29 protein-coding genes, 1 tRNA gene and 1 pseudogene are annotated in these 54331 nt (G+C 69.6%); 18 read left to right on the top strand and 13 right to left on the bottom strand.

Annotation, left to right across the window (positions count from 1 at the left end):
• Positions 1 to 101: 101 nt before the first annotated feature.
• Both AC069H_RS41940 and AC069H_RS41945 read right to left on the bottom strand, forming a co-directional pair.
• On the bottom strand, positions 102 to 812 hold the full coding sequence (locus AC069H_RS41940) for an MBL fold metallo-hydrolase (protein WP_465536689.1): 711 nt from the start codon (positions 810 to 812) through the stop codon (positions 102 to 104).
• 17 nt (positions 813 to 829) lie between these two features.
• Positions 830 to 1354, bottom strand: a complete 525-nt coding sequence (locus tag AC069H_RS41945; protein WP_478236046.1) for a DinB family protein — start codon at positions 1352 to 1354, stop codon at positions 830 to 832.
• A 176-nt stretch (positions 1355 to 1530) separates the two neighbouring features.
• On the opposite strand from AC069H_RS41945, the gene AC069H_RS41950 reads away from it, so the two are divergent.
• Complete coding sequence (locus AC069H_RS41950) at positions 1531 to 2382, top strand: DMT family protein (protein ID WP_478236047.1); 852 nt, start codon at positions 1531 to 1533, stop codon at positions 2380 to 2382.
• On the opposite strand, the gene AC069H_RS41955 is transcribed toward AC069H_RS41950, so the two are convergent.
• Together AC069H_RS41955 and AC069H_RS41960 are read right to left on the bottom strand one after the other, a co-directional pair.
• Entirely contained in the window at positions 2363 to 3400 is a 1038-nt protein-coding gene (locus AC069H_RS41955; protein ID WP_478236048.1) for a FecCD family ABC transporter permease, read from the bottom strand. The genes AC069H_RS41950 and AC069H_RS41955 overlap by 20 nt on opposite strands.
• Positions 3401 to 3423: 23 nt before the next feature.
• Positions 3424 to 4467 carry a FecCD family ABC transporter permease gene (locus AC069H_RS41960; RefSeq protein ID WP_478236049.1) on the bottom strand — a complete coding sequence of 348 codons (1044 nt, stop codon included), beginning with the start codon at positions 4465 to 4467 and terminating at the stop codon, positions 3424 to 3426.
• A gap of 105 nt (positions 4468 to 4572) precedes the next feature.
• Between AC069H_RS41960 and AC069H_RS41965 the strand changes: the two genes are divergently transcribed.
• The 3 genes from AC069H_RS41965 to AC069H_RS41975 all read left to right on the top strand — a co-directional run bounded on the left by AC069H_RS41965 (position 4573) and on the right by AC069H_RS41975 (position 9211).
• Positions 4573 to 6258, top strand: coding sequence for an ABC transporter ATP-binding protein (locus tag AC069H_RS41965; protein WP_478236050.1), 1686 nt, complete (start codon positions 4573 to 4575; stop codon positions 6256 to 6258).
• Positions 6255 to 8012, top strand: coding sequence for an ABC transporter ATP-binding protein (locus AC069H_RS41970; protein WP_478236051.1), 1758 nt, complete (start codon positions 6255 to 6257; stop codon positions 8010 to 8012). The genes AC069H_RS41965 and AC069H_RS41970 overlap by 4 nt, the downstream gene beginning before the upstream one ends.
• Before the next feature lie 113 nt (positions 8013 to 8125).
• Positions 8126 to 9211, top strand: a complete 1086-nt coding sequence (locus AC069H_RS41975) for an iron-siderophore ABC transporter substrate-binding protein (RefSeq protein WP_340682195.1) — start codon at positions 8126 to 8128, stop codon at positions 9209 to 9211.
• Between the two features lie 259 nt (positions 9212 to 9470).
• Here AC069H_RS41975 and AC069H_RS41980 read toward each other — a convergent pair whose 3' ends face one another.
• The 4 genes from AC069H_RS41980 to AC069H_RS41995 all read right to left on the bottom strand — a co-directional run bounded on the left by AC069H_RS41980 (position 9471) and on the right by AC069H_RS41995 (position 34437).
• Positions 9471 to 10508, bottom strand: coding sequence for a metallophosphoesterase family protein (locus AC069H_RS41980; protein WP_478236052.1), 1038 nt, complete (start codon positions 10506 to 10508; stop codon positions 9471 to 9473).
• A gap of 100 nt (positions 10509 to 10608) precedes the next feature.
• On the bottom strand, positions 10609 to 10818 hold the full coding sequence (locus AC069H_RS41985) for an MbtH family protein (protein WP_007029404.1): 210 nt from the start codon (positions 10816 to 10818) through the stop codon (positions 10609 to 10611).
• Positions 10815 to 33050, bottom strand: coding sequence for a non-ribosomal peptide synthase/polyketide synthase (locus AC069H_RS41990; RefSeq protein ID WP_478236053.1), 22236 nt, complete (start codon positions 33048 to 33050; stop codon positions 10815 to 10817). The genes AC069H_RS41985 and AC069H_RS41990 overlap by 4 nt, the downstream gene beginning before the upstream one ends.
• Before the next feature lie 43 nt (positions 33051 to 33093).
• Positions 33094 to 34437 carry a lysine N(6)-hydroxylase/L-ornithine N(5)-oxygenase family protein gene (locus AC069H_RS41995; protein WP_478236054.1) on the bottom strand — a complete coding sequence of 448 codons (1344 nt, stop codon included), beginning with the start codon at positions 34435 to 34437 and terminating at the stop codon, positions 33094 to 33096.
• 137 nt (positions 34438 to 34574) lie between these two features.
• On the opposite strand from AC069H_RS41995, the gene AC069H_RS42000 reads away from it, so the two are divergent.
• The 6 genes from AC069H_RS42000 to AC069H_RS42025 all read left to right on the top strand — a co-directional run bounded on the left by AC069H_RS42000 (position 34575) and on the right by AC069H_RS42025 (position 41623).
• Entirely contained in the window at positions 34575 to 35522 is a 948-nt protein-coding gene (locus tag AC069H_RS42000) for a methionyl-tRNA formyltransferase (RefSeq protein ID WP_478236055.1), read from the top strand.
• Between the two features lie 39 nt (positions 35523 to 35561).
• Positions 35562 to 35999 (top strand): PPOX class F420-dependent oxidoreductase, encoded by a 438-nt coding sequence (locus tag AC069H_RS42005; protein ID WP_478236056.1) that lies wholly within the window; start codon positions 35562 to 35564, stop codon positions 35997 to 35999.
• A gap of 398 nt (positions 36000 to 36397) precedes the next feature.
• The gene (locus AC069H_RS42010; protein WP_478236057.1) at positions 36398 to 38503 is read left to right on the top strand and encodes an alpha-galactosidase; all 2106 of its coding nucleotides are present in this window, start codon (positions 36398 to 36400) and stop codon (positions 38501 to 38503) included.
• 138 nt (positions 38504 to 38641) lie between these two features.
• A complete protein-coding gene (locus AC069H_RS42015) occupies positions 38642 to 39913 on the top strand; it encodes an extracellular solute-binding protein (protein WP_478236058.1) in 1272 nt (423 codons plus the stop codon).
• Between the two features lie 7 nt (positions 39914 to 39920).
• A complete protein-coding gene (locus AC069H_RS42020; RefSeq protein WP_478236059.1) occupies positions 39921 to 40808 on the top strand; it encodes a carbohydrate ABC transporter permease in 888 nt (295 codons plus the stop codon).
• Entirely contained in the window at positions 40805 to 41623 is an 819-nt protein-coding gene (locus AC069H_RS42025) for a carbohydrate ABC transporter permease (protein ID WP_340682204.1), read from the top strand. Before AC069H_RS42020 ends, AC069H_RS42025 begins: the two co-directional genes overlap by 4 nt.
• A 54-nt stretch (positions 41624 to 41677) precedes the next feature.
• Here the strand turns inward: AC069H_RS42025 and AC069H_RS42030 are convergent, their stop codons facing one another.
• Positions 41678 to 43315, bottom strand: coding sequence for an ABC-F family ATP-binding cassette domain-containing protein (locus tag AC069H_RS42030; RefSeq protein WP_478236060.1), 1638 nt, complete (start codon positions 43313 to 43315; stop codon positions 41678 to 41680).
• A gap of 146 nt (positions 43316 to 43461) precedes the next feature.
• On the opposite strand from AC069H_RS42030, the gene AC069H_RS42035 reads away from it, so the two are divergent.
• The gene (locus AC069H_RS42035) at positions 43462 to 44352 is read left to right on the top strand and encodes a PaaX family transcriptional regulator (protein ID WP_478236061.1); all 891 of its coding nucleotides are present in this window, start codon (positions 43462 to 43464) and stop codon (positions 44350 to 44352) included.
• 36 nt (positions 44353 to 44388) lie between these two features.
• Positions 44389 to 45168: an enoyl-CoA hydratase/isomerase family protein gene (locus AC069H_RS42040; RefSeq protein ID WP_478236062.1), complete on the top strand. Its 780-nt coding sequence runs from the start codon at positions 44389 to 44391 to the stop codon at positions 45166 to 45168.
• Positions 45169 to 45172: 4 nt separating this feature from the next.
• On the opposite strand, the gene AC069H_RS42045 is transcribed toward AC069H_RS42040, so the two are convergent.
• Both AC069H_RS42045 and AC069H_RS42050 read right to left on the bottom strand, forming a co-directional pair.
• On the bottom strand, positions 45173 to 46078 hold the full coding sequence (locus AC069H_RS42045; RefSeq protein ID WP_478236063.1) for a CU044_5270 family protein: 906 nt from the start codon (positions 46076 to 46078) through the stop codon (positions 45173 to 45175).
• Entirely contained in the window at positions 46071 to 46673 is a 603-nt protein-coding gene (locus AC069H_RS42050; protein ID WP_478236064.1) for an RNA polymerase sigma factor, read from the bottom strand. The genes AC069H_RS42045 and AC069H_RS42050 overlap by 8 nt, the downstream gene beginning before the upstream one ends.
• A 221-nt stretch (positions 46674 to 46894) precedes the next feature.
• On the opposite strand from AC069H_RS42050, the gene AC069H_RS42055 reads away from it, so the two are divergent.
• The 4 genes from AC069H_RS42055 to AC069H_RS42070 all read left to right on the top strand — a co-directional run bounded on the left by AC069H_RS42055 (position 46895) and on the right by AC069H_RS42070 (position 51725).
• Positions 46895 to 49111, top strand: a complete 2217-nt coding sequence (locus tag AC069H_RS42055) for a glycosyl hydrolase family 18 protein (protein WP_478236070.1) — start codon at positions 46895 to 46897, stop codon at positions 49109 to 49111.
• Between the two features lie 72 nt (positions 49112 to 49183).
• On the top strand, positions 49184 to 50209 hold the full coding sequence (locus AC069H_RS42060; RefSeq protein ID WP_478236065.1) for a lactonase family protein: 1026 nt from the start codon (positions 49184 to 49186) through the stop codon (positions 50207 to 50209).
• A 133-nt stretch (positions 50210 to 50342) separates the two neighbouring features.
• Positions 50343 to 51512 (top strand): alginate lyase family protein, encoded by a 1170-nt coding sequence (locus AC069H_RS42065; RefSeq protein ID WP_478236066.1) that lies wholly within the window; start codon positions 50343 to 50345, stop codon positions 51510 to 51512.
• 139 nt (positions 51513 to 51651) lie between these two features.
• A tRNA-Pro gene (locus AC069H_RS42070) sits at positions 51652 to 51725 on the top strand.
• A 117-nt stretch (positions 51726 to 51842) separates the two neighbouring features.
• Here the strand turns inward: AC069H_RS42070 and AC069H_RS42075 are convergent.
• Complete coding sequence (locus tag AC069H_RS42075; protein WP_478236067.1) at positions 51843 to 53036, bottom strand: tyrosine-type recombinase/integrase; 1194 nt, start codon at positions 53034 to 53036, stop codon at positions 51843 to 51845.
• Between the two features lie 49 nt (positions 53037 to 53085).
• Between AC069H_RS42075 and AC069H_RS42080 the strand changes: the two genes are divergently transcribed.
• Together AC069H_RS42080 and AC069H_RS42085 are read left to right on the top strand one after the other, a co-directional pair.
• The gene (locus AC069H_RS42080) at positions 53086 to 53448 is read left to right on the top strand and encodes a hypothetical protein (protein ID WP_478236068.1); all 363 of its coding nucleotides are present in this window, start codon (positions 53086 to 53088) and stop codon (positions 53446 to 53448) included.
• Positions 53445 to 54011, top strand: coding sequence for a hypothetical protein (locus AC069H_RS42085; RefSeq protein ID WP_478236069.1), 567 nt, complete (start codon positions 53445 to 53447; stop codon positions 54009 to 54011). Before AC069H_RS42080 ends, AC069H_RS42085 begins: the two co-directional genes overlap by 4 nt.
• A gap of 86 nt (positions 54012 to 54097) precedes the next feature.
• Here AC069H_RS42085 and AC069H_RS42090 read toward each other — a convergent pair.
• Positions 54098 to 54331: pseudogene (locus AC069H_RS42090) on the bottom strand (TetR/AcrR family transcriptional regulator); the annotation flags it as partial.

Raw genomic sequence — 54331 nt, forward strand, 5'->3', positions numbered from 1 at the left:
TCCGCGACGACCTCCACGAAGCCTTCCTCACCATCGGCTGCGCCATTATCTGCTGGCGCCGACTCAAAGCCCACTCATTCTGTTAGGACCCCTAAACGCGGTCAGCCGCCGAACATCAGCCGCCATTCGTCCAGCGACTTCGGCCGGAACACGAAGTTCGTGTCCTTCACCCGCGACAGGTTCGCCGACGGCTCCGCCGAGTACTGGTGTCCCGGGTAGACGACCGGATCGCCGTCCAGTCCGGCCAGCCATTGCAGGCTCCGGTAGATCGCCTCCGCGTCCCCTCCGGGGAAATCGGTCCGGCCGCAGCCTTCGAGGAACAGAGTGTCGCCGGAGACGAGCTTCCCGTCGACCAGGAAGCACTGGCTGCCCGGAGTGTGCCCCGGCGTGTGCAGCAGCCGGATCGGCACCGCGCCGACCTCCAGCACGTCGTCGTGTTCGTGCGAGCGCAGATCGGTTCCGGAGACGCCGGTGATCCGGCGGACCCACTCGGCCTCCGCGCCGTTGACGTGGATCGGCACCTGGACGCGTTCCAGCAGTTCCGCGATCCCCGGCAGCGAGAAGCCCATCATCTCGCCGCCGACGTGGTCGGGGTGGTGATGCGTGGCGAGGACACCGGTCAGCCGCATGCCGTCGGCTTCCAGCAGGTCCAGCAGATCACCGACCGCGTACGCCGGGTCGACGACGACGGCCTCGTTCGTCTCCCGATCGCCGATCAGATAGGCGAAGTTGACCATCTGCGTCGCGACGGGATCCCCCACCGCGAAGTCACGGCCAGCGAGCAATTGCCGGAAGTACAGCCTGTCAGCCATGCGGACACCTTACGGCGCTACTCCCCCGTCGTTCCGTCGGCCAGCTCCCGAAGGATGTCCAGATGCCCGACGTGCCGGGCGGTCTCCTGGACGACGTGCGCGAGCACCCAGCGGACGGTGAACTTGCCCGACTTGCGCGCGCGATCGTCCGGCGAGACCCCGGCCAGCGACGATTCCGCCAAGGCCCACTCGGCGCGGTACGCCTCGACGACGGAACGCGGATCGTCGTCCTCGGTCAGGTCCCAGCTCGGATCCGGTGAGCCTTTCCACAGCGAAGGCAGGTCCGCGCCGCCCGCTTCGATCGAGAGCCACCAGCGCTCCACCGCGGTCAGATGCTTGAGCAACCCCAGCGCGCTCATCCGCGGGGACGACGGCAGTGGTGTCGCGGCCGCCTGGTCCCTGGTCAGCCCGGCGACCTTGTTCACCGCTGTCGCGCGGAGGAAACGCAGGAAGTCCCACTGGAGCCCGGCTTCGTCCTCGGCGATCCCGTTCGGCCAGGCGCGCTCCACCGGCTCGGCGGCGCTCGAACCCGTGTTCGACATGCGGTCACTGTACACATACGGCGATCTCGCGTGACTGAAGGCGTAACTCGCGTGCTTGAAGGCGTAACTCGTGAGTTACGCGCCCAATCACGCGAGATCGCCCTTTGATCACGCGAGTTACGTGCCCAATCACGTGAGATCCCCGTGTGGACACTGCGGGGCTAGGCTCACGGTTCATGTGGTGGGGTTTGGTTTGCGCGTTCTTCGCGGCCTGTGCGTACGGCGTCGCTTCGGTGATGCAGGCGATAGCCGCGAAAGCGACGTCGGGCGCGGAAGATCGCGTCGATCCCCGCCTGCTCGTGCGGGTGCTGCGGCAGTGGAAGTTCGTCGCGGGTCTCGCGCTCGACGTCATCGGGTTCGTCGCCCAGGTCGCCGCGCTGCGGGTACTGCCGCTGTTCGTGGTCCAGGCGGCGCTGGCCGGAAGCCTCGCCGTGACGGCGGTGGCCGCGCGGACGCTCGGAGTCCGGCTGGGGCGTCGCGAGTGGACGGCGGTCGCGGTCGTCTGCGCCGGGCTCGCGTTGCTCGGGATGTCCGCGGAAAGCGAGGGCTCGGCGTCGACCGGGCTGGGTTTCCGGCTCGTGCTGATCGGTGCGGTCGTGGTGCTCGGCACGGCCGGGATGTTCGCCGGTCGCGCGTCGCGCCGGATCCGGACACCGGCGCTCGGGTTGATCGCCGGCCTGTGCTTCGGCGTGGTCGCCCTTTCCGGGCGCGCGCTCACCAGCCTCGCCCCGCTGGATCTGCTGACCGACCCGGCGACGTACACGCTGGGTGTGGCGGGTGCGCTGGCGATGTTGTTCTACGCCACCGCGTTGCAGCGCGGCAGTGTCACGACGTCGACCGCGATGATGGTGATCGGCGAGACCGTCTTCCCGTCCCTGATCGGGGTGCTCGTACTGGGCGACACCACGCGACCGGGGTTCGCGGCCGTGGCGGCGGTCGGGTTCGTGCTCGCGGTTTCGGCGGCGCTCGCGCTGGCCCGCTTCGGCGAGCCCGCGCCGATCGAGCCGGTCAGCGCGCAGCTCGGCTGACCCCGCGCCGGGACACCAGCAGCCAGGCCAGGTACAGCCCGCCGATCGCCCCGGTGACGAGACCGACGGGCAGGCCCGCCAAGAACTGCTGGGTGATCAGATCGCTGGTCACCAGCAGGAGCATGCCCATCAGCGCGGCCGCGGCGAGGCCCGGCCCCGAAGACCGCGTGAGCCGCTTCGCCAGCTGAGGCGCGGCGAGTGCCAGGAACGCGATCGGACCGGCGGCCGCCGTCGCGATCGAACACAGCCCGACGCTGACCCCGAGGAGCACGACCCGGCTCCGCTGCACCGGCACGCCGAGCCCCTTGGCCGAGTCGTCCCCCATCTCCAGCAGGGAAAGCCTTCTGCCGTAGACGAAAGCGGGCGGAAGCAGGACGGCGATGGCGATCGCGACAGGGCCGACATGCTCCCAGCCGCGCCCGTTGAGCCCGCCGACCAGCCACGCTTGCGCCGCGAGACCGTCCTGCCAGGAGGCCCTGGTGATCAGGTAGGAGTTGAACGCGATGAGCATCGCGTTCACCCCGATACCGACGAGGATCAGCCGGAAGGTGTGCACGCCGCCCTTCAGCGCGAGCAAGGCGATCAACGCCGCAGTCGCGACCCCGCCGACCAGCGCTCCCAAGGACACCTGGAGCATGCCGCCGTGCACCACGATGATCGTCAGCAGCGCACCGGCGGCCGCGCCTTCGGTGAAGCCGATGAAGTCGGGGCTGCCCAAGGGATTCCCGGACAGGCTCTGCAGGATCGCGCCGCTGACCGCGAGCGCGCCGCCGACCAGCAGCGCGGTCAGCAGGCGAGGCAGCCGCAGGGTGGTCACGATGAACTCGGTGCTCCGGTCGCCGAAGCCGAACAGCGTCTGGATGACCTCGCCGACGGACAACGGGTAGTCGCCGGTGGTCATGCTGACCGCGCCGAGGAAGAACACGGCGATGGCCAGCAGCGCGACGACGATCGCGGCTCGCGGGGTGACGCGAAGGGAAAGTCCGCCGCCCGGGGTGCGCAGGACGCGGGTGCTCATCCGTGGGTGCTCCTTGATCGCGGTCACAGCCTGGCCAGCTTCCTGCGGCGGCAGAGCGCGATGAACACCGGCGCGCCGAGGAACGCGACGACGATGCCCGCCTGCAGTTCCTCCGGCGGGTTCAGCACGCGGCCGACGACGTCGGCGCCGATCAGCGCGATCGGCGCGAGCAGCATCGAATACGGCAGGACCCAGCGCTGGTCCGGGCCGACCAGCATGCGCGCGGCGTGCGGCACGGCGAGCCCGAGGAACAGTACGGGTCCGATCGCCGCGGTCCCCGCACCGCAGAGCAGCATCACCACGACCGCGCCCAGCACCCGGGTGCGGCCCACGTGGGCGCCGAGCGCCTTGCCGGTCTGGTCGCCGAGCGCGAGGACGTTGAGCGGCCGGGCGAGCAGCAGCGCGATGATCACGCCGACCGCGACGAACGGCGAGATCTGCAGGAACACGTCCCATTTGCGGCCGCTGAGCGAACCGACGTTCCAGAAGCGGAACTGGTTGAACGTCTCGGGCATCAGCAGCAGGATCCCGACGATGTAGGCCTGGAGCACGGCCATGACGGCCGAACCGGCGAGCACGAGCCGGTCCGGCGTGGCACTGCGCCCCGCCGAGCCGAGCACGTACACCACGACCGAGGCGATCGCGGCGCCGGCGAAGGCGAACCAGATGTAGCCGAGCACGCTGGTGACCCCGACGAACGCGATCCCCGACACGACCGCGGCCGAAGCACCGGTGTTGACGCCGAGCAGGCCGGGATCGGCGAGCGGGTTCCGGGTGAGCGCCTGCATCACCGCGCCCGCCAGGCCGAGCGCCGCCCCCACGACCACGCCCAGCAGGGTCCGCGGGATACGGAGGTCGTGGATGATCACCGCGTCGGTCGAGCCGTCGTTGTGCCACAGCACCGACCAGGTCGAGGTGAACGGGATGCTCTTCGACCCCACCCAGATACTGAGCAGGAACACCAGCGCGAGCAGGGCGAGCCCGACCACCAGACCGCCGGCGCGGAACGTCCGTGCCGCCGCGCTGGGCGGGGACGCCGCAGCGGGCGGGCGTTCGGTGACGACCACGGAACCTCCTTCGAGTGAGGCGAGGCTAACCGAACGCCGGAGTTCACCTCAACGAGCTACCTACTTAGACTAGCCTTACCTTCCCCACCACGAACGGAGGCGCCGGTGACCGCAACGGCCACCACCAGCCGGAGTGTCCTGCGGCAGGCGATTTCCGGGCAGCGACGGCGGGTCACTCTCGCCTCCGTGCTCGCCGCCGGGCACCAGGGCGGTGAAGCCCTCGTCCCGGTGATCATCGGTGTGGTGATCGATCAGGCGGTCGACGGCGGTTCCGTGGGCACGCTCGTGTTCTGGATCGCCGTGCTCGGCGTGATCTTCGCCGGACTGTCCTACAGCTACCGGTTCGCCGCGCGCGCGGCCGAGGGCGCGTCGCTGCGGGCGGCGCACGACCTGCGCATCGCGATCAGCCGACGGGTCCTGCATCCCGGTGGCGGCGCCGACAAGGGCAAGCTGGCGGGCGAGCTGGTCAACATCGGCACCAGCGACGCGCAACGCGTCGGGGTGGTGAACGCGGCACTGCCGTTCGGGATCGCCGCGCTCGCCGGGGTGCTGGTCAGCGCCATCGCGCTGCTGCGGATCTCGCTTCCGCTGGGGCTCCTCGTGCTCCTGGGCACACCTCCACTGCTGTACCTCGCGCATCTCATCGGCAAGCCGCTGGAGCGTCGCAGCGAAGCCGAACAGGAACGGTCCGCGCACGCCTCGGGCGTCGCCACGGACCTGGTGTCCGGCCTGCGGGTGCTCAAGGGCATCGGCGCCGAACCCGCCGCGGTCGCCCGCTACCGCGACACGAGCCAGAGCTCGCTCAAGGCGACCTTGCGCGCCGCGCGGGCCAAGGCCTGGCACGACGGCGCGGTGCTCGCGCTGACCGGCGGCTTCATCGCGATCGTCGCCCTCGTCGGCGGGCATCTCGCGGCGTCGGGCTCGATCAGCGTCGGCGATCTCGTCGCCGCGGTGGGGCTGGCCCAGTTCCTGCTCACGCCGTTCCTGATCTTCTCGTGGGTCAACGGCGAACTGGCGCAGGGCCGCGCGTCGGCGTCCCGGGTCGCCGACCTGCTGACCACGCCGGTGGCGGTCGAACCGGGTGACGGCGAACTCCCTTCCCCCGCCGGCGGGAACGTCCGGTTCACCGAGGTCTCGTACGGCAGCCTCCGCGGCGTCGACCTCGAAATCCCGGCCGGGCAGCTGATCGGCGTCGTCGCCGCGGATCCGGCAGCCGCGACCGATCTGCTCGACTGCCTCGGCCGCGCGGGAGATCCGGCCGAGGGCAAGGTCCACGTCGACGGCGTTGATCTGTCCACTGTGGATCCGGAGCGAGTGCGGGAGGTCGTCCTGGTCGCCGCGCACGACGCGGACCTGTTCGAAGGGACGCTCGCGGAGAACGTCCACGCGGACGGCCTTTCCTCCGACGAGGCGTTGGCCGCGTCGGCCGCGGACGAGGTCGCGGCGGCCTTGCCGGACGGCACCGCGACTGCGGTCACCGAACGCGGACGTTCCCTCTCCGGCGGCCAGCGGCAGCGTGTCGCGCTCGCCCGCGCGCTCGCCGCGGACGCGCCGGTGCTCGTCGTCCACGACCCGACGACGGCGGTCGACACGGTCACCGAGGCGAAGATCGCCACCGGGTTCGCCCGGCTACGACGAGGACGGACCACGATCCTGGTGACCACGAGTCCCGCCCTGCTCGCCGTGGCCGACCGCGTCGTCGTCCTGGACGGCGGCCGGATCACCGGCGAGGGCGGCCACGCCGAACTCGCCCGCGATCGCGCCGACTACCGCGCGGCGGTGCTGTCATGACCCGTGAACTCCTCCCCACCGCCGACGGCAAGCGGATCCGCGCGGTCCTCGGCGAACTGCTCCGCACCTCGAAGGCCCGTGCCATCGGCGCGCTGGCGATGCTCGTCGGCGCGACCGCGATCGGGCTGCTCACCGCCCGGCTGCTCGGCCACATCGTCGACCTGGTCATCGAGAAACGGCCCGCGACCGAGCTGACCACCCCCGTGGTGGCACTCGTCCTGGTCGCCGTCGCACAGGCCATCGCGACCGCGTTGGGTGTCTCGCTCACCGCCAAGCTCGGCGAAACACTGCTCGCGGAACTCCGCGAACGGTTCGTCGACCGGGCGCTGGGGCTCCCGCTGGAACAGGTCGAACGCGCGGGCTCCGGCGACCTCACCGCCCGCGTCACCAACGACGTCACGGTGGTCGCGAGGGCGGTCCGCGAAGCCCTGCCCGAACTGGGTCGCTCGGTGCTCACCATCGTGCTGACCCTCGGCGCGCTCGCCGTGCTCGACTGGCGGTTCCTCCTGGCCGCGCTGCTCGCGACACCGATCCAGCTGCACACCGTCCGCTGGTACGTCCGCAACGCCGTCCCGTTGTACGCGAAGCAGCGGATCGCGACGGGTTCGCAGCAGCAGCAACTACTCGACACGATCGGCGGCGCGAAGACCGTCCGCGCGTTCCGGCTCGCCGACGCCCACGTGGAGCGGGTCCGGCAGCGGTCCGAGGGCGCGATGGACCTGATGCTGCGCGGTGTCCGGCTGATGACGAAGTTCTTCGCCCGGCTCAACCTTGCCGAGTTCGTCGGTCTCTCGGCCGTACTCGCGGCCGGCTTCCTGCTGGTGGGCGCCGACGCCGTGACCGTCGGCGCGGCGACCGCGGCGGCGTTGTACTTCCACAGCCTCTTCGGTCCGATCAACACCGCGCTGGCGCTCGTCGACGACGCGCAAGCGGCCGCCGCGAGCCTCGCCCGGCTGATCGGTGTCGCCGATCTGCCCGCGCCGCGCGAACCCGAACGGCCGGCGAAACCCGTCGACGCCTCGGTGAAGGCGGCGGGCATCTCCCATTCCTATGTGGACGGTCATCCGGTGTTGCGGGACGTCGATCTCAGCCTCTCCCCCGGTGAGCGGGTCGCGCTGGTCGGCGCGAGCGGGGCGGGCAAGACGACACTGGCCAAGCTGATCGCCGGGATCCACACCCCGGCCTCGGGGACCATCGCCGTCGGCGGGGTCCCGCTCGACGAACTCGGGCCGTCCGCCACGCGGCAGGCGGTCGCGCTGATCAGCCAGGAGGTGCATGTCTTCGCCGGTTCGCTGGCGGACGACCTCCGGCTCGCCCGTCCCGGCGCTTCCGACGCGGAGTTGCTGGCGGCGCTGGAAAAAGTCGGCGCGCGCGGCTGGGCGGAGGCGCTGAGCGAAGGCCTCGCGACCGTGGTCGGCGAGGGCGGGCATCAGCTGACCGTCACCCAGTCGCAGCAGCTGGCGCTGGCGAGGCTGGTGCTCGCCGATCCGCCGATCGCGATCCTCGACGAGGCGACCGCCGAAGCCGGCAGCGCGGGGGCGAAGACCCTCGAAGCCGCCGCAGCCGCGGCGCTGGAGGGCCGGACCGGTCTGGTCGTCGCGCACCGGCTGACGCAGGCCGCGGCGTCGGACCGCGTCGTCGTGCTCGACGCGGGCGTGATCGTCGAAAGCGGGACGCACGACGAACTCGTGGCCTCCGGCGGTCACTACGCAACGCTCTGGGCGGCCTGGTCGGACAACCGTTCACGGACGTGATCCGGGACGCACCGTCACCGGTTGCAATCGGGCGGTCGGCGTCTTAGGTTAGCCAAACCTGATCCTCGATTAATCCGGCATTCCGCCGGACAGCCGATCACGAAGGACGGACGATGGCCCGAATCCCCACCCTCTCCGCCGTGCGCGGGCGCCTGAAGACCGCCGGCCTGCTGGCGTCCACCCTGGTGCTGGCCGCCTCGCTCACCGCATGCGGAGGAGGCGGCGAGTCGGCCACCCCGGCCGCGCAGAACTCTGCCGGCTCCGCGGTCGACGCGAACGCGTTCCCGACCACGATCGAGCACAAGTACGGCAGCACCACCATCACACAGGAGCCCAAACGCGTCGTCACGGTCGGCCTGACCGAGCAGGACGCGCTGCTCGCGCTCGGCGTGGTCCCGGTCGGTGTCACCGAATGGCTCGGCAAGTTCCCCGGCACCATCGGCCCGTGGGCGACCGACAAGCTCGGCGGCGCCGCGCTGCCCGAGGTCCTCAAGGACGTGGACGGGCCGCAGTACGAGAAGATCGCCGCGCTCAAGCCGGATCTGATCATCGCGCTGTACTCCGGGCTCACCAAGGAGCAGTACGACAAGCTGAGCCAGATCGGCGTCCCGGTCGTCGCGCAGCCGAAGGAGTACAACGACTACGGCATCCCGTGGAACGAGGCGACCAAGAAGGTCGGCCAGGCCGTCGGCCGCGCCACCAAGGCGAACGAACTGGTCAAGGGTGTCGAGGACAAGTTCGCCCAGGCCCGCAAGGAGCACCCGGAGTTCGCGGGCAAGTCGGCGCTGATGGCCTCGACCTACGAGGGCTACTTCGTCTACGGCAGCCAGGACGGGCGTTCGCACATCCTCGAATCGCTCGGCTTCAAGCTGCCCGCCGACCTCGACGCCGTCATCGGTGACAAGTTCGGCAAGAGCCTCAGCGCCGAGCGGACCGACCTGCTCGACCGCGACGCGCTCGTGTGGCTAATCGACACCCCGGCCAAGGCGCAGGAGATCCTCGGCAAGGACGCGCTCTACACCGGCCTGAAGGTGGCGAAGGAGAAGCGCGAGGTCTTCATCGAGAACGAGGGCACCTATGGCAGCGCGGTCTCCTTCGTGACCGTGCTGAGCCTGCCGTACGTGATCGACCGGATCGTCCCGCAACTCGCCGCCGCGGTCGACGGTGACCCGAAGACCGAGGTCAAGCCGGCGAACTGAGCCGTTCGTGCGCGTGAAGGCCTCCTTCCCTACCCCTCGAAGCGGGGAAGGAGGCCTTCGCTACCTTCAGGGCCGCCCACGGTCGCGAGCAGGCCGAGTTGGTCGTGAATGCCTACCCATTGCTGTCGCGCCGCTGACGCGGGGCGTCCATGAAGGATTTGGGACGTTGAGTGTCCCAAATCCTTCATGGACGCGAGACCGCCCCGCTCCCCAGCCGCACCCCGAATCGCCGCTCACGACCCGCAGCACCGGCGCCCACTCAGTGCGGGAACCCCCAGGAGTCGTGCAGCGGAACGGTGATCTGCTTCAGCCACGTCTTGGTGGTGAAGTCGCGAGCCTTGATGACCACCGAGAACGGCGAGACCTCCACCTGCAGCCCCTGGTTGAACGCGCCGCCGAGGGACACTTCCCCGCCCTTGCCGTCGTCCGTCCAGCCGGTCTGCACGGCGGCGGTGTTGACGACGGTGAACCCTTCGAGATTGCCGGTACCAGGCACCACGCGGCGGACCACCCAGTCCGACAGGTTCAGATCCCAGTGCGTGTGCCCGGAGAAGAGGAACACGTCCCGGTGGCGGCCGAGGATCGAAAGCAGCCTGTCGGGCTGGAGGTAATCGGACCGGTAGAGCTTGTTGTGCGTGCCCGAAACGGTGTTGGGCAACGGATGATGCGTCAGCACCATCACCGGGCTGCGCCGGTTCGACCAGTACCGCAGGCGTTGTTCGAGCCAGGTGAACTGGCGGTCGCTCATCCAGACCTCGTCCCACAGCTTGGGGTCGTGGTACTTCGCGTACCGCTCGGTGCCGAGGCAGAGCACCGGAACGCCGCCGAACGACGTCTCGTTGTAGACGGTGTTGCGGCCCGCGAACCGGTAGAAGCCGCGGAAGAGGGAATCCTCGGTCGTCCCGTTGGGCCAGGTCTCCTGGGCGAGGGTGTCGGGATCCCGCCATTTCGGGACGTAGAACTCGTGGTTGCCGATGGCCCACGCGACCTCGCGCGGATGCGGGTGCTTGTCGAACGTCGCGCGAAGCTGGGCGTACTCGAAGTCGTAGCCGCGCGGGGTGAGGTCGCCCGCGATGCCCAACCCGGCGCTGCCCGGGTTGATCGCGTGCAGGTCGTCGAGCGCCTTGCCGAAGTCGGTGAGGTCGCCCTGGATGTCGCTGAGGACGTTGAAGCGGACGACCGGCCCATGCGGGCCCCGCTTCCCCTGTGTCCGCGGTTGCGCCTCCGCCTGACCCGGCAGCATCGCTGCCCCTGCCGCCGCACCACCGGCGGTCACCATGAACGCTCTTCGATCCATAACCCGAACGCTACTCACGTTTTATGGCCGGATTCTGAACAACGCAAGTCCGTGAAGACCTCCTTGAGCGACCAAGGAGGTCTTCACGGAACGAAGCGGGTCAGGACTCCATGGCCTTGACGAGCGAAGCGGGCCGCAGGTCCGTCCAGTTGGTCTCGACGTATTCGAGGCACTCCGGACGCGAAGCGGGGCCGAACTTCGTGGTCCAGCCCGCCGGGACCTCGACGAACTCGGGCCACAGGCTGTGCTGGCCCTCGTCGTTGACCAGCACCAGGTACGTGCCGTCGGGGTTCTCGAACGGGTTCGTCATTCCTTGTTCTCCTTCTTCGTGGCCGGTGAATCAGCCCGGCGGATGAGCGCGTCCAGCGCGAGGAACCAGCTTTCGGCGAGTTCCCGCACCGAGTCTTCGGTGAGCACGGCCTCCGGCCAGGACCAGTGTGCGCCCAGTTCGGGGCCGCCGGGGCGGTCCTCGGTCACGACGTCGACCGTCAGCGCGTGCGAGACCGGCATCCCGTCGTCGGCGCCGAGTTCGGCCGCCTCGGCCTCCGCGGCGTACGACCAGTCGGCAGCCTCGGGGACACCGATCCGGCCCAGGTAGTTGAACTCGATCTGCGGCTTCGCCAACTTCGCGAGCTCAGGGCCGGTGCGCGGGTCGAGATACCGGAGCAGGCCGTACCCGATACCGCCGTCCGGCAGCCCGTCGAGATGGGTCCGGACCCGTTCGAGCGCCTCGCCGGCGGCGGCTCCGCCGTCGAACGCGTCGTCGAGGTCGAGGTCGCCGAGGTCCAGGCACACCGGGACGACGCTGGTGAACCAGCCGACCGTCCGCGAAAGGTCCGCGCCGGCGACCAGTTCCTCTTCGCGGCCGTGTCCCTCGACGTCGACCAGCACCGCCTGTCCCCCGTCCCGGCGCCACCGGGCGACGGCGAGGGCGAGGCCGGTGAGCAGGACGTCGTTGATCGTCGCCCGGAACGCCGACGGAACCCGGGACAGCAGCGGGGCCGTCCGCTCGGCGGGCAACGTCAGCGACACCTTCTTCACGGTCGCCGCCACGTCCCGCGAGGGGTCGAGCGGCCGGTCCAGCGGGATCGGATCCCCGCCACCCAGTACCGACTTCCATCGATCCAGCTCGCCGGCACGATCCTCGGTGGACAGGGCCCGTGACCATCGCCGGAACGAAGTGTCCACAGAGGACAGTTCCGGCTTCCCGCCGAGCGCGACCGCGTCCCAGGCGGAAGCGAGGTCCGGCAACAGGATCCGCCACGACACACCGTCGACGGCGAGGTGATGGATCATCAGCAGCAACCGTCCGGGCGCCGACGGCCCCGCGTCGAACCACGTCGCGCTCAGCATCACTCCGGCGTCCGGGTCCAGCCGGGCACGGGCCGGCTCCGCGTGCCGCTCGATCAGCGCGAACAGATCACCGTCCCCAACGTCGACGCGCTCGATGTGCACGTCGGCGGATTCGGCCACCCGGAGCGCCCAGCCGTCCACCGACCGGTCGAGCCGCGCGCGCAGCATGTCGTGCCGCGCGGCGACCGCGCCGAGCACGGTCTTCAGCTGGTCACCGGTCATCCCGGACGGCGTCCGCAGCAACGCCGCCTGGTGGTAACCGTCGATCGGGCCGCCGAGTTCGCGGAGCGCGTGCATGATCGGCGTGAGCGCGACCGTGCCGTCGTCCTCGATGCTCTCGGCGACCTCGGCCAGCGCCTCGACCGTCCGGCGCGCGAACACGTCGTGCGGGGTGATCTTCAGCCCGGCGGCACGAGCCCGGCTGACCAGCCGCATCGCGACGATGCTGTCCCCGCCGAGGGCGAAGAAGTCGTCGTCGGCGCCGAGTTCCGGCACATCGAGCACCTCCGCGAAGAGCGCGCACAGTGCCTTCTCCCGTGCGGTCTCGGGCGCCCGGCCACCTGCCAGCTCCGTGTAGTCCGGCGCGGGCAGCGCCCGGCGGTCCAGCTTTCCGTTGGACAGCACGGGAAGCGCGTCGAGCGAGACGAACGCCGCCGGCACCATGTAGTCCGGCAGCGTCTCGGCCACGAACCGCCGCAGCTCCTCACGGTCCGCGGTCGAAACGACATACGCCACCAGTTGCTTGACCCGCGGGTGGTCCTCACGCACCAGGGCGACCGCCTGCGCGACGTCCTCGTGCCGGTCGAGCACGGCCTCGACCTCACCGGGTTCGACCCGGAAGCCGCGGATCTTCACCTGGTCGTCGGCGCGCCCGCCGAAGTCCAGCCGCCCGTCCGCGGTCCAGCGGGCCAGGTCGCCGGTCCGGTACATCCGGGCCCCCGCCGGGCCGAACGGATCCGCCACGAACCGCTCCGACGTCAGCGCCGCCCGACCGAGGTAACCCCGGGCGAGCCCGGAGCCGGCGAGGTACAGCTCCCCGGTGACTCCGGGCGGCACCGGCCGCAGTGCCGAGTCCAGCACGTAGGCGCGGGTGTTCGCGACCGCCCTGCCGACCAGCGGCTTCTCGCTGTCGCCGATCCTCGCGACCAATGCGTCCACTGTGGACTCGGTGGGCCCGTACAGGTTGAAGGCCTCGGTTCCGTCCAAACCGGCCAATTGGCGCCACAGGCTCTCGGGCACCGCCTCGCCGCCGACACCGATCACGGCGAGCGGACATCGGTCGCCGTCGAGCAGCCCCGCGTCCGCCATCTGCGCGAAGAACGACGGCGTGACCTCGATGAAGTCGAAGCCGTCCCGCTCGATCATCGCGGCCAGCAGTTCGGGGTCGCGCCGGGTCTCCTCGTCCACGATGTGCACGGCGTGCCCGTCGAGCAGCCACAGCTGCGGCTGCCAGGAGGCGTCGAAGGAGAACGACCACGCGTGTCCCACCCGCAGGTGCGGTTTGCCGGTGGCCTCGACCGCGGGCCGGTGCAAGGTGGCGCGGTGGCTGTGGAACAGGTTCACCACGCCGCGATGCGGGACGACGACCCCCTTGGGCGTCCCGGTCGAGCCGGACGTGTAGATCACGTACGCCGGGTGTTCCGGGTCGAGCGGGCGGACCCGGTCTCGATCGGTCAGGTCATGGGCCTGCCGGTCCTCGGTGACGAGCGCGCACAGCGCCAGCGTCTCGATGTCGTTCCGCGGCAACGACTCCAGCAGTTCAGGCTCGGTCAAGATCAGCTTGGGTCGCGCGTCCGCGAGCATCGCGGCCAGCCGCTCGGCCGGGTAGTCCGGGTCGAGCGGCAGATACGCCGCCCCCGCCTTGTGGACCGCGAGGATCGCCAACAGCACGTCCGCCGAACGCGGCAACGCCAACGCGACGAAGTCCTCGGCTCCCACGCCGTGGGCGACCAAGGCCCTGGCGAGCCGGTTCGCGCGCTCGTTGAATTCGGTGAAGGTCAAGGCGACCTCGCCCGAGACCACCGCCGTCGCGTCGGGCGAACGCCGCACCTGGTCCTCGAACAGACCGGCCACAGTGGACGGTTCGACGGCGAGCGCCGTGCCGTTCCACTCCCGCACGATCAGGTCGAGGTCGGCCTCGGCCAGGATGTCCACCCTGCCGACCGGGACGTCCACGTCGGACACCATGGCGGCGAGTACGCGTTCCATCGCCGGGAGAAGCCGTTCCGGCAGACCGGCCTCGAACAGATCGGAGCGGTACTCGGCGGTGAGCTTGAGCCGTGTGCCGGGTTCCACCGCCCAGGTGAGCGGATAGTGCGTGGAATCCTCGTGGCGCACGATCTCCCCACGCAACCCGGCGCCGGTCTCGTCCTCGTCCGCACCGGGGTAGCTCTCGAACACCATCAGCGTGTCGAACAGCTCTCCCAGCCCGGCGCCGCGCTGGATGTCGGCGAGCCCGAAGTGCTGGTGCGCCAGCAAGCCGGACTGCTCGTCCTGGACCCGGTCGAGCAGATCGCCCAGCTTTTCGGCCGGGTCGAGCCCGATCCGCACCGGGATCGTGGTGATGAACAGGCCGATCATCCGCTCGACCCCGGCCAGTTCGGGCGGGCGCCCGGCGACCGTCGCGCCGAACACGACGTCCGACCGGCCGGTCAGCCTGCCGAGCACGATGCTCCACGCGGTCTGGACGAGCGTGTTCAGTGTCAGACCGCGCGAGCGGGCCACCGCGGCCAGTGCCTCGGTCGCTTGCTCCGGCAGCTCCAGCGACAACCGCTCCGGCAGGGCCGGGACCCGCTGCGGGTCGTGCGGGACGAGATGCGTCGGCTCGGTCAGGCCGTCGAGCGCCTGCCGCCAAGCGGCCTCCGCCGCCTCCCGGTCCTGGTCCCCGAGCCAACCGAGATGGTCGCGGAACTGACGTGCGGGCGCCAGGTCGGCGCCGGCGTACAGCTGGGACAGCTCGGCGAACAGCTGCGGCACCGACCAGCCGTCGAGCAGGACATGCTGGTGGGTGAACACCAGCCGGTGCCGTCCGTCCGGCAGGGCCATGAGCAGGAATCGCAGCAGCGGCGCGCTGGCCGGGTCGAAGCGGCGCCGATCGTGGACCGGCTCCGCCTCGGCATCCTCCATCGAGGCCACGAACCGCCACGGAACGGTGACCGAACGCGCCACCAGCGCGACCGGACGGCCGGACGCGAGGTACCGGTAGCCGGTGCGCAGGACGGCGTGCCGGTCCAGGAGCGACTGCGCGGCCTCGCGCAGTCGCTCCGGATCGAGCGGCCCGTAGAGATCGAACGACACCTGCACGGTGTAGACATCGGGTCCGTCGCCGTCCATCGTCGCGTGGAAGAGCAGCCCGGCCTGCAACGGCGTCAGCGGCCACACCTCGGCCGTGTCCGGCGCGACGTCGAGGATCTCCGCGCGTTCGCCCGCATCGAGCTCCACCAACGGCTTCCTGGACGCGGGCGCGTCGAGCCGCACCGAGCTGACCTCGGCCAGGGCCGCGACGGTCCGGTGCCGGAAGACGTCACGCGGGCTCAGCAGCAGCCCGGCGCTCCGCACGCGGCCGACCATCTGCATCGCGACGATGCTGTCCCCGCCGAGGCGGAAGAAGTCGTCGTGGATGCCCACCTTGTCCAGTCCGAGCACAGCGGCGACGAGCGACGCGAGCAGCTCCTCGCGTGGTGTGCGCGGGGCGTCGCCGGTCACCGCGTCGGTGAAGTCCGGCGCGGGCAGCGCTTTACGGTCGAGCTTCCCGTTGGGTGTCAACGGGAACGCGTCCAGCACCACGAACGCGGACGGCACCATGTACTCCGGCAGAGTGGCCTCGGCCAGCCGCCGGGCCTCTTCGACGTCCGCCTCCCCCGCCAGGTAGGCGACGAGCCTGCCCTCGCGCAGGACCACCCGCGCGGAGAGCACGGACTCGATCTCGCCCAGCTCGATCCGGAAGCCGCGCAGCTTGACCTGGTCGTCGGCGCGGCCGAGGTACTCGAGCGCGCCGTCGGCCCGCCACCGCGCGAGGTCACCCGTGCGGTACATCCGCTCCCCGGCCATGAACGGGTTCGCCACGAACCGCTCGGCGGTCAGCCCCGCCCGGCCGAGATAGCCACGCGCGAGCTGCGCACCCGCCAGGTACAGCTCCCCCGCCACGCCCGGCGGCACCGGCCGGAGCCGGGCGTCGAGCACGTGTACCTGGGTGTTCCACACCGGACGTCCAATGGGGACGGTGTCATCGACGACCTCCCAAGAGGTCACGTCCACCGAGGCTTCGGTCGGGCCGTAGAGGTTGTGCAGCGGGACGTCCACGCGGGCCGCCAGCTCCGACGGCAGCGCCTCGCCACTGCACAGGACGCGGCGGACGCCGTGCCACGCCGGCTCTTCGGCGAGGAACGCCTCCAGCATCGACGGGACGAAATGCAGGGTCGTGATCCGCTGGTCCCGGATCAGTGCTTCGAGGTACGCCGGATCGCGGTGGCCGTCCGGTTTGGCGACCACCAGCGTCGCGCCGGTGATCAGCGGCCAGAAGAACTCCCACACCGACACGTCGAAACTCGACGGCGTCTTCTGCAACACCCGATCATCAGCCGTCAGACCATACTCGTCCTGCATCCACAACAACCGGTTCACGATGCCGGAATGCGGCACCACCACACCCTTCGGACGCCCCGTCGAACCCGACGTATAGATCACATACGCCGGAGACGACGGATCCACGACCCGGCCCAGACTCTCACCGGAGTAACGATCCAAGACGGGCAGCTCATCGAGGACGACCGCAGGCGCGGCGTCTTCGAGCATGAACGCCAGCCGGTCCGCCGGATAGTCCGTGTCGAGCGGCAGATACGCCGCGCCCGCCTTGTGCACGGCATACAGCGCGACCACGAGATCGAGCGACCGCGGCAGCGACACCGCCACCACCGACTCCGCACCCACACCCCGCTCGACCAGCCACCGCGCCAGCCGATTCGCGCGTGCATCGAACTCGGCATACGACAGCTCGGCGTCCTCGAACACCACAGCGGGCGCGTCCGGCGCCCGCGCCACCTGCGCCTCGAACAACTCCGGCAGAGTGGTCGCGGGGACGTCGTGCGCGGTGTCGTTCCAGCGCCCGAGCTGGGCGCGCTCGTCTTCGCCGAGGATGTCGAGTTCGCCGACCGGGATCGCGGGATCGGCGGCGACCTGGTCCAGAACGGCGACCAGGCGCCGCGCGAACGACTCGGCCGTGGCGTGGTCGAACAGATCGGCGCTGTACTCGATCGCGCCCGAGATCCCGTCGCCGTTCTCCAGGAACCCGAACTCGAGGTCGAACTTGGCGACGCCCTGCGCGAACTCTTCCTGGACCGCACGAAGACCGGGCAGCTCCAGCCCCTCGCCCGATTCGGGCAGGTAGACCACCATCACCTGGAACAACGGGTGCCTGGCCAGCGAACGTTCCGGGTTGACCGCGTCGACCAGGCGCTCGAACGGCAGGTCCTGGTGTTCGGAGGCGGCGAGGTCGGTCGCGCGCACCCGCGAGAGCAGGTCGCCGAACGCCGGGTCACCGGACAGGTCGGTGCGCAGCACGAGCGAGTTGACGAAGAAGCCGATCAGCGGCTCCAGCCGCTCGTCGACGCGGCCCGAGCTCGGTGCGCCGAGCGGGATGTCGTCCCCGGCGCCGAGCCGGTGCAGCAGTGCCGCGACCGCGGCCTGCGCCAGCATGAACATGCTGACGTCGTGCCGCCGGGCGACCGCACGCAGGCGCTCGGTGAGCCCGCCGTCGATCGGGAAGGTGACGAGACCGCCGCGATGGCTCGACTCGGCAGGCCGTGGCCGGTCCGTGGGCAGGGCCAGTTCGTCCGGCAGTCCGGCCAGCGCTTCCCGCCAGAAGTCGAGGTGTGCGGGAGCCGTCGAGTCGAGCAGTTCCCGTTGCCACAAGGCGTAATCCGCGTACTGGACGGGCAGTTCAGTCCACTGTGGAGCGGCCCCGGCCAGACGAGCGTCGTACGCCGCGGCGAGGTCCGCCATGAGCGGCCCTTGTGACCACTCGTCCGTCGCCACGTGATGGATCACCAGCAGCAGGACGTGCTCCCGTGGCGACACGGCGAAGACCGTGGCCCGGATCGGGAGTTCCTCGTCGAGGGCGAATCCGCGACCGGCCTCGGCGGACAACTGCGCCGGAAGGTCTCCGGCTGCCTCGAAACGGACCATCGGACGCGTGTCGGTCAGGATCCGCTGCGCCGCGACGCCCTTCTCCTCGGCGAACACGGTCCGGAGTGGTTCGTGCCGCTCGACGAGGTCGCCGATCGCCGCGCGCAGCGCGTCCGCGTCCAGTTCGCCGTGCAGGCGCCAGGCGAGCGGGATGTTGTAGGTGGACGTGACCCCTTCGAGCCGGTACAGGAACCACAACCGTTGCTGCGCGGGCGAAAGCGGCAGCACGTCCGGCCGGTTCCCGGCGCTCAGGGCCGGCTGCGCGGACGGGCCGGCGAGTCGTTCGGCCAGCGCGGAGACGGTGGGGGCGTCGAAGACGTCGCGGACCGACACCGTGGCGTCCATGCTCGCCGAAATCCGGCTGACCAGGCGCATCACCAGCAGCGAATGCCCGCCGAGGGCGAAGAAACCGTCATCGATCCCGACCCGCTCGACGCCGAGCACGTCGGCGAACAGCGCGCACAGGGCCGATTCCCCCGCGTTCCGCGGCCCGCGGCCTTCGGTGGTCGCGAACTCCGGCGCGGGCAACGCCTTGCGGTCGAGTTTGCCGTTCGGGGTCAACGGGATCTCGTCGAGGACGACGAACGCCGACGGCACCATGTGCTCCGGCAGCTTCGCCGCAACCGCTTCCCGCAGGTCTTCGACCGAGCCGACGATGTATGCCACCAGTCGGTCTTCGCGAGCGACCACCACGGCACGCGAGACGGATCCGGACGCGGTCAAGGCAGCCTCGACCTCACCGAGTTCGACGCGGAAGCCGCGGATCTTGACCTGGTCGTCGACACGGCCCAGGAACTCGAGGACACCGTCCGCGGACCAGCGCGCGAGGTCCCCGGTGCGGTACATGCGCGCACCAGGGCCGCCGAACGGGTCGGCGACGAACCGCTCGGCGGTCAGCCCCGGCCTGGCCAGGTATCCGCGAGCGAGCTGCACGCCGGCGAGGTAGAGCTCACCGGGGACACCGGGCGGGACCGGGTTCAACCGCGCGTCCAGCACGTACGTCCGCGTGTTCCACACCGGACGTCCGATCGGGACCAACGGCCTCGTTTCGACGGCCGCACGCCACGCCGTCACGTCGACGGACGCCTCGGTCGGGCCGTAGAGGTTGTACAGCGGGACGTCCACGCGGGCCGCCAGCTCCGACGGCAGTGCCTCGCCACTGCAGATCACGCGCCGCAGGCCCGTACACGTCGCGGTCTCCAGAAACAGCGCGAGCATCGACGGGACGAAGTGGACGGTGGTGATCCCGGCGGTGCGGATCAGCTCCGCGAGGTACGCCGGATCGCGGTGGCCGTCCGGTTTGGCGACCACCAGCGTCGCGCCGGTGATCAGCGGCCAGAAGAACTCCCACACCGACACGTCGAAACTCGACGGCGTCTTCTGCAACACCCGATCATCAGCCGTCAGACCATACTCGTCCTGCATCCACAACAACCGGTTCACGATGCCGGAATGCGGCACCACCACACCCTTCGGACGCCCCGTCGAACCCGACGTATAGATCACATACGCCGGAGACGACGGATCCACGACGCGCCCCAAATTCTCACCGGAGTAGCCGTCCAAAACGGGCAGCTCGTCGAGCACGACCGCGGGCGCCGCGTCTTCGAGCATGAACGCGATACGGTCAGCCGGATAGTCGCGGTCGACCGGCAAATAGGCGCCACCGGCCTTGTGCACGGCATACAGCGCGACGACCAGGTCGATCGACCGTGGCAGCGACACCGCCACCACCGACTCCGCACCCACACCCCGCTCGACCAGCCACCGCGCGAGCTGATTCGCCCGCGCGTCGAACTCGGCATACGACAGCTCGGCGTCCTCGAACACCACAGCGGGCGCGTCCGGCGCCCGCGCCACCTGCGCCTCGAACAACTCCGGCAATGTCGCGACCGGGACTTCACGAGCCGTGCGGTTCCACTCGGTCACCCGCGCGAGTTCGTCGCCGACGAGGACGTCGAGCGCCGCGACCGGCCGCTTCGGCTCGGCCGTGACCTGCTCCAGCAAGGACGTCAGCCGGGTCAGCAACCGTTCGGCCGTCGTCGCGTCGGCGAGGTCCTCGGCGTACTCCAGCATCAGCGTGGCGGTGGTCCCGTCGTCGACCATCGTGAAGTGCAGGTCGAACTTCGCCATGCCGGTGTCCATCTCGAACCACTCGGCGGGCAGCCCGAGCACGTCGTGCGCGTCGCTCTGCCGGTGGTAGCCCACCATCACCTGGAACAGCGGGTTGCGGCCCGGCACCCGGGGCGGGTTCAGCTCCTCGACCACGCGCTCGAACGGCAGGTCACCGTGCGAGAACGCGGCGAGATCCGCTTCGCGCACCCTGTCGAGTAGCGCGGCGAACGTCGGCGCGCCGGAAAGATCGGTCCGCAGCACCAGCGTGTTCACGAAGAACCCGACGAGGTCGTCGAGTGCCGCGTCGGTGCGTCCGGCGATCGGGGCGCCCAGCGGGATGTCGTCTCCAGCGCCGGTCCGGTGCAGCAGCGCGGCCACCGCCGCCTGAAGCACCATGAACGGGCTCGCTCCCGCCTTCGCCGCCAGATCGCGTACAGCGGCCGACAGTTCCTCGGAGAGCGGGGACTTGACCTTTCCGCCCTTGCCCGTCGGCCGGAGCGGACGGGGACGGTCCAGTGGCAAGGTCAGCTCGTCCGGCGCCCCGCGCAAGGAGTCGGCCCAGAAGGCGACCTGAGCGGCTCCGCGCTGGTCGAGGAAGTCCCTCTGCCACAACGCGAAGTCGGCGTACTGCACCGGGAGATCCGTCCATACGGGAGCCTCGCCCGCCCGCCGGGCCCGATAGGCCGAGGTCAGGTCGCCCAGGAACGGCCGGTCGGACCATTCGTCGGTCGCGCTGTGGTGCAGGACCAGCGAGATCACCTGGTCGCCGTTGCCGAGGCCCAGCACCCGCAGCCGGACCGGGATCTCCGTCGCCAGGTCGAACGGCGTCCGGGAGAGCTCGGCGATCCGCGCGGCCAGACCGTCCTCGTCACACTCCTCGACGGCGAACGGGATCTCCGGCGCGTCGAGAACGCGCTGGCAGGGCTCCCCGTCGTGCTCGGCGAGAACGGTCCGCAGGACCTCGTGCCTGCCGAGCACGTCGCCGAGCGCGGCACTCAGCGCTTCGATGTCCAGCTCGCCGCGCAGGCGGAAGGTCAGCGGGAAGTTGTAGGCGACCGCGTTCGCTTCCATCCGGTCCACGAGCCAAAGGCTGCGCTGGGCCGCCGAAAGCGGGATCCGGTCGGGGCGCTCGGCGCGGACCACCGCCGGGCGAGCCGGTTCGCCGCCACCGGCGCGAGCGGCCAACTCGGCCACCGTCGGCGCCTCGAACAGGTCACGGATGGCCAGTTCGGCGCCGAGTTCGGTCCTGGCCCGGCTGATGAGCCGGGTGGCGAGCAGGGAATGACCGCCGAGATCGAAGAAGTTGTCCTCGACGCCGACCCCGTCCACGCCGAGGACCTCGCCGAAGAGCGCGCACAGCGTCTCCTCCTCGGCGGTCTCGGCCGGGCGGCTTTCGGCGAGCCGCACCGTCTGCTCTGCGTCCGGGAGCGCCCGCGTGTTGAGCTTGCCGTTGTCGGTCAGGGGCAGCGCGCCCAGCGTGACGAAAGCGGACGGGACCATGTAGTCCGGCAGTTCCGTCTTGAGCCTGTCCCGCAGGCGCTGCACCAGCTCGCCGCCGCCACGGGCCGCCGTCGGGCTCGTGGCGTACTTGGCCAGATTCGTGCCGAGGGAGAGCGGCAGATGCACACCGGTGACCAGCGCTTCCGTCTGTCCCTTGTGGACGAACACGGCCTCGAAGGCGCCCTCGGCCGACCAGGTGCAGTACACCCGGAACCCGAGCCGGTCACCGAGTTCGTGCACGTCCTCGGGCTCCACACCACGGGAAGCGCGGAACAACGCGAGGACGTCGACGAGCGGCGCGCCGGCGTCCAAGGCACGCGTCGCCTCGACCTCCGGAGCCTGCCGGGCGTCCGGGATCCGGCTCACCCGCAGCGTTTCCACGCCGGAGAGACGGTCCTCCAGCGCGGCCAGGGAGCCCACTTCGTCCCAGGACACGCGCGGCGCCTGAGCGACCGACACCGTCTCGGCGGGTTCCTTCATGAGGACCGCGTCGTAGCGGTACCGGCTCAGTTCGTTGTGCAGCCGGGCCCGTTTGATCCGGACCTGCGCGGCGACGTCCGGAAGCCGCCGCGCGAGCGCGGTGAAGTAGTCCGGGTCGATCAGCAGTTCCTTCTCCAGCGCGGCACCGCGTTCGATCGCGCGCCGCACCTGGGCGACGTCGGACGTCGCGTCGGCGCGGGTGAGCTGGATCGCGGTGTGGAAGGCGCGGGCGAGCCGCAGGTTCCGGATGTCGCCGACGAACAGCGCGCCGCCGGGCGCCAGCAGGCCGATCGCCTTCGTGATGACGTCGGTCAGGTAGTCGACGCTCGGGAAGTACTGGATGACGGAGTTGATCACGATCGTGTCGAACCGGCCGGCCGGCAGGCCGTCGAACACGTGCGCCGGCTGGGCCCGCAGATTCACCCTGGCCGCCAGGCCCGGATCCTGTTCCAGCTCACGGTTCAGCTTCGCGATCACCGGCGCGGCGAGGTCGGTGCCCCAGTACTCCCGGACCAGCGGCGCGATCTGCCCCATCAGCAGACCGGTGCCGACGCCGATCTCCAGCACCCGTTCCGGCTTCAGCTCGGCGATGCGGTCGACGGTCGCCCGCCGCCATTCCCGCATGTGCTCCAGCGGGATCGGTTCGCCGTCGTAGCTGGAATCCCAGCCCGCGAAGTCCTCGGTGAACAACGCCGTCGGGATCTCGGTGTACTCGTCGGAGTAGATCTGCTGCCATTCGCCGACCTGGTCGGCTTCGGCCTCGGCCCGCGCGTCCCCACTCAGTTCGGCCGGGACGACGTACCCGATGAGCCGTTGCAGACCGGGCGCCGATGGGTCCGGCCGAGCGATGACGGCGGCCTGCGCGACCTCCGGGTACCGGCTGAGCGCGGTCTCGATCTCGCCGAGTTCGACGCGGTAGCCGCGGATCTTGACCTGGTCGTCGGTGCGGCCGAGGAAGTCGAGATTGCCGTCCGGGCGGCGGCGCACCAGGTCACCGGTGCGGTACATGCGCCCGCCACCGGGCACGAACGGGTCGGCGACGAACCGTTCGGCGGTCAGCCCCGGCCGGCCGAGGTAACCGCGGGCCAGCCCCTCGCCCGCGATGTAGAGCTCACCCGCGACACCGTCGCGGACCGGCCGGAGCCAGGCGTCGACGATGTAGGCGCGCGTGTTCCAGATCGGCTTGCCGACGGTCGGGGTGTCGCTGTCGGTCGTGCCGCCGCCGAGCGTGTTGATCGTGTACTCGGTGGGTCCGTACAGGTTGTAGCCGTAGGTCCCGTCGGTGTCCCGCAGCCGGTTCCACACCGACTCGGACACCGCTTCGCCACCGAGCAGGACGAGCGCCGGCCGGTGCCCTTCCAGCAGACCTTCTTCGATCAGCAAGTGGGCATACGTCGGCGTCACGTTGACGACGTCGACCTCGTGCTCGTCGCAGTACGCCACGAGCGCCCGCGCGTCCCGGCGCAGTTCCTCGTCGCAGACGTGGACCTCGTGCCCTTCCACGAGCCACAGCAGTTCTTCCCAGGACATGTCGAAGGCGAACGACACGGTGTGGGCGATCCGCAGCCGCCTTCCGCCCGCCGACGCGATGGCCGGGGCGAAGACGGCGCCCTGGTGGTTGAGCTGCATGTTCGTCAGGCCGCGGTACGGCGTGACGACACCCTTGGGCTTTCCTGTCGAGCCCGACGTGTAGATGACGTACGCCGGGTGCTCCATGCGGTCCGCGCGGCCGCGCGCGAACAGCGGGCGCTCGGCGTCGGAGATCGGGCCGTCGCCGAACGCCCTGTCTTCGTGGTCGTCGACGAGGATCCGCGGCGTGTTGCCGGGCAGTGTCGCCGAGACCTCCTTCGTGGACACCAGGCACAGCGGCCGGGCGTCCTCCAGCATCACCGTGAGCCGGTCGACCGGGTAGTCGAGCTCCAGCGGCAGGTACGCCGCGCCGGTCCGGAGTACGGCGAACAGCGCGACGACCATGTCGATCGATCGCGGCAGGCCGAGCGCGATCACCTGTTCCGGCGCGGCCCCCCTCGCCAGCAGCAGGCGGGCCATCCGGTTGATGCGCGCGTCGAGTTCGGCGTAGGTCAGGTGCTCGTCACCGAACACCAAAGCGGTCGCGTCCGGGGTCCGCCCCGACTGGACGGCCAGCAGATCGGCGATCGTGTCGTCGACGACGGGATGCTCGGCCTCGGCCCAGCCCGCCTCCAGCGCCGCACGGTCCTCGGCGGACACCGTCGCGAGCGCGGCGACCGGTTTCGCCGGGTCTTCGACGATCTGCGCGACCAGTGACGTGAACCGGTCCAGCACCGACGCGGCCTCGGCGGCGTCGATCACGTCGTCCCGGTACGACACCGTGATCCGGATTTCCTCGCCCGGCGTGACCACCAGCGTCAGCGGGTAGTGCGTGGCGTCGATGTTCAGCAGGCCGGTGATGCCGTGCCGGTGGCGCAGGCCGTCGCGCCGTTCGTCGCCGTCGGCGTTGCGCAGCACGAAGAGCGTGTCGAACAGGACGCGGTGCCCGGCCTCCCGCTGCAGGACACCGAGGCTCATGAACTCGTACGGAGTCAGGTCCATGCGCTCGGACTGCAAGCGCCGCACCAGGTCCAGGACGGATTCGCCCGCGTCGAGCCGCACCCTGGTGGGCACGGTGTTGAGGAACAGGCCGATGGTGTTCTCGATTTCGGGTACGGCGGCGGGCCTGCCCGCGACCGCGGCGCCGAAGACGACGTCGGTCCGCCCGGTCATGGTCGAGAGGACCAGGCCCCAGGCGGCGTTGAGCACGGAGTTCACGGTCAGGCCGTGCCTCCGGGCCTGTTCACGCAGTCCACGGCCGAGGTCGGCGGGCAGCACCGTGTCCAGGTTGACCGGGGTGGACGGCACCAGATCCCGGCCTTCCGGGCCGATGACCGTCGGCTCCGCGAGACCGGACAGCGCCTCGCGCCACGCGTTCGTGGCCGCCTCGATGTCCTGCCGGTCCAGCCAGCGCAGGAAGTCCACATAGGACCCCGCGGCGGGCAGTGTCCGGTCGTCGCCGCCGAGGTCGTACAGCGCGAACAGCTGCTCAATGAACAGCCAAGCGGACCAACCGTCCCAGAGCAGCAGGTGCCGGTTCAGCACCACACGGTCGCGTCCGTCGCCGAGCCGCACCAGTTTCAGCCGGAACAGCGGCGGGGCACCGAGGTCGAACCGCGTCGCGCGGTCCTCGGCCATCAAAGCGTCGAGGCGTTCCCGCCGCTCGTCCTCGGGCAGGGCGGAAAGGTCCACTTCGGACACCGGAGGTTCGGCCTCGGCCGCCACGAACTGCACCGGCCCGCGCAGCCCCTCACTGGTGAACCCGGCGCCGAGACTCGGGATCCGGCGCAGCAAGGCGGCCACCGCCGCCCGCAGCCGGTCGGCGTCCAGGCGGTGATCGAAGTCGATCGCCTCCTGGATCGTGTAGATGTCGACCCGGTCGGAGTTGTAGCTGGAGTGGAAGAACAGGCCTTCCTGCAGCGGCGACAACGGCCAGACGTCGGCGACCGGCACCGGGCTGACCCGCTCGACGCGGGCGATCTCCTCCTGCGTCAGCGACACGAGTTCGAGGTCGGACGGCGTGAGGCCCACCGGCGCGTGCGTGTCCACGGCCGCGAGCTCGCGCACGGCCGCGAGCCAGCGGTCGGCGAGCGCTCCGGCCGCACCCGCGAACGTCGCCGTCAGCCTCGGCCCGTCCGCGGTCTCCTCGCAGGCCACCCCGATCCGCAGGGCGTGGTCTCCGGACGGCGGCACGGCCGCGTGCCCGGCCACCTGCCACTCCCCCGGGCCGGCCGGGATCCGGCCGTCGTAGCGCAGGGCGATCCGCGGCTTCGGGAGCCCGGCCAGCAACGGGCCGGTCTGGACGTTGAGGTAGCGCAGCGGGCCGTAGCCCTCGGGCGTCGTGCGGACGGTCTCCTTGACGGCCTTGAGCATCGCGAGCGGTTCGCCAGTGGCGGTGATCCGCACCGGGAGGACCGACGTCAGCGCGCCGACCGTGTCCGAGGTGTCCACCCTGCCGTGGAGATCGACGACGAGGTCGCCGTCGACGGCCATTTTCAGCGCGGTCAGGAGGACGTCGGTCACGTCGCCGTGCACGGCCGACGGGAGCGCTCCGACGAGCGTCCGGGTGTCCTCGATGGACAGGGTGATGCGACGTTCGGCGACGTCGCCGGAAATCTCGGTGGAGCCGGGCGCCAAGGTCCCTGCCCAGTGCTCGATCTCGCCGAGCAGCGCGGGATCCTGCGCTTCGTCGGTGATCCGGCGGGCGATCGTCCGCAGCGACGTCCGCACCGGGGCGAACACCGGCGGGCGGCCGTCGGTCACCGCCTGCCAGGCGATCGCGAGATCGGCCGCCACCGTCGCCCAGCTCCGCGCGTCCAGCAGGACCGGATGGGCGACCAGGAGCAGCCTGCCCGGCTCGTCGAACCAGACGGCCTGCAGCAGGCTGTCCGGCAATCGGTCGGCGGCGTCCCGGTATTCGTCCGCCAAGGACCCGGTCGCGTGACGAAGCAGATCCGCCGCCTGAACCGTCCCTTGTGGACGGACTTCGAGCGACCACAGCACCGAAGCGACCCGCGACAGTTCGAGCCGCAGGCCGTCGTGGTGGTCGAGCACGAGTTGCAGGGCGGCGGCGAGCGTCTCGACGTCGGCGCCGGAGGGCACGGTCAGCAGCACGGACTCCGGCTGGACCGCGTCGCCGAGTTCCCGCAGCCTGAGCACTTCGGGAAGGAGAGGCACGGCGCCGACACCGTCGGCGACGGCCGTCGGCTCGGCAGGTGCGGCGGAGGCGGCGAGCGCGGCCGGGGTCCGGAGCTCGAACACGTCTTTGGGGCTCAGTCCGAACCCGGCCCGCCGGGCGCGGCTCGACACGGCGATCGACGAGATGCTGTCGCCGCCCAGCAGGAAGAAGTCCCCGGCGGCGCCGACCGCGTCCAGGCCGAGGACGTCCGCGAAGATCCGTGCGAGTGTGCGTTCCCGGTCGTTCCCGGCCACGGCCGCGGGCCTGGCGGCCTCGGGCGCGGGCAGGGCGCGGACGTCGAGCTTTCCGCTGGGGGTCAAGGGGAATTCGTCGAGGACGACGAACGCCTGCGGGACCATCGGCGCCGGCAGGGCCTCGCTGACGGCGGCACGCAGCCGCTCCGGATCCGCGGTGCCGACGACGTAACCGACGAGCGCGCCGTCCTTCGCGACGACCGTGGCGGCCGTGACCTCCGGCAGCGCGACGAGGACGGCTTCGATCTCGCCGAGTTCGATCCGGTTGCCGCGGATCTTCACCTGCCGGTCGGTGCGGCCGAGGTACTCGATCTCGCCGTCGGCGCGGCGCCGCACCAGGTCACCCGTCCGGTACAGCCGCTGCCCCGGCTCACCGAACGGGTCGGCGACGAAGCGTTCGGCGGTCAGGCCGGGCCGTCCGTGGTAACCGCGGGCCAGCTGGACACCGGCGAGATACAGCTCGCCCGCCACGCCGTCGGGCACCGGGCGGAGACAGCCGTCGAGGACGTGCACCCGCGTGTTCCACACCGGACGGCCGATGGGCACAGTGGCGCCCTCGACCCCAGTGCCGGCGAAGAAGGTGACGTCCACGGCCGCTTCGGTGGGGCCGTAGAGGTTGTGCAGCGGAACGCCGGTGAGCGAACGCCAGCGGGCGGCGGTCTCGCCGGTCAGCGCCTCACCGCTGGAGAACACCCGGCGCAACGATCCCAGGTCGCCGGTGGCCTCCTCACTGCCGAGGAACGCGGTGAGCATCGACGGGACGAAGTGCAGGGTGGTGATCTTCCGCTCCCGGATCACCCGCGCGAGATACGCGGGGTCGCGGTGGCCGTCCGGTTCGGCCAGGACCACCGCGGCGCCTTCGCAGAGCGCCCAGAAGAACTCCCATACCGACACGTCGAAACTCGACGGCGTCTTCTGCAGCACGCGATCCGAGGCCGTGAGCCGGTACTCGTGCTGCATCCACGCGAGCCGGTTGACGATCGCGCGATGCGTGACGGCCACGCCCTTCGGCCGCCCTGTCGATCCGGAGGTGTAGATCAGGTAGGCGGTGTTGTCCGGTCCGGCGGCCGCGCCCTGCACGTCGTCGACGGGCTCACCGATGACGGGAACCTGCGTCAGCCCGGCGACGACCGGGATCCGCGCGGCCGTCCCGGGTTCGGACAGCACGAGGCGCGCACCTGAGTCGGCGAGCATGTATTCGAGCCGGTCTGCCGGATAGTCGAGGTCGATCGGCAGGTAGGCGGCGCCGGCCTTGAGGACCCCGAGCAGGGCGACCATCAGCTCGGCCGACCTCGGCACGGCGACGGCGACGACCTCTTCGGGACCGGCCCCGAGGGAACGCAGCCTGCGAGCCAGGTTCTCCGCGCGGGCGTCGAGGTCCGCATAGGACAGTTCGGTGTCCCTGAACACGACCGCCGTCGCGGACGGCGTCTTGGCGACCTGCTCGGCGAAGGCCTCGGCCAGCGTTCGCTCGGGCACCGGGTGCGAGGTCGCGTTGAGTTCGGCCAGACGGCCGCGTTCGGCGGGCGACAACAGGTCGAGGGCGGCGACCGGCAGTTCGGGGTTCACGGTCAGCGTCTCCAGCAGGCGGGCGAACCGCTCGGCGAGCTGCCCGGCCGCGACCACGTCGATCCGCGCGGCGTCGAACTTGAGGCTGAACTCCAGGTCTTCACCCGGTGTCACGATCACCGCGACCGGGAAGTGCACCGCGTCGGTGACCTCGACACCGGTGAGACGGACGGTTCCGGGCGCGCGTACGTCGTCACGCGGGAAGTTCTCGACGACCACGAGGGTGTCGAACAGTTCTTCCTGCCCCGCACCGGCGAGGCGCTGCAGTTCGCCGAGGCCGAGATGCTGGTGATCCAGCAACGCCGCCTGCTCGTCCCGCAGCCGCCGCAGCACGGCGGAGACGGTCTCGGATCCCGACCAGCGCAGCCGCACCGGCACCGTGTTGATGTAGAGGCCGACCGCCGACTCGATACCGGCGGCACCGCTGTCACGGCCGGAAACCGTGCTGCCGAACAGCACGTCATCCCGGCCGGTGAGCCCACCGAGCAAGAGTCCCCACGCGCCGTGCACCACAGCGCCGAGGGTGAGACCGTGTGTGCGAGCCATGGCCGACAACGCCTTCGTCGCCTGCTCGCCGAAGCTCAGCTGCAGCCGCGACGGCTGTCTCCTCGCCCCGGCCCGTGCCTCGACCAGCCGGGTGGGTTCGTCCACTCCGGACAGTGCCGTGCGCCAGGCCGCGCGCGAAGCCTCGTGATCACGGGACGCGAGCCGCCGCAGGTGGTCGGCACGGGTGTCCGGCTCCGGGAGCGTGGCGTCCGCTCCCTCGTGACCCGCCAGCAGTTCACGGAGCAGCACCACGACCGACCAGCCGTCGGCGATGATGTGGTGGAACGTCAGCGCCAGCTTGGCGTGACGCTCATCGAGCCGGGTGAAGGTCGCCCGCAGCAGCGGCGGCCGGGCGAAGTCGAACCGGCGCGCGCGATCGGCTTCGAAGGCCTCCACGGCGTCTTCGGCGGCCACCTCACGCCACGGCAGTTCGGCGTGCCGGGTCACCGTCTGGACGACCTGGCCGCCGTCGAGCTGCCGGAAGCCGGACCGCAGCGACGAATACCGGTCCAGTAGCGCCTGCGCCGACCGGCGCAGCGCGTCGGCGTCGACGTCACCCTCGAGGTCCAGAACCTCCTGCACCGTGTAGATGTCCGCGGCCTGGCCACCTTCGAACTCCGCGTGGAAGAAGAACCCTTCCTGCAACGGCGTCACGGGAAGGACGTCGGCGTACTCGGCGAGAGACGCGCGCTCGGCGCTTGTCAGCTCCAGCAGCGGCCGCTCGTCCACAGTGGACTCCGCGGTGACGTCTTCCGCGCAGGCGGCGAGCCCCTCCGGCGTCCGATGCTGGAACACCTGGCGCGGGGTGATGGCGAGACCGTGTTCGGCCACGCCCAGCACCAGCCGGATGGACAGGATGCTGTCGCCGCCGAGTGAGAAGAAGTCGTCATCGGCACCCATCGAGGCCAGCCCGAGGACCCGCGCGGCGACATCGCACAGGATCCGCTCGCGTTCGGTGCGCGGCGCGCGACCGGTGGCGGCGGCGCCGAAATCCGGCAGGGGCAATGCGGTGCGGTCGAGTTTGCCGTTCGGCATGATCGGCAGCCGGTCGAGGTCCACGAACGCCGACGGCACCATGTAGTGCGGCAGCGCCGATTCCGCGTGGGCCCGCAGGTCCTTGAGCAGCGTCGGTGATCCGCCCGCCCCCGGGACGACGTACGCCACCAGCCGCCGATCCCCCGCCTTGACCTCGCGTGGCACGACGGCGATCCGCTCGGCCCCGGTGAACGTGGCGAGCGCGGACTCGATCTCCCCCGGTTCGATCCGGAACCCGCGGATCTTGACCTGGTGATCGGTGCGGCCGAGGAAGTCGAGGTTCCCGTCCGCCCGCCAGCGGACCCGGTCGCCGGTGCGGTACATCCGCTCGCCGCCGCCGGTGAACGGGTCGGCGACGAAGCGTTCCGCCGACAGTCCCGGACGTCCCGCGTAGCCCCGCGCGAGACCGCGTCCGCCGACGTACAACTCCCCTTCGACGCCGACCGGGACCGGCCGCAGCGCGGTGTCGAGGACGTAGCAGCGGGTGTTCGGATCCGGAACGCCGATCGGGATCGGGCCGGTCCAGCCGGGCTCGGCCGCCCACAGCGTCGAGTTCACCGTCGCCTCGGTCAGCCCGTACGCGGCGACGACCCGCAGGTCTTCGGCCCAGCGCGCGATCAGCTCCGGTGGGACGGTCTCGGTGCCGACGATCAGCACCGCGCCGTTCGGCAGTTCGCAGTCCGGCGGCAGCGCCGCGACCAGCGACGGTGGCAGGATCATGTGCGTCGCCGCGTTGTCCGCGATGTAACCGGTCAGTTCGACGCCCGCGACCCGGCGATGCGACGGGACCACGATCAGCGTCCCGCCGACGCACAGCGACATGACCAGATCCCAGACCGTCACGTCGAAGCCGGTGGAGGCGAACTGCACCACCCGGCTGTCTTCGCCGATGCCGATCCGTTCGGTCGCCGTGCTGATCAGGCTGCCGATCCCGTCGTGGGACAGGACCACGCCCTTCGGCTTCCCCGTCGAGCCCGAGGTGTAGATGACATACGCGGCCTGGCTCAGCGCGATCCCGCTGACGTCCACAGTGGACGATTCGAGCGCCGCGAGTTCCGCGGTGATCTCGGGATCGTCGAGCAGGATCCGCTCGACGTCCACACCGGACGGCAGCTGCGCGGACTCCTCCACAGTGGATACCACGAGTTCCGCGCCCGCGTGCGAAAGCATGTACGCGAGGCGATCTTCGGGGTGGTCGAGGTCGAGCGGGAGGTACGCGGCGCCGGCTTTCATCACGCCGAGCAGGGCGACGACGAGAGCCGCCGACCGCGGCATCGCCACGCCGACGACGTCCTCGTCACCGACGCCGCGTCGCCGCAGCAGCCGGGCGAGCCGGTTGGCGGCGGCGTCGACCTCGGCGTAGGTCATCCGGACGTCCTCGCAGACGACCGCCTCCGCGTCCGGCTTCCGCGCCACGACCCGGGCGAACGCCTCGGGCCAGGACACCTCGGGCGACTCCGCGACCGCCGTCCCGAGCGCCAGGACCCGGGCACGTTCCTCGACGGTGAGCAGGTCGATCGCGGCCAGCGGCAGGTCCGGCCCCGCCACCAGGGCATCGAGCACCTCGGCGTACCGGCGACGGTGATCGGCGAGTTCGTCGTCGGAAGACACGGACTCGTCGGCGTCGAAGTCGAACCGGAGCCCGCGGCCCTCACCGGCGTCGTACACGGCGATGGCGACGTCGCTGATCGGCCCTAGTTCGAGGTTGTGCACCGTCGCGCTCGCGTCGCCGAACGCGAGTTCGCCGTCCACGGCCATGTAGTTGACGCTCAGCCCGACGAGTTCGTGCACCCCGCCGCTCGCGCCGAGCTCGCGGGCGAGGTCCTCCCCGCGGTACCGGCTGTGTTCCAGGAGCGCGGAGACCTTCTCCGCGACCTGGGCGACGAGCTGCGCCGGCGTCGTCTCAGGGCGCACCGTCAGGCGCAACGGCAGGACGTTGGAGACCATGCCCGGCTGCTCACGCAGGGCGCGGGTGCTCCGCGCGGTGACCGGCAGCCCGAGAACGAGATCTTCGGCGCCGGTCACCCGGTGGGCGTACGCCGCCACCGCGGCGATCGCGACCCGGGACAGCCTCGTTCCGGCGTCGAGCGCGAACTTGCGCAGGCGACCGGTCTTCGCCGCGGGGAGCTCCCACGAATGCCGCCGCAGTCGGACCTGACCGGACGACGCGCGGCCGAGCAGCCGCACCGGATTGGGCCTGCCCGCGAGTTCACCGAGCCAGTAGTCGCGGTCGGCCTTCGCGTCGTAGTCCGCCTCGGTCGGCCCGGAAAGCGGCCAGGAGACCTCCTCGGCGGTGCCCGAATAGAGGGCAGCCGCGCGACGGGTCAGGACGGCCTGCCCGTGCGCGTCCATCACCAGATGGTGGTAGCGCTGGAACCAGCGGACCCGGTCCGCGGCCAGGACGAGCAGTGCGTGCGCGGTGAGCGGCCCGCGGCCGGGGTCGGTCACCACGGCGAGCTCGGCCCGCGCCCACTCGTCCGCGGCCCGCTCCGGATCCGGCTCGCCGGTGAAGTCGAGGACCGCGACCTCTCCGGGGGCGACCGGCCGCTGGACCGGCGTGTCGCCGTCCAGCTCGACCGTGACGTGCAGGCATTCCGCCTCCGCGACCGCCCGCCGGACGGCGTCACCCAGCCGGGGGACGTCGACGTCGCCGCGAAGCTCGGCGAGCCAGCCGATCGTGTAGATCGGATCGGCCGGGTCGAGCTGCTGCGCGAGCCAGATCCCCTGCTGTGCCGGGGACAAGGGAAAGCCGCGGTTCATCGGGTCGCCTCCACCGTTCAGAGCTTTCGGGATCGTCCGCGCCTCAGGCTGGCCCGGTCCCGCTCACCGCGTACTCGGGCCGGGACGCGCCCGCGGCCCGGCGGTCCACAATGGACTGGAGGATCTCCCCGACCCGGACGGCGGTGTTGGACAGCAGCGACGACGTGATGCCGTGCGTGTGCTCCGTGCCGCCCTGCAGGTAGATCCCGCCGTCCAGCGGCGGTTCGGTGACGATCCGGTAGTCGCGCTCGACCCGCAGCCTGCCCTCGTCGTCGCGCGCGCAGGCGGAGGCCAGCTCACCGAGCAACGGTGTCGGGTCCGCCGGGCTGTACCCGGTGGCGTACACGACGAAGTCGGCGTCGAGCCGGGTCCGCTCCCCCGTCTCCAGCGCTTCGACGGTGACCCGCACTTCGGAGCCGGTGTCGGTGACCTCGGTGGGGCGGGAGACGTTGATGAGCTTCAGCCGCTCGATCCCCTGCACCTTCTCGCGGTAGACGCGCCGGTACAGCTCGTCGATGAGTTCGATGTCCACGGCCGAATAGTTGGTCGCCCCGTGGTAGCGCATCAGCCGGTCCTTGACCTCAGCCGGCGCTTCGTAGAACCGCCCGACCGCCTCGGGGTCGAAGATCCGGTTGGCGAACGCGCTGTCGTCGGCCGGGCTGTAGCCGTACCGCGCGAACACCGCGCACACCTCGGCCCGCGGGAAGCGGTCGTGCAGCAGCGCGCTCACCTCGGCCGCGCTCTGGCCGGCACCGACGACGACGAACCGGCGCGGCTTCTCGGCGGACATGCCCTCCAGCCGGTGCAGGAGTTCGCTGTTGTGCCAGATCCGTGTGCCCGGCGTCACACCTTCGGGGAGGTTCGGCCGCAGGCCGGTGCCCATCACCAGATTGCGGGCGCGCAGATTCACCAGTTCGCCGTCGGTCCGCGCGTGCACGTCGAAGAACACGATCTCGTCGCCCTCGAAGACGGGAGTCACGGAAAGTACTTCCGTACCGTAGGAGACCAGGTCGTCGACCTTCTCGGCCGCCCATTCGAAGTAGTCGTGGAACTCGATCCGCAGCGGGAACAGGTTCTTGTGGTTGATGAAATCGACCAACCGATCCTTGCTGTGCAAATACGACAGGAAGCTGAACGAACTCGTCGGGTTCCGCATCGTCGCCAGGTCCTTGAGGAAGGACACCTGCATGGTCGCGTTGTCGATCAACATCCCGCGGTGCCAGCCGAAACGCACCTGGCGCTCGAGGAAGTGGGCGGTGACGGTCTCCGCCCCCGGCGCGGCGTTGTGCTCGGTGACGGCGATGGCGAGCGCGAGGTTCGAGGGACCGAACCCGACCCCGACCACGTCGTAGACCGGAACCCGTTCACCGACCACTGCTCGTGCCATCTTGAACCCCTAGCGCGGCTCAGCCGCATCTCGGTACTTCGTTACAAAGACCAGGGAACCCTAACCTAAGTTAGGTGAGGCTCAACTAGTACTTTCAGTGGTGATGTTCATCCCTCGACCAGGAGGAGGCCGGTCCCATGCGGGTCGCCATGTTCGGATACCAGACCTGGGGACACCGCACCCTGCGGGCGTTGATCGACGCGGGGCACGACGTCGCCCTCGTCGTCACCCACCCGAAGAGTGACCACGCCTACGAGAAGATCTGGTCCGATTCCGTCGCGGACCTCGCCGGGGACAACGGCATCCGCGCGCTGCTGCGGCAGCGTCCCGACGACCCGGAACTGCTGGCGGAGCTGAAGGAAGCCGATCTCGACCTGATCGTCGCCAACAACTGGCGCACCTGGCTGCCACCCGAGATCTTCGAGATGCCGCGGTACGGCACCCTGAACGTCCACGACTCGCTGCTGCCCGCCTACGCCGGCTTCTCGCCGCTGATCTGGGCACTGATCAACGGCGAGAAGGAAGTGGGCCTCACCGCCCACATGATGGACGCCGACCTCGACGCGGGCGACATCGTGCTGCAGCGCGCCGTGCCGGTCGGTCCGAAGGACACGACGACCGATCTGTTCCACCGGACGGTCGAGCTCATCGCGCCGATCACCACCGAGGCGATCGAGCTCATCGCGAGCGGCGACTACACACCGGTCAAACAGGACAGGTCGAAGGCCAGCTTCTTCCACAAGCGTGCCCTTGAGGACAGCCTCATCGACTGGTCCTGGCCCGCCGAGGAGATCGAGCGGCTGGTGCGCGCGCAGTCCGATCCGTATCCCAACGCGTTCACTTATCACCGCGGGAAGCAGCTGCGCGTGATCCGCTCGTCGGTGTCGGTGGGTCACTACGGCGGCACCCCCGGCCGGATCTTCATCCGTGAGGGTGACGGCGTCGTGATCGTCGCCGGGCCGGAGTCGCGCCGGGGCCGGTCGCACGGTCTCGTCATCGAGCGGGTCCGGACCGAGGACGGCACCGAACTGACCGCGAACGAGTACTTCCGCACCATGGGTGGTTATCTCACCTCGCGCCCTTAAGGTGGCCCACGGTTCGACAGCCACCCTGGAGGGAACGTCATGCCGGAGAAGATGACCGACGATCAGCGCCGCGCATTCCTCGCCGAAGGCACCCGCACCGCCGCCTTCGCGACGGTCCGCCCGGACGGCAGGCCGCACGCGGTCCCGATCTGGTTCGCCCTCGACGGGGACGACATTCTGGTCAACCTGGGCGCGGACACCGTCAAAGGCAAGGCGCTCAAGGAGAATCCCCGCGTCTCGGTGGTCGTCGACGACCCGGTGCCGCCCTACTCGTTCGTGAGCGTCGAAGGGGTCGCGAAGATCGTTTCGGCCCCGGACGGCGTCCGAGCGGGTTCGGAGTCGATCGCCCGGCTGTACCTCGGCGAAGCCGGGCATGAGGCCATCGACGACTGGCTGGCGTACGCGACGTCTCCGGGCAAGGTGATCGTGCGGGTACGGCCGGAGCATTTCGTGGCGATCGCGAAGGTCGGCAGCTGAGAGGCTTCGGTCTCCGCACCGGTTTCCCTTGCCCGCCCGAGTCCGTGAAGGCCTCCTTGCCTACCTTCAGGGTAGGCAAGGAGGCCTTCACTACCTTGGTGACCGCCACGTGCGCCCCACAGGCACCGGCGGTCACTGCGGCTGCGCGTGAAGGCCCCCTTCCCCCGGCTCAGCCGAGGGAAGGGGGCTTCATGTACGAGGGGAAGGCAAGAGCCTGCACCGAACCGGCGGTCTCGCGTGACTGGATGGACGACACGGCCTGGACTTCGCCGAGTGTCGTCCATCCCCACACGCGTGTCGTCCGTCCGGCGTGATCGGACGGCCCACTCACGAAACCCGATGTACCGCCGAGCGGGAGCCCTCTGGCCACTGCCACCGTTCGGCGCCAGGATGGCCCCGTGGCCGAGATCGTTTTCGACGAGAACACCCGTTCCTGGCTCATCGGCGCGGCATCCACGAGTTACGCGCTCAGGCTGACCGAGGACGACACGCCCTCCCACGTCTACTGGGGTCCTGCACTCACCGCAGACCAGGTCACCGACCTCCTCCCCCGGACCAAAGAACGCTGGGACTCCTTCAACGATCCCAACGAGGGACTCGACGAACTCGCCGCCGACGGCGGCACCCGGTACTGGACCCCCGCCCTCCAGGTCCGGTTCGGCGACGGGACCCGGGCCCTCGAATGGCGCTACCTCGGCCACGATATCGACGGCGGACAGTTGCGCGTCCGGTTCCGCGATCGCCACTACCCCCTCCGGATCACGCTCGGCTACCGCGTCCCGGAAGGCACCGACGTCATCGAGCGCTGGACCGAACTCGGCCACGACGGCACGGACGGCCCGATCGAGATCATCCGGGCCGACTCGGCGACCTGGGTCGTGCCGGACCGGCCGGGCTACCGGATCAGCCACGTCACCGGCCGCTGGGCAGCCGAAAGCCAACTGCTCCGCGAGCCCGTCCCCCACGGCGAAACGACGTTCGGCAGCAGGCGCGGCAACACGAGCCACCACGCCAATCCGTGGGTGATGCTCGACGACGGCGAAGCCACCGAGCGGCACGGCGAGGTCTACAGCGCCGTGCTCGCGTGGAGCGGTTCGTGGCGGATCACCACCACCCGCTCGTCCACCGGCCGCCTCACCGTGACCGGCGGTTTCGGCCAAGACGGCGTCATCCCCCGGCTCGCACCCGGCGACACGCTCACCACACCGGTTTTCGCTGGGTTGTACACCGAGGGCGGATTCGGTGCCGCGAGCCGCGCCTGGCACGCGTACACGATCGGCCATGTCCTCCCGCATCCCGGCGAGCTCCGGCCGGTGCTCTACAACTCTTGGGAGGCAACGGGTTTCGACGTCAGCGACGCGGGGCAACGCGCGCTCGCGAAAAGAGCGGCCGCGCTCGGCGTGGAACTGTTCGTGGTGGACGACGGCTGGTTCGGCGCCCGGACCGGTGACCACGCCGGCCTCGGCGACTGGCAGGTCAACCGGGAGAAGTTCCCCGACGGCTTCGGACCACTCGTCGCCGAAGTGCATCGCCTCGGCATGAAATTCGGGCTCTGGGTCGAACCCGAAATGGTCAATCCGGACAGCGATCTCCACCGCGCCCACCCCGACTGGGTCCTCCATCATCCGCATCGGACTCGGTCGGAGCTCCGGCGGCAACTGGTCCTCAACTTCGCCCGCCCGGACGTCGCCGAGTGGGCGTTCGACACGCTCGACTCCCTCGTCGGCACGCACGGGATCGACTTCCTGAAATGGGACATGAACCGCCCGTTCAGCGAGGCGGGCTGGCCCACCGACAGCAATCCGGACAGGTTGTGGGTGGAGCACACCCGCTCGGTCTACGCGATCATGGACCGCCTGCGCGCCCGCCATCCCGGCCTGCGGATCGAGGCGTGCAGCGGCGGTGGCGGCCGGATCGATCTCGGGATCATGGCCAGGACGGACCAGGTCTGGACTTCCGACAACACCGACGCGCTCGACCGGCTCGTCATCCAGCACGGCTACGGCCAGGTGTACCCGGCGCGCGCGATGTCGGCGTGGGTCACCGACGATCCCAACTTCGTCACCCGGCGATCCACGCCACTGCGCTTCCGGTTCCACGTCGCGATGACGGGGGTGCTCGGTATCGGCGGCGACATCGTGAAGTGGTCCGAGGAGGAGCTGGACCACGCGCGCGAACAGATCGCGCTGTACAAGGAGATCCGGCCCATCGTCCAGCACGGCAGGCTCCATCGTCTCGTGCCGCCTGCCACCGATGGCGTCTCCGCGCTGCAGTACGTTGCGGCCGACGGTGGACGCGCGGTGGTGTTCGTGTTCCGGCAAGCGGCACATTTCCCCACTCACGAACGACTGGTCCGGCTCGACGGACTCGACCCCTCCGCCCGCTACCGCGACGAGGACACCGGAAAGGTGTGGCACGGTGCCTCGCTCCTGGCACACGGCCTGTTCCCGGGTTTGCCGGAGGGCGACTTCGCCAGCGTCGTGATCCGGCTGACAAAGCTCTGAGCGGCCAAATAGATCCGATGTATCTCCCCCTTCCGGCGCATTTGAGCCACAGAAGCCGCTTGACATCACTCTAGACATCCGATCGAATGCCGTCGTATATGAGACGCCGTGCATCGCCGCGAGAAGGGTGACTGGGGCATGAGAAGGTCCTTCGCGTTGGGAGCCGCACTACTCCTCGCCGCGAGCCTCACCGGATGCACCGTCGGCGGCGGGACGAACGCCTCCGGCAGCGAGATCACCTTCCTGACGTTCGAGACGCCGAACCTCCCACCGTCCTATTGGGACTCCGCCATCAAACGCGTCACCGACCGCGATCCCGGCCTGAGCGTGAAGAAACTGGTCGCCCCGTCGACCGACCGCACCGGCTACGCCAAGCAGCTGTTGCAGTCCGGCCAGTTCCCCGACGTCGCGATCGCCATCGACTCCGCCGGTTTCGCCGAATCGGGCAACCTCTACGCGTGGACGCCCGAGGAGCTCGAGGACTTCCAGTTCCCGGCGGCCAACCCGATCAAGGGCGGACACCATCAGCTGCCCGCCAACACCCAGACCATCCCGCCGATCTACTACAACAAAAAGCTCTTCGCCGACGCCGGGATCACGTCGACGCCGAAGACGTGGAACGAACTCCTCGCCGCGTCGGAGAAACTGAAGGCGAAGGGCATCACCCCGTTCACCATCGGCGGCGGCAAGGAAGGGTTCCCGTCCGCGATGCTGCTGGACGGCCTGGTCAGCGTCGACGTCTACGGCAGGACACCGGACTGGCTGTCCCAGCGCCGGGCCGACCAGGTCAAGTTCACGGATCCGGCCTTCCAGCAGGCATTCGGCAAGTTCGCCGACCTGGTGGCCAAGGGCTACCTCGACAAGACCCAGGTCTCGCGGGACTACTCGGCGACCGAGGCGGCCTTCCTCAACGGTGAAGGCGCCATGTACCCGATGGGCAACTGGTTCGCCGCCAGTGCCGACGCCAAGAACCCGCCGTTCGAGATCGGCGTCTTCAATTTCCCTTCCGAGGACGGGAAACTTGTCGTGCCCGCCTACACCGGCGGCGGCATCGTCGTCAACGCCAAATCGCGGAACCTCGACGCGGCAAGGAAGTTCGCGCTCGCATTCCAACTCGACAAGGAGCAGATCGACGCCTCGGTCAAGGCCGATGGCCTGTTCCCCGCGATCAAGGGATACACGCCGCCCTCCGACGTCGGCCCGGTCTTCAAGGCGGGCTACGACCTGTACCAGGAAGCCGTCGCGAAGAACGCGATCGTGAACGCCTTCAGCTGGGAAACCGCGGACGACGGGCTCCTGCCGGGGATGAAGGACAAGGTCTACCAGGCCGCGCAGGACGTCATCACCGGCCGCAAAACGGTGGCCGACGCGTGCGCGTTCCTGGACACCGAATGGGCGAAGGCACGCTGACACCACGATGGGGAGAAAACCGATCCTGCCGCGGGTGTGGCATTTCGCCTCGTTCGGCGCGCCCGGCGTCGTCATCTACCTCTGCTTCGTCATGGCGCCGATCCTCATCAGCTTCGGCTACAGCCTGACGAACCACAATCCGTTCAACCCGCCCGCGGAATTCGTGGGCCTCGAGAACTACCGGTCGCTGTTCCAGGACGAACAGTTCCTGACCGCGCTGCGGGTCACGACGATCCTGACCGTGATCGTCGTGGTCGTCCCGAACGTGCTGGGGCTCGGCGTCGCGTTGCTGCTCGACCGGAAAGGCCGGCTGTACAACGTTCTGCGGAGCGTGTTCTTCACGCCCGTGATCCTCAGCTCCGTCGTGGTGAGCATCATCTGGACGAAACTGCTCGACGACCGGGGCCCGGTCAACGACGCGCTCCGCGCCCTCGGCGTCGAGCACCCGCCGGGCTGGCTTTCGGATCCGGATCTCGCGCTGTACTCGGTCGCGTCGATCGTGTGCTGGCAGATGCTGGGATTCTGCGTGGTCGTGTATCTCGCGGGCTTGCAAGGTGTCCCGGCCGAACTGCTGGAGGCCGCGGAGATCGACGGCGCCGGACCGGTCCGCCGATTCCGCGCGGTGACCTGGCCGCTGCTCGCGCCGTCGCTGACGATCAACACCGTCGTCCTGCTGATCTCGGCGTTCAAGACCTACGACTACGTCAAGGTGGTCACCAACGGCGGGCCGGGTTCGGGGACCACGGCCACCATCGCGTTCGACGTCCTCGCCACCGGCCTCGACGCGAACCATGTCGGCTACGCGTCCGCGATGGCCGTCGTGATGCTGGTGATCGTGGCGGCCCTGACCACGATCGTGCTGCGGTTCCTGCGGCGGCGGGAGGTGGACCTGTGACCACGAAACTCCGGCCCGCCGCGGCGATCCTGGCGAGCGCGCTCTTCGCCGTGCCGCTGTACTACGTGCTCGTCAACGTCTTCAAACCCGGCGACCAGATCGCCCAGGAGCCGGCGTCGGTCCCGCTGCCACCGACGCTGACCAACATCCACGCCGTCCTCACGCGGCCCGACGGCCTGTTCTGGGTGAGCCTGGCGAACAGCCTGCTCGTCACCCTGCTGTCGATCATCGTGCTGACCGTGCTCTCGGCCATGCTCGGGCACTATCTGGCGCGTTCCGGCAAGCGATGGACCAAGGTGCTCGCGCTGATCCTGTTGGCCGGCTTGATGATCCCGCCGCAGGTGATCCTCATACCGGTCACCGAAGTGCTGCGGCTGACCGGGCTGATGGCGACGATCCAGGGCTTGGTGCTGTTCAACGTCGGCTACTACGTACCGTTCGGCGTCTTCGTGTTCACCGGGTTCATCCGCGGGGTTCCTGTGGAGCTCGAGGAGGCCGCGCTGCTCGATGGCGCGAGCAGGACGCAGGTGTTCTGGCGGATCGTGTTCCCGCTGCTGCGCCCGGCCACGGCGAGTGTGCTGATCTTCCTCGGGGTGTGGATCTGGAACGATTTCATCGACCCGTTGATCATCCTCGGCCCCAGCCAGGGCACGACGATCACCACCGGGATCTACCGGTCGATCGGGCAGTACCAGGCGGATCTCGGCAGCGTGTTCGCGTTGATGTTCCTGGCGACCCTTCCGGTGCTGATCTTCTACCTGGCTTTGCAGAAGCAGTTCGTGAAGGGGCTGACCGGCGGGGCGACCAAGGGCTGACCTCCTGCCGCATTTAGTCCTCTGAATGCGCTGAGCATTCAGAGGACTAAATGCTCAGAGTTCCGTGACCTTGCCCTCGGCGACTTCCAGCCGCCGCGTCGTCGCCACCGCGTCCAGCATCCGGCGGTCGTGCGTCACCAGCAGTAGTGTCCCCGGATACTCCGTCAGCGCCGACTCCAGTTGCTCGATCGCGGGCAGGTCGAGGTGGTTCGTCGGCTCGTCGAGCACGAGCAGGTTCACCCCGCGTGCCTGCAGCAGCGCCAGCGCGGACCGGGTCCGCTCCCCCGGCGACAACGTGGCCGCGGACCGGAGGACGTGCGCGGCCTTGAGCCCGTACTTCGCCAGCAGCGTCCGCACGTCGGCGTCGGCCAGTTCCGGGACCTCGCGGGCGAAGGCCTCGACGAGCGGAAGGTCGCCGAGGAACAGCTTCCGCGCCTGGTCGACCTCACCGACCACGACACCGGAACCGAGTGACACGGCGCCTTCGTCGGCCGGGACCCGTCCGAGCAACGCCGCGAGCAGCGTCGACTTCCCGGCGCCGTTGGCCCCCGTGATCGCGACCTTGTCCGCCCAGTCGATCTGCAGGTCCACCGGGCCGAGGGTGAACTCGCCCCGCCGCACCACCGCGCCGCGCAGGGTAGCCACGACCGCGCCCGCCCGAGGTGCGGCGGCGATCTCCATCCGCAGTTCCCATTCCTTGCGCGGTTCCTCGACGACTTCGAGCCGCTCGATCATGCGGTCGGTCTGCCGCGCCTTCGACGCCTGCTTCTCCGTCGCCTCGCTCCGGAACTTGCGGCCCACCTTGTCGTTGTCGGTGGCCTTGCGCCGGGCGTTCTTGACGCCCTTCTCCATCCACGAACGCTGCATCGCACCACGCGCTTCGAGTGAGGCCTTGGTGTTCGCGAACTCCTCGTACTCCTCACGGGCGTGCCGCCGCGCGACGGCGCGTTCCTCCAGGTACGACTCGTACCCGCCGCCGTAGGTCCGCACCTGCTGCTGCGCGTAGTCGAGTTCGACGACGCGGTCCACGGTGCGGGCGAGGAATTCCCGGTCGTGGCTGACCAGCACGGTCCCGGCGCGCAACCCGGTCACGAACCGTTCGAGCCGTTCCAGCCCGTCGAGGTCGAGGTCGTTGGTCGGCTCGTCGAGCAGGAAGATGTCGTACCGGCTCAGCAGCAGCGACGCCATCCCCGCTCGGGCCGCCTGCCCGCCCGACAACGACAGCATCGGCTGGTCGAGGCTCACGGTGAGCCCGAGATCCGCGACGACCTCGCCCGCCCTGTCGTCCAGGTCGGCCCCGCCGAGCGCGAGCCAGCGGTCGAGCGCGAGACCGTACGCGTCGTCCGCGCCGGGTTCGCCCGCGGTGAGCCCTTCGGTGGCGGCGTCGAGCGCGGCCTGCGCGGCGGTGACGCCGGTGCGCCGGGAGAGGAACGCGCGGACGGACTCACCCTCACGGCGTTCCGGCTCCTGCGGGAGGTGACCGACGGTGGCCGTCGGCGGGTTCAGCCGGACGCTGCCCTCTTCCGGCGGGACGAGGCCGCCGAGGGTCTTCAGCAGGGTCGACTTGCCCGCCCCGTTGACACCGACGAGACCGATCACTTCGCCGGGCGCGACGACCAGGTCGAGACCGGAGAACAGAACGCGGTCGCCGTGGCCGGCGGCGAGATTCTTGGCAACGAGTGTGGCGCTCATGAGATCGGTAAGTCTACGGGGGCCGATTGGACACCTCGTGGTCCCTCGGAAGAGTGGCAAGTATCCAAGCGATCACGGAACGTGGGTAGCCTGGTTGTTCTTCTGGACCCGAACGAATCCCCGAGCATTGAGGTCGGTGACAGCAAATGGCGGACTCCGCCACCCCGGTCCCCGTCGTCCACCAGCAGAAAGGCGGTACCCGTAGGCCGACGTTGAGCAGGCGGCGGGAAGTCGGTCATGCCAGCGCGCGGTCGCTGCTGATGACGATCCTCGGCGAGTACGTCCTGCCCCGTGACCAAGCGATCTGGACCTCGACGCTGGTCGAGGCGCTGCGCGTGCTGGACATCGAGGAGAAGTCCGCACGGCAGGCGCTGGCCCGTTCCTCCGCCGAGGGCTGGGTCGTCTCCGAACGCGTCGGACGAAGAGTGCGCTGGTCGCTCACTCCACCCGGCAGGCGTCTCCTGACCGAAGGCGCGGAACGGATCTACGCGTTCGGCAACGAGGAGAAGACCTGGGACGATCGCTGGCTGATGCTGATCGTGTCGGTCCCCGAAGCGAAGCGGGATCTCCGGCACAGGCTGCGCACCCGCCTGACGTGGGCCGGGTTCGGTTCGCCGGTGGCCGGTGTCTGGGTCAGCCCGGATCTCAGCCGCCAACGGGAGGCCCAGCAGATCGTGCAGGAGCTCGGCCTCGACGCGCAGGCGATGTCGTTCACCGCCGCCTACGGTGACGTCGGCGATCAGGAGACGATGGTCGCGCGGTCCTGGGACCTGAGTGACCTCAAGGACCGCTACGAGGACTTCATCGACCGGTTCACCGGGTTACACCCATCCGGTGAACGCGGCGTCCTGCGGGCGCAGACCGAACTCGTCCACGAATGGCGCAGCTTCCCGTTCCTCGATCCCCGGCTTCCGCTAAAACTTCTCCCCGACGGTTGGAGCGGCGTGCGCGCGGCGGACCTGTTCCACCGCAAGCACGTCGAATGGCGACCAGAAGCACAGGCGCAATGGGACGAACTCGTGGCGGCGTCGGGCTAGGGTCACGGAAAACGACCCCATCGGAGGGAACCCGCCTTGGCCGCCTCGATCCGCCTCGACCGTGAAGCCGACCTCGCCGTCCTGACCATCGCTTCGCCGCCACTGAACCTCTATACGGCGGATCTGCAGGCCGAACTGGGCGAGGCGATCGGTGAACTGGAGGCCACGCCGCCGCGCGCGGCGCTGATCCGCGCCGAAGGGAAGATCGTCAGCGGTGGCGTGGACGTCTCCCTGTTCGACGCCCAGTCGAACGCGGCCGAGGCGAAGGTGCTCTTCGACGAGATGCTGGCGATCCCCGACCGGATCGCCGCGCTCCCGTTCCCCACCGTGTTCGCCGCCCACGGCCTGTGCCTGACATGGGCGTTCGAGGTCGCGGTCGCCTGCGACCTCATCCTCGCGAGCGAGAAGGCCAAGTTCGGCCTGGTCGAACGGGTCGTCGGCCTGACCCCGACCATGGGCGGCACGCAGCGGCTCGCCGCCCGCGCCGGCGTCGGCCGCGCCAAGGAGTTCGTGATGACGGGCGCGACCTACGACGCCGCGACACTCGAACGCTGGAACGTGGTCAACCGGGTGCTCCCGGTGGACGGCTTCGACGAGGCCGCACGCGCCTTCGCGACCGACCTCGCCCAGGGGCCGACGAAGGCGCACGCCGCCACCAAGAAGGTCCTGGAGCACTACGAGCACGGCGGCGTCGCCGAGGCGAACGAACACATCACGACGATCGCCGCCGGGCTCTTCGACACCGAGGACCTGCGCGGCGCGGTGAAGTCGTTCCTCGCCGACGGCCCCGGCAAGGCGACCTTCACCGGCCGCTGATCCGCTATGGCCGCTGGCCGACCGCGTCCACGACGCCGGACGCGGTCACCGCGGTCGAATTCGTGCCCAGGAACTGGAACGTGTCCGCGGTGAAGACGATCACGATCGGCTCCGCGTCCGGACCGTCGCTGGGCTTCAACGGCCACGTGATCCCGACTCCGGGCCTTCCCGCCGCGTCGTGGGCGGTCTCCACGACCCGGAGCCGGGGCACCTTCGCAGCGGCTTCGAACAGGGCGGCGCGAGTCGCGGGCGACAGGTAGTACCCACTCGCCAGCTCCTGGATGTCCTTGCCCATCGCGTTGTAGTCGCCGTCCTCACCGGAGTGGTGGGCGTTGAGGTAGGCGAACATCGCGTCGGCGCCGGTGGGGAGGTCACGGCGATCGCGGACGGTCGGCTCGCACGGCTCCGTGACGCCCTTGAGCGGTTCTTCGCCCTTGTACGCCTGCGCCCGCCCGTTCCGACAGCCCGGAAGCGGGAACGAACTTCCGTCCGCCTCCTTGATCACCCCGTCGTGGGTGCCATCGGCCGAAAGCCACGATTCCCGTTCGCCGTGGGGATCCTTGGTCTTGGTGTAGAGGAATTGGTCGGGCCTCGGCGGCGTGGCGGGAGACTTCAGCGCGGCCGCGGCGGCGTTCCGGAGCACCGTCACGGGATCCGCGGCGGCCGAGGGTGGTTCGAGACCGACCTGCTCGACGGGCGCCAGCGCGACGACCGCGGTGATGGCCGCGGCCAGCCCGGCCGCGCCCGCCCCGGTCCAGACCCAGCGCCGCCGTTTCCGCAGCGGCACCACGTTTTCCGCTTCGGCGGCGGCGATCTCGGCCATCAAGCGCGCCCGCGCCGGGCCGAGTGCACCGGATTCCGCGAGCGGCACCGAGCCGGTCCGCTCGGCGATCAACCGCAGCTCATCCATGGGTGGAGATCTCCTTCGAAGTCGTGGTGTCCGGGCGCCCCAGCGCCTCGCGGACCTTGCGGCGGGCGCGGTTGAGCCGCGAGCGGACGGTGCCGAGCGGAATACCCAGCGCCGAGGCCACTTCCTCGTAGCTCAGGCCTTCTCCGGCGAACAACGTGAGCGCGTCCCGGTCTCCGTCGTTCAGTTCCGCCAACGCGGAGTCCAGCAGCTTCCCCATCGCCTCGGCGGTCACCTGTTCCGCGACGCGCTCGGCGTGTCCTTCTTCGTGAGACGGCGGGCCGAGGGCGTCCCGCAGCTTCAGCTCCCTGGCCTCCTCACGGCGCCGCTGCGCCACGAGGTTGGTGGCGATCCCGTAGAGCCATGGCCTGGCGTCGCGGCGCTCGGTGTCGTAGCCCTCGCGTTTGCGGAACGCCACGAGGAACGCCTCCCCCAACGCGTCGTCGGCGGCGGCGGGCCCGATGCGCCTGACCAGGTAACGGTGGATGTGCGCGGCATGCCGGTCGAAGATCGCGGAGAACCAGTCCGGCCTGGTCGCCGATCTCGCGATCAACTCAGCGTCTTCGAGATCGCCCGGATCCGCCCCAGATGAGCTCATGGACCGCCCTTCGCCGTTCGTCAGTGTCACCTGCTGTCCGCGGCCGGGGCCGAACGGGTTCACGACCGCCGAATCGGTCTAGACCTTTTATGCGTCCCGCGCTACATTCAAGTGTGGTCTAGACCACACGCGCCATCATTCAGAGCAGGTCAGTCTCGCCGCCTCTTTTGGAGAGAACCGCCATGAGACGCACCCGAAAACGACTACTCAGCGCACTCACCGTGACACTCCTCGCCGCCGGGCTCCTGGTAGCCGCGGGCACTCCGGCACTAGCGGCGGGCCGCCTCCGCGCCGCCTTCACCTTGGCCGGAACCACCGGTGAGTACACCGTCACCAACCCCAGCGGCGAAACCGTCGCCGACTGGTCCATCACCTTCACCGTCCCCGCCGGCGTGACCGCCACGAGCGGCTCGCACGCCACGGTCTCCCAGTCGGGCGACCAGGTCACCCTCACCCCGGCGTTCTACATCAAATCGCTCGCGCCGGGCCGTTCGACCTATCCCTACAGCCCGTCGTTCCGGCTCAGTTCCGCGGTCAACCCGCTCACGTGCCGGATCGACGACGCGAACTGCGACGGTTCCGGCGACACACCGCCGTCGACACCGTCCAACCTGCGGCTCGTGGCGAAGACGACCACGACCGCCGCACTGGCCTGGAACGCCGCCGCCCCGGGCTCCCTGCCCGTCGTCGGCTACGACGTCTACCAGGGCACCACGCTGGCGGCCTCGGTCACCGGCACCGAAGCGAGGATCACCGGGCTGACGCCGAACACGGCGTACAGCTTCACCGTCGTCGCCAAGGACCGGAAGGACGCCAAGTCGCCGCCCACCCCGGCACTGGCGGTGACCACCAACAACCCGAGCGACGACACCCAGGCACCGACCGTGCCGTCGAGCCTCCGCTCGACGGCGGTCACCTCGGGCTCGATCTCGCTGGCGTGGAACGCGTCCACCGACAACACCGGCGTCGTCTCCTACGACGTCTACCGCGGCACGACCCTCGCCACCACGGTGACCGGGACGACCGCGACGGTGACCGGGCTTTCACCGTCCACTTCGTACTCTTTCACGGTCAAAGCCCGCGACGGTTACGACAACGTCTCCGCCGCCAGCGCCGCCGCCAGCGCTCGCACCGGAGACATCGTGAACGGGTACGCCCGGGTCGGCTACTTCGTCCAGTGGGGCATCTACGGCCGCCAGTTCTTCGTCAAGAACCTGGTGACCAACGGATCCGCCGCCAAGCTGACCCATCTGCTGTACGCCTTCGGGAACATCGACCCGGTCAACCACACCTGCCTTTCGGGTGTCACCAAGGGGACGACGTCGAATCCCCAGGACCCGAACCAGGGTGACGGCGCCGGCGACGCGGAAGCCGACTACTCACGGCCGATGTCCGCCGCCCAGTCCGTCGACGGCGTCGGCGACACCGGCTGGGAGACGCTGCGCGGCAACTTCAACCAGCTGAAGAAGCTCAAGGCCAAGTACCCCAACCTGAAGATTCTCATCTCCTTGGGCGGCTGGACCTACTCGAAGTACTTCTCCGACGTCGCGGCCACGCCCGCGTCGCGGCAGAAGTTCGTCGCGTCGTGCATCGACACGTACCTCAAGGGGAACGTGAAGCCGTACGGCGGCGCCGGCGGTCCGGGTACGGCCGCGGGCATCTTCGACGGCATCGACATCGACTGGGAGTGGCCGGGCAGCCCCGACGGGCACCCCGGGAACCACTGGAGCGCCAACGACAAGACGAACCTGACCGCTCTGCTCGCCGAGTTCCGCACGCAGATGGACGCCTACGGCGCGACCACCGGCAAACGGTACGAACTGCAGGCGTTCACCCCCGCCGACCCGGCGAAGGTGAAGGGCGGCTGGGAGATCCCGAAGATCTTCGACTACCTCGACGTCGCGAACGTGCAGGGCTACGACTTCCACGGCTCCGGCAGCGACAACTCGTGGGAGCCGAACCGCACCGGCCACCAGGGGAACCTCTACGCCGACGCGGACGATCCGTACAACTTCAAGTTCAGCGTGGAGTCGGCGATCAACGCCTACACCGAGGCCGGGGCCAATCCACGGAAACTCACCCTCGGCCTCGCCTTCTACGGGAGAGGCTGGCAAGGGGTCGCGGACGGCGGCAAGAAGGGCGAATGGCAGAGCGCGACCGGAGCCGCGCCAGGCCAGTTCGCCGAGGAAGCAGGTACTCGTGGCTACGCGAATCTCTTGGCCAGTGTCCCCAACTGCGCCGTCCAGCACGACACCGCGGCCGTGGCCACGTCGTGCTACACGGGCAACGGAGGGCAATGGTGGACCTTCGACGACGCCTGGTCCATCCAGCAGAAGGTGGCCTGGCTCAAGACCAGAGGGCTGCTCGGGGTCATGGCCTGGGAGATGTCCGGTGACACCGGATCCCTCATGACCACGGTGGACAACTCACTGAAGTGACGACTCCCTCGCGCGTGGTGAGCCACGCGCGAGGGCTTCACCTCCACCTCGGCTTGCTGCACAGTGTGCTTCGTGACTTCTGCGAATGATGACCCGACTCTGCTCATCGCCGGCTCCTACACGGCGGCGAGCAACGGCAGCGGCGAGGGCATCGGCACGTTCTGGCGCGACGCGCGGACCGGGGAGCTGACCCCGGCTGGTTCGCTCGCGCTGGACTCGCCGAGCTGGCTGACGCCGCACCCCACGCTTCCTGTGCTCTACGCGGTGAACGAAACGGCCGAAGGCGCGATCACCGCGGTGGCCGTCGCCGAAGACGGCACGCTGTCGGCGCTGAACTCGCTGCCGACCGGCGGCGCTGATCCGTGCCACCTGGCGGTCACTCCCGATGGCCGGTACCTGTTGTGCGCCAACTACAGCGGCGGCAGCCTGGCCGCTTTCGCGCTGGGCCCGGACGGAGTGCCCACCGTGCGGACGGCGCTGGTCCGGCACGAAGGCAGCGGCCCGGACACCGAGCGGCAGGAGGCGGCGCACGTCCACATGGCCGTCGTCGACGAGACCGGGACACTGGTCAGCGCGGTCGACCTGGGCACGGACGAGATCCGCGGCTACCGCCTCGGCGAGGAGGGCGAGCTGATCCCCTTGTCGGTGTCGACGCTGCCCGCGGGCACCGGTCCGCGGCAACTGGTCCGGCGTCCCGGCACAAATCACGCGTACGTCGTCGGCGAACTGGCCGCCTCGCTGGTGACGGTGCGCGAAGAGCCACCAGGCACGTTCGCCGTCGAGAACGCCGTTCCCGCGACGCTCGAACCCGGCCGCGAGAACCTCCCGGCACAGCTCGTCCTGCACGAAGACCGGCTGTTCCTGTCGAACCGGGGTCCCGAGAGGATCACGGAGTTCACGTTCGACGGTGTGCTTCCGCAGGCCGTCGCCGACCATCGGACCGGCGCATGGCCGCGGCACTTCTCCGTTGTCGGCGAGCATTGCTATGTCGCGTCGCAGAACTCTGACGCGATCCAGGCCTACGAACGCGCGACCTGGCGCCTGATCGGCACTTATCCGGTCGGAAGCCCGGCCTTCATCGGTGTCTGGCCGCACTGATCCGTTCAGCCCGCTGAACGGGCGGGCCTTCTTTCTTTTCGAGGTGAACAAAGGCCTTGACGCACCTGGTTCAGACCATGACACTGAATCGCGCGCCGCCGGTGACCTGGTTCACACCCACTCGAGGAGTCCCATGTCCCTACCGAGGAAACTGCTCGCCCTGACCACGCTCGTCCCGTTGGCACTGGGCCTTTTCAGCGCCCTCGCGCAGGCCGCACCCGCCACCTTCACCCATCCCGGCGTACTGGTCAGCCGCCCACAATTGGATTTCGTCCGCGCCAAGGTGCAGGCCGGCGCGCAACCGTGGAAACAGGCTTACGACGCTATGATGTCGAGTTCGTACGCCTCACTGTCGCGGTCACCGAAACCCCGCGCCATCGTCGAATGCGGTTCCTATTCGAATCCGAACATCGGCTGTACCGATGAGCGGCAAGACGCGATCGCCGCGTATTCGCTTTCGCTGGCGTGGTACATCACGCGCGACGCGAAATACGCGACCAAAGCGATCGAGATCATGGACGCGTGGTCCGCGATACTGAAGGATCACACGAACAGCAACGCTCCCCTGCAGTCGGCGTGGTCGGCCTCCTCGTGGCCACGCGCGGCGGAGATCATCAAGCACACGTACACGAGCTGGCCGAATTCCGGCCGCTTCGGCACCATGCTCCGGAACGTGTACCTGCCCGAGGTGATCAACGGCAGCCACAGCAACGGCAACTGGGAACTCAGCATGACCGAGGCCGCGATCGGCATCGCCGTGTTCCTCGACGACAAGGCGGCCTACGACAAGGCCGTCGCGAAGTTCCGCACCCGCGTCCCCGCTTACCTCTACTTGACCAGCGACGGTGCGCTCCCGAAGACCGCGCCCGGCAGCGGCCTGGACACCCGCGACAAGATCGTCAAGTACTGGCAAGGCCAGACGACGTTCGTCAACGGCCTCTCCCAGGAGACCTGCCGCGACTTCACCCACACCGGCTACGGCCTCGCCGCCATCGCGAACTTCGCCGAGACCACCCGCATCCAGGGCCAGGACCTCTACCCCGAGATCGCCGACCGCCTCCGCGAAGGCCTCGGCTTCCACGCGAGGTACCAGATGGGCGCGGCCGTCCCGTCGTGGCTTTGCGGCGGCGACTTGAAGCTCGGCCTCGGCCCGATCACCGAGGTCGGCTACAACCATCTCCACACGCGCCTCGGGCACACCATGAGCAACACCGAGGCCCTCACCCTGCGCCAGCGCCCGGCGGGCACCAACAACCTGTTCGTCTCCTGGCAGACCCTCACCCACGCCGGCAACCCCCAGTGACCCCGTGAGGGCCGCCCGAATGCGGCAGGGCGGCCCTCACGGACCGTTTTCCCAGCTCAGACACACAGTGACCCCTGGTTGCAAGCCCCCGTCCGGGACCCGCTAAAGTACTCACATCGCACTCCACGGAGCGCGGGTCCGGGCTGTGGCGCAGTTTGGTAGCGCACTTGACTGGGGGTCAAGGGGTCGCAGGTTCGAATCCTGTCAGCCCGACCGGAAGAGTAGTAGGAAGCCCAGGTCAGGGCCTTGGATCACTTCGGTGAGGCAAGGCCCTGAGTTGCGTTTGGGGCCTGTCGTCTCACATTTTCGCACGAACGGTTGTACTGCTTGTCAGCTAAGCAACGCGCCGAGATGCTTAGCCGCGGTTTCGAGGTGGGCGACATCCGGATGGACGTAGACCCGATCTGCGATCGTCAGGTCCCCATGGCCCGCCCAGGCGGACACGATGGGGCCAGGCACTCCCGCCATCCGCAGGTAGGTCAGGCAAGCATGCCGGGCGTCGTACAACCTCACACGTCTCACACCAGCACCCTCCATCAGCTCGTATGCTCTGCGACGCAGCCAGTCAGTACGGCACGACCGGCCCAGCTCGTCAACGAGGACATAGCCGGAGTTCTCGTAGGCTTCGCCAGCGGCCAGCCTCTCGCGAGCCTGCCGCGCCTTGGCGCGACGCAGCGCCTCTGCAACGGGCGACGGAAGCGGTAGCTTCCGTGGACGGTTCTCGGTCTTCCCACCCTTCTCCTCGACCTCACCGCCGTTTTCGCCCCAGACGAGCGTCCGGGTGTTCTCACCGGCCTTGATGGTCGGAGACTTTGCGTCGAGATCGACGTGCTCATCCCACTTCAGTCCACAGACCTCAGCGGGTCCCAGCCCGATCAACGTCAGCAGCATGCCCGCTTCCAGCCGGTGTCCGGCCAGGTGCGCGAGGAAGGTCTTGACTTCCTCCGCATCCCACGGCTTGCGCTGAGCCTTGGCCGCACGCGCCTGCTTACGCGCCTCCCGCGGTATCTCCGTGTACTGGGCAACGTTGCGCACCACAAGCTTCCGTCGTACCGCCACGATGAGCGCCGACCGAAGCCGCCCGAGGGTGAGCTGTACGGACCGAGCACTCAACCCCGTACCTGTCTTGCCCCCGCGTTTACGGCCGGAGGCAAGCATCCACTCCACCAGGTCGTCGACGTCCTCCTCGGTGAGCAGTTGAAGCCGCTTGTCCCCAAGGCGTTCGCGGGCCGGACGTATGGCGTCCGCGTAGTTCCGGGCCGTGGCCTTCTCGACGTGGATCGTCGCCGACTTCAGCCAGGTGTCGAGCCAGGTCGCAACAGTGATCTTGTCCGGCGATACGAACGTCCCCTCGTCAGTCTGATGCCTGATCCGGGCGTACTCCGCTCTTGCGTCCTTCTTCGTGTCGAACGTCTTGGTCAGCTGCTTGCGCTTGCCTGTCTTCGGCTCACGGCCGATGTCCACCACGAACCGGTACCTGACCGCCCCGTCCTTCAGGGTGATCTTCTTGATCGGGTCACTCACCGGGCTTCCGTCCCCTCCTGGTTACCCGCACCGCCCGGCGACGAGTCCAGTGAGGTTGCCCCTGTGGACCGGACATCCTTCCCCAGACCACTGTCTGGGATCAGGGTGTCCGGTCCACAGGGGCAACCTCAACATCCAGACCGCCCTGGACGCCCGCACCGAACCCGACCTGTCCAACTGTCACCCCGGCTGCCGCAACCGCTACTACACCGACCACTACGCGCAGCACCACGAACACGCCGCGGCCCGGCTGGAGGCCTGGGCAGAAATCGCCCCCGAACCCGAGGCGATCCGGCTACGCCGCAACGCCGCCGGTCATCGCGCCACCGCCGGCTTTCACTGGGCGACCCGGATCGGCGCCACGGGTACCCCGCTCCCGCACCCGGCCAACATCGAAGGCGACATCCCATGACCGACAGCCCAGCACTGCCGCCCACTCGCCGTGAGCTGGAGCAAGAGACACATCCGACCCGCCAGGCCGTGCTCGCCGCCATGACCCGCATGCTCACCGACACACCGACCCAGGTCCCACCGGGACGGCTGAACAAATCAGCGCTCGCTCGCGAAGCAGGCGTCGACCGCAACCACATCACCCAAGGTTCCTGCCGCGACCTCGGCGACCGCCTCGTCGCTCTCGCCCGGCAACGCGCCACACCGACAACCCCGCTCGAGACCGAACTCCACGGCCGCAACGATCAGCTCAGCACTGAGCTCCACTTCCTGAAAGCCCGCCACACCGAGATGTGCCATGAGCGCGACGAATGGCGGGCCACCACGCACACCCTGCTGCGCGCCATCCAAGTCCTACGACTGGAGAACAACCAGCTCCAAGCCGAGAACCGGGTGCTCACGCGGCAGCGCGACGACGCACGAACCGGCTCGGCCACCGGCCTGCTCGTGGTGCCGCCGCTACCCTCAGCGGCCCGGCGGGCTGAGTCGGCCAGCGACCCCGACCATCAGAGGCGACCGGACTAGGGCTAACGACAAGCCTAAACCTCTCCGTAACACTGAATCGGAGCGGCCGCACGGGGCGGCGACCTCTCTGACGCTGGGCGGCGTGTCTATGACCGGGCAGAGAGTCGGGCTTGCAGGCCATCCAGGATCGTCTGGAGGCCGAATTCAAGTTCGCGGCCGGAGGTGGTGGCCGGGTCGTCGTCGGTCCATCCCTCGCTGAGGGCGCGCAGCCGCGGGAACTGCATAGCGATCTCGGTCATCCGTGCGGCCCTGGCCTGGTCGTCCCCGTCACCGGCGGCGCGTGCTTTCCACGCGATCTCGGACGCCGCGCCGAGAGCGGT

The organism is Amycolatopsis sp. NPDC043887, assembly GCF_056435665.1.

Excerpts from the sequence above, each read along its gene's own strand:
- AC069H_RS42065 (WP_478236066.1), top strand. The coding sequence starts at position 50,343 with ATGTCCCTACCGAGGAAACTGCTCGCCCTGACCACGCTCGTCCCGTTG.
- AC069H_RS42045 (WP_478236063.1), bottom strand. The coding sequence starts at position 46,078 with ATGGATGAGCTGCGGTTGATCGCCGAGCGGACCGGCTCGGTGCCGCTC.
- AC069H_RS42050 (WP_478236064.1), bottom strand. The coding sequence starts at position 46,673 with ATGAGCTCATCTGGGGCGGATCCGGGCGATCTCGAAGACGCTGAGTTG.
- AC069H_RS41995 (WP_478236054.1), bottom strand. The coding sequence starts at position 34,437 with ATGGCACGAGCAGTGGTCGGTGAACGGGTTCCGGTCTACGACGTGGTC.
- AC069H_RS41975 (WP_340682195.1), top strand. The coding sequence starts at position 8,126 with ATGGCCCGAATCCCCACCCTCTCCGCCGTGCGCGGGCGCCTGAAGACC.
- AC069H_RS42015 (WP_478236058.1), top strand. The coding sequence starts at position 38,642 with ATGAGAAGGTCCTTCGCGTTGGGAGCCGCACTACTCCTCGCCGCGAGC.
- AC069H_RS41945 (WP_478236046.1), bottom strand. The coding sequence starts at position 1,354 with ATGTCGAACACGGGTTCGAGCGCCGCCGAGCCGGTGGAGCGCGCCTGG.
- AC069H_RS41940 (WP_465536689.1), bottom strand. The coding sequence starts at position 812 with ATGGCTGACAGGCTGTACTTCCGGCAATTGCTCGCTGGCCGTGACTTC.
- AC069H_RS41950 (WP_478236047.1), top strand. The coding sequence starts at position 1,531 with ATGTGGTGGGGTTTGGTTTGCGCGTTCTTCGCGGCCTGTGCGTACGGC.
- AC069H_RS42005 (WP_478236056.1), top strand. The coding sequence starts at position 35,562 with ATGCCGGAGAAGATGACCGACGATCAGCGCCGCGCATTCCTCGCCGAA.
- AC069H_RS41980 (WP_478236052.1), bottom strand. The coding sequence starts at position 10,508 with ATGGATCGAAGAGCGTTCATGGTGACCGCCGGTGGTGCGGCGGCAGGG.
- AC069H_RS42020 (WP_478236059.1), top strand. The coding sequence starts at position 39,921 with ATGGGGAGAAAACCGATCCTGCCGCGGGTGTGGCATTTCGCCTCGTTC.
- AC069H_RS41985 (WP_007029404.1), bottom strand. The coding sequence starts at position 10,818 with ATGACGAACCCGTTCGAGAACCCCGACGGCACGTACCTGGTGCTGGTC.
- AC069H_RS42035 (WP_478236061.1), top strand. The coding sequence starts at position 43,462 with ATGGCGGACTCCGCCACCCCGGTCCCCGTCGTCCACCAGCAGAAAGGC.
- AC069H_RS42000 (WP_478236055.1), top strand. The coding sequence starts at position 34,575 with ATGCGGGTCGCCATGTTCGGATACCAGACCTGGGGACACCGCACCCTG.
- AC069H_RS42085 (WP_478236069.1), top strand. The coding sequence starts at position 53,445 with ATGACCGACAGCCCAGCACTGCCGCCCACTCGCCGTGAGCTGGAGCAA.
- AC069H_RS41955 (WP_478236048.1), bottom strand. The coding sequence starts at position 3,400 with ATGAGCACCCGCGTCCTGCGCACCCCGGGCGGCGGACTTTCCCTTCGC.
- AC069H_RS41970 (WP_478236051.1), top strand. The coding sequence starts at position 6,255 with ATGACCCGTGAACTCCTCCCCACCGCCGACGGCAAGCGGATCCGCGCG.
- AC069H_RS41990 (WP_478236053.1), bottom strand. The coding sequence starts at position 33,050 with ATGAACCGCGGCTTTCCCTTGTCCCCGGCACAGCAGGGGATCTGGCTC.
- AC069H_RS42030 (WP_478236060.1), bottom strand. The coding sequence starts at position 43,315 with ATGAGCGCCACACTCGTTGCCAAGAATCTCGCCGCCGGCCACGGCGAC.